This window comes from Belnapia sp. AC561, from assembly GCF_979252845.1.
Map to the genome: position 1 here is coordinate 1 of NZ_CEEDBP010000004.1, position 55362 is coordinate 55362.

50 protein-coding genes and 1 tRNA gene are annotated in these 55362 nt (G+C 71.1%); 26 read left to right on the forward strand and 25 right to left on the reverse strand.

Features of this window, described 5'->3' with window-relative positions; all coding sequences use genetic code 11:
* The 5 genes from AC0IW9_RS04270 to AC0IW9_RS04290 form a co-directional block, all read left to right on the forward strand.
* Positions 1–442, forward strand: a 442-nt coding sequence (locus AC0IW9_RS04270; protein WP_471646967.1) for an SH3 domain-containing protein, incomplete at its 5' end; no start/stop codon positions are given.
* A gap of 40 nt (positions 443–482) precedes the next feature.
* A complete protein-coding gene (locus AC0IW9_RS04275; protein WP_471646968.1) occupies positions 483–773 on the forward strand; it encodes a nitrile hydratase in 291 nt (96 codons plus the stop codon).
* Entirely contained in the window at positions 770–1075 is a 306-nt protein-coding gene (locus AC0IW9_RS04280) for an SH3-like domain-containing protein (protein ID WP_471646969.1), read from the forward strand. The genes AC0IW9_RS04275 and AC0IW9_RS04280 overlap by 4 nt, the downstream gene beginning before the upstream one ends.
* Positions 1072–1674: a nitrile hydratase subunit alpha gene (locus AC0IW9_RS04285; protein WP_471646970.1), complete on the forward strand. Its 603-nt coding sequence runs from the start codon at positions 1072–1074 to the stop codon at positions 1672–1674. The genes AC0IW9_RS04280 and AC0IW9_RS04285 overlap by 4 nt, the downstream gene beginning before the upstream one ends.
* 51 nt (positions 1675–1725) lie before the next feature.
* A complete protein-coding gene (locus AC0IW9_RS04290; protein ID WP_471646971.1) occupies positions 1726–3060 on the forward strand; it encodes an MFS transporter in 1335 nt (444 codons plus the stop codon).
* On the opposite strand, the gene AC0IW9_RS04295 is transcribed toward AC0IW9_RS04290, so the two are convergent.
* The 9 genes from AC0IW9_RS04295 to AC0IW9_RS04335 all read right to left on the reverse strand — a co-directional run bounded on the left by AC0IW9_RS04295 (position 3061) and on the right by AC0IW9_RS04335 (position 12191).
* Entirely contained in the window at positions 3061–4257 is a 1197-nt protein-coding gene (locus tag AC0IW9_RS04295) for an ABC transporter substrate-binding protein (RefSeq protein ID WP_471646972.1), read from the reverse strand.
* Positions 4258–4291: 34 nt separating this feature from the next.
* Entirely contained in the window at positions 4292–5500 is a 1209-nt protein-coding gene (locus AC0IW9_RS04300) for an ABC transporter substrate-binding protein (protein ID WP_471646973.1), read from the reverse strand.
* 28 nt (positions 5501–5528) lie between these two features.
* Positions 5529–6536, reverse strand: coding sequence for a branched-chain amino acid ABC transporter permease (locus tag AC0IW9_RS04305; RefSeq protein ID WP_471646974.1), 1008 nt, complete (start codon positions 6534–6536; stop codon positions 5529–5531).
* A 4-nt stretch (positions 6537–6540) separates the two neighbouring features.
* Positions 6541–7413: a branched-chain amino acid ABC transporter permease gene (locus AC0IW9_RS04310; RefSeq protein ID WP_471646975.1), complete on the reverse strand. Its 873-nt coding sequence runs from the start codon at positions 7411–7413 to the stop codon at positions 6541–6543.
* Between the two features lie 5 nt (positions 7414–7418).
* A complete protein-coding gene (locus tag AC0IW9_RS04315; protein ID WP_471646976.1) occupies positions 7419–8123 on the reverse strand; it encodes an ABC transporter ATP-binding protein in 705 nt (234 codons plus the stop codon).
* Positions 8113–8895 carry an ABC transporter ATP-binding protein gene (locus AC0IW9_RS04320; protein WP_471646977.1) on the reverse strand — a complete coding sequence of 261 codons (783 nt, stop codon included), beginning with the start codon at positions 8893–8895 and terminating at the stop codon, positions 8113–8115. The genes AC0IW9_RS04315 and AC0IW9_RS04320 overlap by 11 nt, the downstream gene beginning before the upstream one ends.
* Positions 8896–9070: 175 nt before the next feature.
* On the reverse strand, positions 9071–10159 hold the full coding sequence (locus AC0IW9_RS04325) for a TRAP transporter substrate-binding protein (protein ID WP_471646978.1): 1089 nt from the start codon (positions 10157–10159) through the stop codon (positions 9071–9073).
* 191 nt (positions 10160–10350) lie between these two features.
* On the reverse strand, positions 10351–10947 hold the full coding sequence (locus tag AC0IW9_RS04330) for a hypothetical protein (RefSeq protein ID WP_471646979.1): 597 nt from the start codon (positions 10945–10947) through the stop codon (positions 10351–10353).
* Complete coding sequence (locus AC0IW9_RS04335; protein ID WP_471646980.1) at positions 10944–12191, reverse strand: CaiB/BaiF CoA transferase family protein; 1248 nt, start codon at positions 12189–12191, stop codon at positions 10944–10946. The genes AC0IW9_RS04330 and AC0IW9_RS04335 overlap by 4 nt, the downstream gene beginning before the upstream one ends.
* Before the next feature lie 164 nt (positions 12192–12355).
* Between AC0IW9_RS04335 and AC0IW9_RS04340 the strand changes: the two genes are divergently transcribed.
* From AC0IW9_RS04340 to AC0IW9_RS04355, 4 genes are all read left to right on the forward strand, one after another.
* Complete coding sequence (locus tag AC0IW9_RS04340) at positions 12356–12961, forward strand: GNAT family N-acetyltransferase (RefSeq protein WP_471646981.1); 606 nt, start codon at positions 12356–12358, stop codon at positions 12959–12961.
* 60 nt (positions 12962–13021) lie between these two features.
* Positions 13022–14974: an alpha/beta hydrolase domain-containing protein gene (locus tag AC0IW9_RS04345; protein WP_471646982.1), complete on the forward strand. Its 1953-nt coding sequence runs from the start codon at positions 13022–13024 to the stop codon at positions 14972–14974.
* Between the two features lie 87 nt (positions 14975–15061).
* Positions 15062–16294: an acyl-CoA dehydrogenase family protein gene (locus tag AC0IW9_RS04350; RefSeq protein ID WP_471646983.1), complete on the forward strand. Its 1233-nt coding sequence runs from the start codon at positions 15062–15064 to the stop codon at positions 16292–16294.
* A 71-nt stretch (positions 16295–16365) separates the two neighbouring features.
* Positions 16366–16442, forward strand: a tRNA-Arg gene (locus AC0IW9_RS04355).
* 71 nt (positions 16443–16513) lie between these two features.
* On the opposite strand, the gene AC0IW9_RS04360 is transcribed toward AC0IW9_RS04355, so the two are convergent.
* From AC0IW9_RS04360 to AC0IW9_RS04370, 3 genes are all read right to left on the reverse strand, one after another.
* Complete coding sequence (locus tag AC0IW9_RS04360; protein ID WP_471646984.1) at positions 16514–16819, reverse strand: hypothetical protein; 306 nt, start codon at positions 16817–16819, stop codon at positions 16514–16516.
* A gap of 27 nt (positions 16820–16846) precedes the next feature.
* The gene (locus tag AC0IW9_RS04365; protein WP_471646985.1) at positions 16847–17167 is read right to left on the reverse strand and encodes a hypothetical protein; all 321 of its coding nucleotides are present in this window, start codon (positions 17165–17167) and stop codon (positions 16847–16849) included.
* 94 nt (positions 17168–17261) lie between these two features.
* Positions 17262–18179 carry a LysR family transcriptional regulator gene (locus AC0IW9_RS04370; protein ID WP_471646986.1) on the reverse strand — a complete coding sequence of 306 codons (918 nt, stop codon included), beginning with the start codon at positions 18177–18179 and terminating at the stop codon, positions 17262–17264.
* A 149-nt stretch (positions 18180–18328) separates the two neighbouring features.
* Between AC0IW9_RS04370 and AC0IW9_RS04375 the strand changes: the two genes are divergently transcribed.
* The 6 genes from AC0IW9_RS04375 to AC0IW9_RS04400 are packed head-to-tail and all read left to right on the forward strand — an operon-like array spanning position 18329 to position 24081.
* On the forward strand, positions 18329–19180 hold the full coding sequence (locus AC0IW9_RS04375) for a transporter substrate-binding domain-containing protein (protein WP_471646987.1): 852 nt from the start codon (positions 18329–18331) through the stop codon (positions 19178–19180).
* A gap of 4 nt (positions 19181–19184) precedes the next feature.
* Positions 19185–19844 carry an amino acid ABC transporter permease gene (locus tag AC0IW9_RS04380; RefSeq protein ID WP_471646988.1) on the forward strand — a complete coding sequence of 220 codons (660 nt, stop codon included), beginning with the start codon at positions 19185–19187 and terminating at the stop codon, positions 19842–19844.
* Between the two features lie 4 nt (positions 19845–19848).
* Positions 19849–20571, forward strand: a complete 723-nt coding sequence (locus AC0IW9_RS04385; RefSeq protein ID WP_471646989.1) for an amino acid ABC transporter permease — start codon at positions 19849–19851, stop codon at positions 20569–20571.
* A complete protein-coding gene (locus AC0IW9_RS04390) occupies positions 20568–21362 on the forward strand; it encodes an amino acid ABC transporter ATP-binding protein (RefSeq protein WP_471646990.1) in 795 nt (264 codons plus the stop codon). The genes AC0IW9_RS04385 and AC0IW9_RS04390 overlap by 4 nt, the downstream gene beginning before the upstream one ends.
* 11 nt (positions 21363–21373) lie before the next feature.
* Positions 21374–22675: an NtaA/DmoA family FMN-dependent monooxygenase gene (locus tag AC0IW9_RS04395; RefSeq protein WP_471646991.1), complete on the forward strand. Its 1302-nt coding sequence runs from the start codon at positions 21374–21376 to the stop codon at positions 22673–22675.
* 53 nt (positions 22676–22728) lie between these two features.
* On the forward strand, positions 22729–24081 hold the full coding sequence (locus AC0IW9_RS04400; RefSeq protein WP_471646992.1) for an LLM class flavin-dependent oxidoreductase: 1353 nt from the start codon (positions 22729–22731) through the stop codon (positions 24079–24081).
* Position 24082: 1 nt separating this feature from the next.
* Here AC0IW9_RS04400 and AC0IW9_RS04405 read toward each other — a convergent pair whose 3' ends face one another.
* A complete protein-coding gene (locus tag AC0IW9_RS04405) occupies positions 24083–24760 on the reverse strand; it encodes a DUF1028 domain-containing protein (RefSeq protein ID WP_471646993.1) in 678 nt (225 codons plus the stop codon).
* Between the two features lie 79 nt (positions 24761–24839).
* Positions 24840–25253: a RidA family protein gene (locus AC0IW9_RS04410; RefSeq protein WP_471646994.1), complete on the reverse strand. Its 414-nt coding sequence runs from the start codon at positions 25251–25253 to the stop codon at positions 24840–24842.
* A gap of 68 nt (positions 25254–25321) precedes the next feature.
* On the opposite strand from AC0IW9_RS04410, the gene AC0IW9_RS04415 reads away from it, so the two are divergent.
* Positions 25322–25783, forward strand: coding sequence for a type II 3-dehydroquinate dehydratase (locus AC0IW9_RS04415; RefSeq protein WP_471646995.1), 462 nt, complete (start codon positions 25322–25324; stop codon positions 25781–25783).
* A 34-nt stretch (positions 25784–25817) separates the two neighbouring features.
* Entirely contained in the window at positions 25818–25967 is a 150-nt protein-coding gene (locus AC0IW9_RS04420; RefSeq protein ID WP_471646996.1) for a hypothetical protein, read from the forward strand.
* Between the two features lie 39 nt (positions 25968–26006).
* On the opposite strand, the gene AC0IW9_RS04425 is transcribed toward AC0IW9_RS04420, so the two are convergent.
* Both AC0IW9_RS04425 and AC0IW9_RS04430 read right to left on the reverse strand, forming a co-directional pair.
* The gene (locus tag AC0IW9_RS04425; protein ID WP_471646997.1) at positions 26007–27404 is read right to left on the reverse strand and encodes a hypothetical protein; all 1398 of its coding nucleotides are present in this window, start codon (positions 27402–27404) and stop codon (positions 26007–26009) included.
* 148 nt (positions 27405–27552) lie between these two features.
* Entirely contained in the window at positions 27553–28470 is a 918-nt protein-coding gene (locus AC0IW9_RS04430) for a LysR family transcriptional regulator (protein WP_471646998.1), read from the reverse strand.
* Between the two features lie 101 nt (positions 28471–28571).
* Here AC0IW9_RS04430 and AC0IW9_RS04435 point away from each other — a divergent pair, with 101 nt between their 5' ends.
* Complete coding sequence (locus tag AC0IW9_RS04435; RefSeq protein ID WP_471646999.1) at positions 28572–30017, forward strand: 4-hydroxyphenylacetate 3-hydroxylase family protein; 1446 nt, start codon at positions 28572–28574, stop codon at positions 30015–30017.
* Between the two features lie 88 nt (positions 30018–30105).
* On the opposite strand, the gene AC0IW9_RS04440 is transcribed toward AC0IW9_RS04435, so the two are convergent.
* A complete protein-coding gene (locus AC0IW9_RS04440; RefSeq protein ID WP_471647000.1) occupies positions 30106–31458 on the reverse strand; it encodes an NtaA/DmoA family FMN-dependent monooxygenase in 1353 nt (450 codons plus the stop codon).
* A gap of 195 nt (positions 31459–31653) precedes the next feature.
* Here AC0IW9_RS04440 and AC0IW9_RS04445 point away from each other — a divergent pair, with 195 nt between their 5' ends.
* The 4 genes from AC0IW9_RS04445 (at position 31654) to AC0IW9_RS04460 (ending at position 37372) form a co-directional block, all read left to right on the forward strand.
* On the forward strand, positions 31654–33870 hold the full coding sequence (locus AC0IW9_RS04445) for a TonB-dependent receptor (protein ID WP_471647001.1): 2217 nt from the start codon (positions 31654–31656) through the stop codon (positions 33868–33870).
* A gap of 78 nt (positions 33871–33948) precedes the next feature.
* Positions 33949–35679, forward strand: coding sequence for an N-acyl-D-amino-acid deacylase family protein (locus AC0IW9_RS04450; RefSeq protein WP_471647002.1), 1731 nt, complete (start codon positions 33949–33951; stop codon positions 35677–35679).
* A gap of 79 nt (positions 35680–35758) precedes the next feature.
* On the forward strand, positions 35759–36502 hold the full coding sequence (locus tag AC0IW9_RS04455; RefSeq protein WP_471647003.1) for a 2-keto-4-pentenoate hydratase: 744 nt from the start codon (positions 35759–35761) through the stop codon (positions 36500–36502).
* 54 nt (positions 36503–36556) lie between these two features.
* Positions 36557–37372 carry an FkbM family methyltransferase gene (locus AC0IW9_RS04460; protein ID WP_471647004.1) on the forward strand — a complete coding sequence of 272 codons (816 nt, stop codon included), beginning with the start codon at positions 36557–36559 and terminating at the stop codon, positions 37370–37372.
* 12 nt (positions 37373–37384) lie between these two features.
* On the opposite strand, the gene AC0IW9_RS04465 is transcribed toward AC0IW9_RS04460, so the two are convergent.
* Both AC0IW9_RS04465 and AC0IW9_RS04470 read right to left on the reverse strand, forming a co-directional pair.
* Positions 37385–39454, reverse strand: a complete 2070-nt coding sequence (locus AC0IW9_RS04465) for a tetratricopeptide repeat protein (RefSeq protein ID WP_471647005.1) — start codon at positions 39452–39454, stop codon at positions 37385–37387.
* A gap of 226 nt (positions 39455–39680) precedes the next feature.
* Positions 39681–40994, reverse strand: coding sequence for an NtaA/DmoA family FMN-dependent monooxygenase (locus tag AC0IW9_RS04470; protein ID WP_471647006.1), 1314 nt, complete (start codon positions 40992–40994; stop codon positions 39681–39683).
* Positions 40995–41113: 119 nt separating this feature from the next.
* Between AC0IW9_RS04470 and AC0IW9_RS04475 the strand changes: the two genes are divergently transcribed.
* Together AC0IW9_RS04475 and AC0IW9_RS04480 are read left to right on the forward strand one after the other, a co-directional pair.
* Positions 41114–41857, forward strand: a complete 744-nt coding sequence (locus AC0IW9_RS04475; protein WP_471647007.1) for a glucose 1-dehydrogenase — start codon at positions 41114–41116, stop codon at positions 41855–41857.
* Between the two features lie 18 nt (positions 41858–41875).
* Positions 41876–43522 (forward strand): flavin-containing monooxygenase, encoded by a 1647-nt coding sequence (locus AC0IW9_RS04480; RefSeq protein WP_471647008.1) that lies wholly within the window; start codon positions 41876–41878, stop codon positions 43520–43522.
* A gap of 6 nt (positions 43523–43528) precedes the next feature.
* Here AC0IW9_RS04480 and AC0IW9_RS04485 read toward each other — a convergent pair whose 3' ends face one another.
* Positions 43529–46054 carry a penicillin-binding protein 1A gene (locus AC0IW9_RS04485; RefSeq protein WP_471647009.1) on the reverse strand — a complete coding sequence of 842 codons (2526 nt, stop codon included), beginning with the start codon at positions 46052–46054 and terminating at the stop codon, positions 43529–43531.
* Between the two features lie 157 nt (positions 46055–46211).
* Positions 46212–47345 carry an N-acetylmuramoyl-L-alanine amidase family protein gene (locus AC0IW9_RS04490; protein WP_471647010.1) on the reverse strand — a complete coding sequence of 378 codons (1134 nt, stop codon included), beginning with the start codon at positions 47343–47345 and terminating at the stop codon, positions 46212–46214.
* Positions 47346–48135: 790 nt separating this feature from the next.
* On the opposite strand from AC0IW9_RS04490, the gene AC0IW9_RS04495 reads away from it, so the two are divergent.
* A complete protein-coding gene (locus AC0IW9_RS04495) occupies positions 48136–51312 on the forward strand; it encodes an Rne/Rng family ribonuclease (protein WP_471647011.1) in 3177 nt (1058 codons plus the stop codon).
* A gap of 42 nt (positions 51313–51354) precedes the next feature.
* On the opposite strand, the gene AC0IW9_RS04500 is transcribed toward AC0IW9_RS04495, so the two are convergent.
* A complete protein-coding gene (locus tag AC0IW9_RS04500; RefSeq protein WP_471647012.1) occupies positions 51355–52560 on the reverse strand; it encodes an MFS transporter in 1206 nt (401 codons plus the stop codon).
* Positions 52560–53276, reverse strand: a complete 717-nt coding sequence (locus AC0IW9_RS04505; protein WP_471647013.1) for an ArsR/SmtB family transcription factor — start codon at positions 53274–53276, stop codon at positions 52560–52562. The genes AC0IW9_RS04500 and AC0IW9_RS04505 overlap by 1 nt, the downstream gene beginning before the upstream one ends.
* A 142-nt stretch (positions 53277–53418) precedes the next feature.
* Between AC0IW9_RS04505 and AC0IW9_RS04510 the strand changes: the two genes are divergently transcribed.
* On the forward strand, positions 53419–53769 hold the full coding sequence (locus AC0IW9_RS04510; RefSeq protein ID WP_471647014.1) for an antibiotic biosynthesis monooxygenase family protein: 351 nt from the start codon (positions 53419–53421) through the stop codon (positions 53767–53769).
* A gap of 1 nt (position 53770) precedes the next feature.
* Here AC0IW9_RS04510 and AC0IW9_RS04515 read toward each other — a convergent pair whose 3' ends face one another.
* Positions 53771–54595, reverse strand: coding sequence for a DUF4189 domain-containing protein (locus tag AC0IW9_RS04515; protein ID WP_471647015.1), 825 nt, complete (start codon positions 54593–54595; stop codon positions 53771–53773).
* A 35-nt stretch (positions 54596–54630) separates the two neighbouring features.
* Positions 54631–55152: a hypothetical protein gene (locus AC0IW9_RS04520; protein WP_471647016.1), complete on the reverse strand. Its 522-nt coding sequence runs from the start codon at positions 55150–55152 to the stop codon at positions 54631–54633.
* Positions 55153–55362: the final 210 nt, after the last annotated feature.

The window sequence follows — 55362 nt, forward strand, 5'->3', positions numbered from 1 at the left end:
GCCGCCCGCCGTGGGCAGTGATACCGGCCGCCCCCTCCCGCGCTTCGCCGCCCTCGGCTCCAACCAGGTCAACCTCCGGGTCGGCCCGGACCTGCGCTTCCGCATCGACTGGACCTACCAGCGCAAGGACCTGCCGGTGCAGATCATCGAGGAGCACCAGGCCTGGCGCCGCATCCGCGACCCGGAAGGCACCGAGGGCTGGGTCCAGAAGCCCCTGCTCTCCGCCCGCCGCAGCTTCCTGGTCCAGGGCGAGGAACGCGCCCTCCGCCGGAAGCCGGAGGAAACCGCCGACCTCGTCGCCCGGCTGCGGCCCGGCGTCATCGGCAGCCTCCGCCATTGCGAAGCCGCCAGCGCCTGGTGCGAGGCCCGGGTCGGCGATTACCGCGGCTATATCCGCCGCAGCGAGATCTGGGGCATCGCCCCGGGCGAAGTCATCGAGTGAGACTGGACGCGAGCCCCGCTCGCGCCCTAGCCTATCCGCCATGACCGACGCCCCCATCCCCGCCATCCACGACCTCGGCGGCGCCAGCCGCTACCGCTGCACCCCCGTCGAGCGCGACGAGGCCCCGCCGGACGACTTCGGCAAGCGGGTGGACGCGCTGCGCCAGATCCTGGCGCAGAAGAAGATGATGACAGTCGACGAACTGCGCCGGGGCATCGAATCCATCCCCGAGGGCGAATACTTCAGCCTGACCTACTACGAGCGCTGGCTGACCTCGATCACCGCGCTCATGGTCGAGAAGGGCGTCATTGCCGCGGAGGAGGTGGCATGACCGCCTTCGCCCCCGGCGACCGGGTCCGTGTCAAGGACGACTGGCCCGAGGCCCGTGGCCGCTGCCACATCCGCACCCCGCACTACCTGCGCGGCCGCAGCGGCACGGTGGAACGGGTGCTCGGCAGCTTCGCCAACCCCGAGGACCTAGCCTTCGCCCGCCCCGCCCCGGCCCGTCCGCTCTACCACGTCCTGTTCGACCAGCCGCCGATCTGGTCCGAGGGTGAGGCCGGCGACAGCCTGCTGGTGGAAATCTTCGAACACTGGCTGGAACCGGCAGCCCCGGTGCAGGAGGCAGCATGAGCGCGCCCGCCCGTCCCCAATCCATCGCCCTGCTGGAAAAGCTGGTCACCGCGCTGAAGGCCAAGGGGCTGGTCTCCGAGGAGGAGATCGCCGCCCGCCAGGCCAGTACCGACAAGGCCAGCCCGGAAATCGGCGCCCGCATGGTCGCCAAGGCCTGGCTCGATCCGGAATGGCGCAAGTTCATGGTCGCCAACGGCGCCGCCGCGGCGGAGCAGATGGGCGTCTCCATGGCCGGCGCGCCGCCGCTGGGCATCCTCGAGGATACCCCCACGCTGCACCACTTGGTGGTCTGCACCCTCTGCAGCTGCTACCCGCGCGCCGTGCTCGGCTACCCGCCGCACTGGTACAAATCCTTCGAATACCGCTCCCGCGCGGTGCGGGAGCCGCGCGCGGTGCTGGCCGAATGGGGCACCACCGTCGCCCCCGGCGTGCAGCTCCGCGTCATCGACAGCACCGCCGACTACCGCTGGATGGTCCTGCCCTTGCGCCCCGAGGGCACCGAAGGCTGGGACGAGGCGCAGCTCGCCGCCCTGGTCACGCGTGACGTGCTGGTCGGGGTTGCGCTGCCACGGCTTCCGGTCGCGCTCGCCGCCGAGTAGCCTCCTGGCCGGAAACGGCAGGAAGTAACGTGCACGGAATGGGCACTTAGGATGGGGCAGCCGGATGGCCTGCCCGAGCCGCGGCGCAGCTTCGCCATCGGCGCGATTCTGGTTTCGATCGTCATCACCGTGCTGGACACCGCCATGATCAACGTGGCGCTGCCGGCAATCGGCCGGGACCTCGGCGTGGACCCGGCCAGCGTGATCTGGCTGACCAACGGCTATCAGGTCGTGGTGGTCGCCACCCTCATCTCCTTCGCCTCGCTCGCCGAGATCCTCGGCTTCCGGCGCGTCTTCCTGGCGGGGATGGTGCTCTACGTCACCGCCTCCCTCGGCTGCGCCCTGGCGCCCTCCTTCCCGCTGCTAGTGGTGGCGCGGGTGGTGCAGGGGCTCGGCGCCTCGGCCGTCATGGCGCTGACGGCGGGGCTGGTGCGCTATACCTACCCCTCCCGCCAGCTCGGCCGCGCCATCGGCGTGAATGCGATGACCGTCGCCATCTCGGCGGCGGCGGGTCCCAGCATCGGCTCGGCCATCCTCGCGCTCGGGCCCTGGCCCTGGCTCTTCGCGGTGAACGTGCCGCTCGGCCTAGCCGGCATCGTCATCGGCTACTACACCCTGCCGCAGACCCCGCGCGCCCGGCGGCGCTTCGACTGGACGGCGGCGGTCCTGGCCGCGGTCGCCTTCGGCATGATCTTCCTCGGCATGGACCTCGTGCTCTCGGCGCCCCTGGCCGGCGCGCTGGGCCTCGGCATCGGCCTGGCCGCGGCGGTGGCGCTGGTGCGGCGGGACCTGGCGACGCCGACGCCGCTGCTGCCGCTGGACCTGCTGCGGCTGCCGGCCGTCGGCGTCGCGGTCGCCGCCTCGGTCTGCTGCTTCACCGCCTGGTCGCTGAGTTTCGTCTCGCTGCCCTTCCACTTCATCGCCAATGGCCATGGGCAGGTGGAGACCGGCCTGCTGATGACGCCCTGGCCGCTGGCCCTCGCGGTCGCCGCGCCACTGGCCGGCCGGCTCTCGGACCGGATGCCGACCGCCTTCCTCTGCATGCTGGGCGGCGGCACGCTCTCCCTCGCCCTGCTGGTGCTGGTGCTGCTGCCCGGCGACTCGCCGATGCCGTTGCTGGCGCTGGTGGTCGGCCTGGCCGGGGCCGGCTTCGGCTTCTTCATGACTCCCAACAACCGGACCATGCTCTCCGCCGCGCCCATGGCCCGCAGCGGCGGCGCCGGCGGCATGCAGGCGACCGCCCGGCTGACCGGCCAGACCCTGGGCACCACCCTGGTCGCCATCGCCTTCCAGCTCGGCGGCGGGCCGAAGCTGGCCCTGGCGGCGGGAGTCGGCTTCGCCCTCGCCGCCGCCGGCTTCAGCCTGGTCCGTGGCCGGCTGAAGTGACTAGACCTGCGCCCCCTCGATCAGCCCGCCGAAGCGTTCCCAGGTCGTCCCGGTCCATTTCTGCAGCTGCATCTGCCGGATGGGGTGGAAGTTGTCCGGCGCGGTATTCACCAGGATGCCGGGGATCAGGGTCGGCACTTCCAGCGCGTGGATGCTGGCCACCTGCCGCATGATGTTGTCGCGGGCGAAATTGCCCTCGCATTGCTTCAGCACCTGCATCAGCGTGCTTGCCACGCCGAAGGCGAAGGGGAAGCTGCCGTCCTTCAGGTCGCCCTCCGGCAGGTACTTCGCCATGAAGGCTCGCCACTGGTTCATCCCGGCATCATTGGCCCAGCCCGGATCGGTCGGATCCTTCAGATAGGCCGAGGTGATGATGCCGATGCCCCGCTCCGGCCCGGCCGGCTCCATCACCGTGCCGACGCTGATCGAGACGTTGGTCAGGTAATGCAGCGGCTTCCAGCCGACCTCGGCGACGCGGCGGATGGTCTGCGCCGCGAATTTCGGCGTGGTCGCGGTCAGCAGCACATCGGCGCCGCTACCCTGCAGGGAGACGACCTGGCTGTCGATCGTCGGATCCGTCGCCTCATGCGAGATCGCCTTCACCACGCTGTCAAAGCGTGGCCCGAGGATATCCCGCACCCCGGTGACGTAGTCCTTGCCGAAGTCGTCGTTCTGGTACAGCAGCGCCAGCTTCGCGTTCGGCTTCTGCTCCAGCATGTGCTTGACGTAGATCTGCGCCTCGGTCCGGTAGCTGGGCTGCCAGCCGATGGTCCAGGGCGTCTCCTGGTAGGTGCCCCACTTGTCCGCGCCGGTGGACAGGAACAGGTGCGGCACCTTGCGCTGGTTCATGTAGCGGACGATGGCGCTGTTGCTGGCGGTGCCCAGCGGGTTGAACAGGAAGGCGACCTTGTCCTGTTCCACCAGCCGCCGGGTCTGCTCCACCGTCTTCGGCGGGCTATAGCCGTCGTCGTAGGTGATGAAGTTGATCTTGCGGCCGCCGACGCCGCCCTGGTCGTTGATCATGCGGAAGAAGGCGGTATGCGACCGGCCGATGCTGCCATAGGCGCTGGCGGGCCCGCTGTAAGGCATGGTGTTGCCGATGCGGATCTCGCTGGCGGTGACGCCCGGCAAATCCTGTGCGTGACCCACGGCCGGCGCGGCAAGCGCGCTGGCCAACAGCATGCGACGGTTCAGCATGATTTTTGTCCTCCCTGTGGTGGAACGGCGAGGGCTACACGTTGGCGCCCTCGATCACGCCGCCGAAGCGCACCCAGGACCTGCCGTCCCAGCGCTGCAGCTGCATGTGGCGGATGGGGTGGTAGTTGGCCGGGCTGGTGTTGACCTTCACGCCCGGCAGCAGGGTCCCGATCTCGAGCGGCGCGATGTTCGTCGCCTGCTTCATGACGTTGTCGCGGGAGAAATTGCTGCCGCACTGCTTCAGCACCTGGATCATCGTGCTGCCGGCGCCATAGGCATAGGTGTAGTTGTTGTCGCCCAGCTCCCCGTCCGGGATGTAGCGGCGCATGAAGTCGCGCCACTCGTTCATCCCGGCATCATCGGCCCAGCTCGGGTCCGACTGGTCCTTCCGGTAGTCGGAGGTGATGAGGCCGACGCCCTTCTCGACCCCCGCCGGCTGCATGACGATGGAGCCGGAGACCGAGACATTGGTCATGAACATCATCGGCTTCCAGCCGATGTCGAAGACCTTGCGGATGGCCTGCGCCGCGAAGCGCGGGATGATGCCGCAGATCAGCACGTCGCAGCCCGAGGACTGCAGGGTCACGATCTGGCTGTCGATCGTCGCATCCGTCGCCTCGTGCGAGACCAGCTTCACCATGGCATCGAAGCGGTCGCCCAGGATGTCCCGCACGCCGTTGACGTAGTCCTTGCCGAAGTCGTCGTTCTGGTACAGCAGGCCGATCTTCGCCGCCGGCTTCTGCTCCAGCACGTATTTCGCGTAGATCTGCGCCTCGGTCCGGTAGCTGGGCTGCCAGCCGATGGTCCAGGGATACTCCTTCGGCTGCCCCCATTTGTCGGCGCCCGTCGCCAGGAACAGGTGCGGGATCTTGCGGGAATTCACGTAGCGATGGATCGCGCTGTTGGTCGGGGTGCCGAGCTGGTTGAACAGGAAGGCGACCTTGTCCTGTTCCACCAGCCGCCGGGTCTGCTCCAGCGTGCGCGGCGGCTGGTAGCTGTCGTCATAGACGATGAAATTCACCTGCCGCCCGGCGATGCCGCCCTGGTCGTTCACCCGCTTGAACATGGCGGACAGGCAGCGCGAGATGACCGAATAGGACGAGGCCGGGCCGGAGAGCGCATTGGTGCTGCCGATGCGGATCTCGGTCGCCGTCACGCCCGGCGCCTCCTGCGCGGCGGCGATGGCGGGGGCGACCAAGGCGGCGGCGGTCCCGGTCAGCAAGGCACGGCGATTGAAAATCATGGTCGTTGTCCCGGTCTTCGTTTGGTTGTTATCGGCCGCGCAGTTTCGCGGCGATCCGGCGCAGCAGCCCGGCGAATCCGTCGGGCAGGACAAAGAGGAAGGCAATGAGGATAATGCCGTAGATCACCCCCGGCGCCGCCTTGGAGATGGCCTCGGCGATGTTGGGGACGAACAGCACGAACAGCCCGCCGAAGAGCGAGCCGAGGATGGAGGCGACGCCCCCCACCACCATCCCGACGAACAGGGTGATGGAGACGCCGAAGCCGAAGCTGTCCGGCGCCACGAATTCCACCGCCACGGCGGAGAGCGACCCGGCGAGCCCGGTGATCATCGCGCTGGTGGCGAAGGCCCGGGTCTTCAGGGTCGCGGTATCCATCCCCATGGCCTCGGCCGCGGTCGGATGGTCCCTTGTTGCCATCAGTGCCCGGCCGATCCGCCCGCGGATGAGGTTCCAGGACAGCAGGAAGCAGACCGCCGCGATGCCGACCGCGACCAGGTACATCCACTGGTCCGCGGTGATCGCCACCGGCAGCCAGGCCGGCGGTTCCGGCTTCACCAGGAACAGCCCCTGCACGCCGCCGGTCCAGTCCTCCAGCGCCTTGTGCTTGAGGATCTGCGGCACCGCGACCGCCAGGGAGAAGGTCGTCAGCGCCAGGTACAGCCCGCCCAGCCGCAGCGCCGGGAAGCCGACGCCATAGCCCACCAGCCCGCAGATCGCCGCCGAGGGCGCCAGGGTCGCCCAGAAGGACCAGTCGAGATGCGACATCAGGATCGCGGTCACGTAGGCGCCCACCGCGAAGAAGGCGCCATGCCCCAGCGAGATCTGCCCGTTGTAGCCGCTGACGATGTTCAGCCCGAGCACCGCCAGCGCCATGATCACCGCCATGGTGAGCTGGAACAGGTGGAAGCTTTCCAGCAGGAACAGCGGCGCGATGGCCAGCGCCACGCCCGCCAGCACGAAACCCACCCGCTGCCAGGCCGGCGTCGCCGGCCGGGCGGAAGCGAGGGACAAAGGCAGCGCCAGATTCTCGCCCATCGCCCTATACCCTGCTGGTCACGACGCGGCCGAACAGGCCGGAGGGCTTGACGACCAGCACGCCGATGATGATGGCCAGCGCCACCGTCAGCTTCAGCTCCGTCCCCACCACATAGGCACCCGCCAGATTCTCCAGCACGCCCACGGTGAAGCCGCCGAGGACCGCGCCGGAGGGATTGTCGATGCCGCCCATCAGCGCCCCGGCGAAGGCATAGAGCAATATGCCCAGCATCATCGTCGGGTCGAGGAAGACGACTGGCGCCACCATCATCCCGGCGACCGCACCGATCGCCGCCGCCAGCCCCCAGCCCAGCGCCAGCATCCAGCCGACCCTGACGCCGACCAGCCGCGCCGAGCGCGGGTTGTAGGCCGCCGCCCGCATCGCCAGCCCAAGGCTGGTATAACGGAAGAACAGGAAGACCAGCGCCAGCACCACCAGCGTCACCGCCGTGCTGCCCAGCTCATGCGCCGAGACCAGCCCGCCGAGGATCGGCTTCTCCGAGCTGAAGGGCGAGGGGAAGACCTTCGTCGTGTAGCCGAAGACCCAGCCGGTCAAGTTGCCGACGATCAGCAGCAGCCCGATGAAGACCCCGACATGCGTCAGCACCGGCGCATTCTGAACCGGCCGCAGCAGGATGCGCTCCACCAGCACGCCGATGATGAAGGAGACGACGACGGTGCCGAAGAAGGCGACCCAATAGGGCATCCCCGCCTGCACCATGGACCAGGCGATGAAGGTCGACAGCGTCGCCATCTCGCCTTGCGCGAAATTCACGTGATGCGTCGCCTGGTAGATCATCACCAGCGCCAGCGCGACCGAGGCATAGATGCCCCCCGTCGCGATGCCGGCGATGACCTGATGTGCGAGACCATCCATCGGCTTCAGTATCCCAGGTAGGAACGGCGGATGGCCTCGTCCTGCCGGATCTCCGCCGCCGGACCGGCGACGACGATGCGCCCCGTCTCCAGCAGATAGGCCCGGTCGGCGAGGTCCAGCGCGAGGTTGGCGTTCTGCTCCACCAGCAATATGCCGACGCCGCGCTCGTCGCGGATGCGGCGCATGATGCCGAAGATCTCCTGCACGATCAGCGGCGCCAGCCCGAAGCTCGGCTCATCGAGCAGCAGCAGCTTCGGCCGCAGCAGCAGCGCCCGGGCGATCGCCAGCATCTGCTGCTCGCCGCCCGAGAGCGTGCCCGCCTGCTGCCGCCAGCGCTGCTTCAGGCGGGGGAACCAGTCGAACATCCGCTCGAAATCCGCCTGCACCTCGCGGTCCCGCCTGGTATAGGCGCCGAGCCGGAAATTCTCCTCAACCGAGAGTTCCATGAAGGTGCCACGCCCATCCGGCACATGCGCCAGGCCGCGGCGGACGATATCCTCGGTCGCCCGGCCATCGATGCGCTCGCCGTTCAGGGTGATCTCACCCTCGGTGCGGATCATCGCGCAGATGGCCCGCAAGGTCGTCGTCTTGCCCGCGCCATTGGCGCCGAGCAGCGCCGTCACCCCGCCATCCTCGACGACGAAATCGAGGCCGTGCAGCACATGCGTCTGGCCATAGCCGGCCCGGAGCCCCTTCACCTCAAGCAGCATGGGCGGCATCCGGCTCGGCGCCGAGATAGGCGCGGATCACCTCGGGGTCGGCGCGGACCTCGTCCGGCGTGCCATCGGCGATCTTCTTGCCGAAGTCGAGCGCGACCACCTTGTCCGAAACCCGCATCACCAGGTTCATGTGATGCTCGACCAGCAGGATGCCGAGGTCGAAGTTCCGCCGGATGTCCCGCAGCAGCGTCGCCAGGCCGTCGACCTCGCCATGGTTCAGCCCGCCCGCCGGCTCGTCCAGCAGCAGCAGCTTCGGCTTGCCGATCAGCGCGCGGGCCATCTCCACCCGCTTCTGGGTGCCGAAAGGCAGCGCCGCCACCGGCACCTCCGCCACCGCCTCAAGGTCCAGCAGCGCGAGCAGCGACCGCGCATGGTCCTCCGCCGCCGCCTCCTCCCGCCGTGCCGCCGGCAGCCGCAGCGCATTGGCCAGGAAGCCGGCACTCCCCTGGGCATGCGCCCCCGCCAGCACATTCTCCCGCACCGTCATGCTGCGGAACAGCGCCAGGTTCTGGAAGGTCCGCCCCAGGCCGAGCGGCGCCATGCGATGCCGCGGCTGCCCGGTCGTCCCCTGCCCGGCGAAGCGCACCTCGCCCTCGGTCGGCTGGTAGATGCCGCTGATGACGTTGAAGAGCGTGGTCTTGCCGGCACCATTGGGGCCGATCAGCCCGCAGATCTGCCGCTCCTCCACCTCGAAGGAGACCCCGGCGACGGCGGTGACGCCGCCGAACCGGACGATGACGTCACGGACCTCGAGCAGAGCCATGCGTCAGCCATCCCCGCGGCGGCGGCGGATGGCCTGACGCATCGGCGAAGGACCTTGTCGGCCTGCCATGCACCCCCCTAGTGGCTTGCCTTCGCCCCCTGGGGGCCGGCCGCCGTTCTTTCCAGACGGCGGCCATAGAAGCGGGCAAGCCGGGGGTTAGGCAAGCGGCAAAAGGTTACCGCCCCTGCTGCCGGCGCAGCCGGAGCATCATGCTGTCGAAAGCGTAATCCGAGACCTGGTGATAGGCGTAGTGCCGGTCCCGGAAGGCCACCTGGCTTTCCAGCAATTCCTTGAACTTCGGATTGGCCGCCGACAGCTCGGCGAAGACCTCCTGCGTCGAGCGGTGGAGCGTATCGATCACCTCGTTGGGGAAGGCACGGAGCTGCACCCCCTCGGCCACCAGCCGGTACAGCGCATCGACGTTCTTCCAGTCGTATTGCGCCAGCATCCAGGTGCTGGCCGCGGTGCAGGCCGTCTCGATCGCGGCACGATAGGCCGGCGGCAGCGCCTGGAATTTCTGCAGGTTGGCGAAGGCGTGGAAGACCGCGCCACCCTCGCCCCAGCCGGGGTAGTAGTAGTAGCGCGCCACCTTGTTGAAGCCGAGCTTGGCATCGTCGTAGGGGCCGATGTACTCGACCCCGTCGATCGTCCCCCGCTCCAGCGCCGGATAGATGTCGCCCGGCGCGATCTGCTGCGGCACCACGCCCACCTTGGACATGACATTGCCGGCCAGCCCGGCGACCCGGAACTTCAGCCCGCGCAGATCCTCGGCGGTGCGGATCTCGCGGCGGAACCAGCCGCCCATCTGGTTGCCGGTATTGCCGCAGGGCATCGCATGGATGTCGAAGTCCCGGTAGACGCCGTTGAGCAGCTCGTTGCCGCCGCCATGGTAGAACCAGGCATGCTGCTGCCGCACGTTCAGCATGAAGGGCACGGTCGTCGAAAAGGCCAGGGCGCTGTTCTTGCCGGTGAAGAACAGCCCGCCGGTATGCGCCATCTCGACGCTGCCGGAGCTCACCGCATCCATCGCCTGCAGGCCCGGCACCAGCTCCCCGGCGGGGAAGGGCGTGATGCGGAAGCGGCCGTCGGTGATCTCGCTCACCATCCGGCACATGTACTCGCTGGTCGAATAGGTGATGTCGAGCGTGCGGGGGAAGCTGCTGGTCAGCCGCCAGCGGATCTCCGGCAGGCTCTGGGCGATGGCGGGTGTGGCCAATGCCACCGGCGTGGCGATGCCGGCGGCCAGCATGATGCGTCGCTGCATGGGGAAGCCTCCTGTCCGCCGGACCTGGCCCGGCGTCTGCGGCAACCCCTGCTGCAAGGCCGATGCCATTCCCGAACGGGCGGTCAGGCCTCTCTCAGGCTAGGATCCCGGCGCCCCGGCACCGCACCGCTGCCCAATGCGGCAGCAGAACGGGCCTTACGCGGGCGCTCAGGCCCGGCCGGCGACGCTGCCTACCAGGCATCCTCGCGCGCGGCGGCCGCCACCTTGTGGAAGCCGGTGATGGCATCGAAGGTCTGCTGCGCGATCTCCGCCGCCGGATCGCTCAGCTTCGCCACGATCAGGTACAGCCGCCCCCGCCCCGCATTGGCATGGGAGGCTGCATGGAACAGCTCGGCAGTCGGCGGCGCCGCATACTTGATCAGCGCCTCGTCCTTCAGCGGCCGGCTGCCGATGCGCTTGGTGTCGTACCACTGCCGCAGCGCATAGACCGCGCCATCGGCCGGGTCGCGGCCGAAGGCACCGGGATTGGTGCGGTCGAGCGGCGTATAGGACGCCGACTTGTCGATCAGCCGCAGGTTGAAGTCGAGCCCTGCGGCGATCCCGGCCGGGCGCAGGGTCACGCGCCATTCGAAGGCGCCCTTCACCGCTTCCAGCACCGCCGAGGCATCCGGCTTGAAGGCATTGCGCGCGCCCTTGAAGCGCTCGTCGGTGGCCAGGGCCTTGGCCCATTGGCCGAACAGCGCCTGGACATCGACTCTGTTCTCGATCGGCTGCAGGCGCAGCATGTCGAGCACGGCGGGGGCTTCGGTGGTCGGGGAATCGCTCATCGGCGGCGTGTATCCACCAGCACGCCGGAGGATCGCAGGGCTGCGAGCTCGGCGGCGGAAAAACCGTTCTGGGACAGCACGCTGTCGGTGTGCTCGGCGTAGCGCGGCGGTTCGGACCGGGTGCCACCCGGGGTGCGCGACAGCTTGATCGGCGTACCGAGACCCCGGTAGTCGCCGAGTTCGGTCACCATGGCACGATGCGCGGTATGCGCCGCGGCCATGGCTTCATCCACATGCAGCACCGGCCCGGCCGGCAGGCCGGCGGCGAGCATGCGTCGGGTCAGGTCATGCCCGTCCTCATCGGCGAAGCGCGCATTCAGCACCTCGGTCAGCGCGTCTCGGTTGACGACGCGGGCCCCGTTGGTGGCGAAGCGTTCGTCCTTCGCCATCTCGGGGAAGCCGAGGAATTCGCAGAACTTGCGGAAGGCCGGATCATTGCCCGCGGCCACGAAGATCTCGCAGGTACGGGTGCGGAACTTCGAATACGGCGCAAGGTTGGGATGCGGGTTGCCAGTGGCCTTGGGCCGCTTGCCATTAAGAAAGAAATTCGCCGCATGCGGGTGAAGCAGCGCCATGCCGCAATCATGCAGTGTCATGTCGACATACTGGCCGAGCCCGCTCTTCGCACGCTCCTGCAAGGCCATCAGGATACCGATGGTGCTGAACAGCCCGGTGGCGATGTCGACGATCGGGTTGCCCAATCGCGTCGGCCCGCTATCCTCGGTGCCGTTGATCGACATCAGCCCGACCATCGCCTGCAGCACGGCGTCATAGCCGGGAAAGCCCCCCAGCGGACCATCCGCGCCGAAACCGGAGACGCGGCAATGCACCAAGCCCGGGAAGCGCGCCTGCAGCACCGCCTCGTAGCCGAGGCCCCACTTCTCCATGCTGCCCGGCTTGAAATTCTCGATCAGCACATCGGCGCCATCCAGCAGCCGCAGCAGCACTTCGCGCCCCTCGGGCTTCGAGAGGTCGAGGCCGACGGAGCGCTTGTTGCGGTTGACGCCGACGAAGTAGCTGGCATCGCCGGCCGTGTTGAACGGCGGGCCCCAGTCGCGGACCTCGTCGCCCTGCGGCGGCTCCAGCTTGATCACCTCGGCGCCGTGGTCCGACAGCACCATGGTGCAATAGGGTCCGCCCAGCACGCGGGTCAGGTCGATCACCCGGAGGCCGGCCAGGGCGCCGGCGGAGCCCGCCAGGCCAAGCCCCTGAAGCCCCTCACCGGCGGGTGTTGCGTCGCTCATCCAGTCGCTTTCCTTTACTCCGCCGCGGGCGCCGCGGCTCTCTCGGTCTGCCGGCGTGCCGGCGCTGACCGGACTCGGCGCAGGGCCAGGGCCCCGGTGCAACCCCTCTGTAATCCGAACGCGGATTTTGTGCGAATTTACCGATCGGCGGCGGAGCGGATGTCATGAGCAGCGCCCTGCCCGAAGCCCCCGCCGCGGAACCGATGACGCTGGAAGGCCCGCGCCTGCGCCTGCGCCCCTGGCAGCCGGCGGACCTGGCGCCCCTCGCCGCGCTGAACGCCGATCCCGCGGTGATGCGGCACTTCCCCGGCCCGCTGTCCCGCACGGAGAGCGATGCCTGGGCGGAGCGGCTGGCCGGGCATTTCACCCGGCACGGCTGGGGCTTCTGGGCAGTGGAGCGGCGCACGGCCCCGGGGCTGGTCGGCCTGGTCGGGTTGCAGCACATCCCCTGGGACCCGCCCTGGGACGCCGGCTTCACCCCGGCGGTCGAACTCGGCTGGCGCATCGCGCCCCCCCACCAGCGCCAGGGCTATGCCGAGGAAGCGGCGCAGCTCGCCCTCTGGGCCGGCTACCGGCGCATCGGCCTGGCCGAGATCATCGCCTTCACCACCCCCGCCAATGCGCCCTCCTGGCTGCTCATGGCCAAGCTCGGCATGCGACCCCACGGCACCTTCGAACATCCCCGGCTGCCGGCCGGCCATCCGCTCCGCACCCATCTGCTCTATCGCCTCGGCCGGATGGACTGGCAGCCGCCCGGCTGGCTGGACTAGCAGCCCCCCTTGCGGAAAGCCCGGCCGCGCAACAGGCTGTCGCGCGGGAGGAACCAATCCATGCGCATGATCGCCGCGGGCCTGCTGGCCATCGGGGTGGCCGCCGCCATGCCCGCCCGGGCCGAGTTCCAGCGGCTCGAGCTCAGCGGCCCCGCCGCGCCGGCCTTCGGCGGCCAGGAATTCGGCACCGCCGGGGCCTATCTGCGGATCACCGGCAAGGCCACCGTCGCGGTGGACCCCGCCGATGCGCGCAATGCCCTCATCGCCGACATCGCCCTGGCGCCGCGCGATGCCGCCGGCCGGGTCCAGGCCACGGCGGAGGTGGTGATCCTGCGCCCCGCCGACATGGCCCGCGGCAACGGCACCCTGCTGCTGGAAGTGCCGAACCGCGGCCGGGAGATCATCGGCCAGCTCATGAACGACACCGCCGGCGCCAATGTCCTGGCCAATGGCACCGCCGCCGGCAACGGCCACCTGCTGGCGCAGGGCTATACCCTGGCCTGGATCGGCTGGCAGGCGGACCTCGCCCCCGGCACCGGCATGCGCCTCGCCGCCCCTGTCCTGCCCGGCGTGACCGGCCCCTCGCGGGAGGAATTCCTTTTCGACCATACCCAGTCCCCGGTGGCGGCGCCGCTGACCTATCCGGCCGCCAGCCCGGAGGGCGCCATCCTCACGGTCCGCGCCCAGGCAGGCGACGCCAGGCAGACGCCGCCCGGCCTCGCCTTCCGCTTCCTCGATCCGCAGCGGATCGAGATCACCCGCCCACCCGGCTTCGATGCCGGCGCACTCTATGAACTGATCTACACCGCGAAGGAGCCGGTGGTGCAGGGCCTGGCCTTCGCCGCCGTGCGGGACATCGCCGCCTTCCTCCGCCACGACAGGTCCGAGGCCAATCCCCTGGTCCCCGCCGCCAATGCCCGCCCCGGCATCGACCGCGCGATCCTCACCGGCATCTCCCAATCCGGCCGCTTCGTGCGGGACTACCTCTACCTCGGCTTCAACCAGGACGAGGCCGGGCGCCAGGTCTTCGACGCCATGCTGGCGCATATCCCCGGCACCCGCCGCACCTTCACCAATGCCCGCTTCGCCCAGCCCGGCCGCAACCCGACCCCGCATGGCGACCGGCTCTACCCCGCCGATCAATTCCCCTTCACTTATGCGGTGACCGAGGACCACCTCAGCGGCCGGCGCGACGGGCTGCTGCTGCGCTGCCGGGTGAGCAATACCTGCCCGCGCATCATGCAGACGGATAGCGAGTACGAATTCTGGGGCGCCCGCGCCTCCCTCCTGGTGACGGATACGCGCGGCAACCACATCGACCTGCCGCCCGAGGTCCGCGCCTATCTGATGACCGGCCATCCGCACTATGCCGCGGCCCAGGCGGTGGCGGCGCCGATCGACCGCTGCGCCCTGCCGGTGAACCCGCTGCAGGCCGGCGGCCCGATGCGGGCGCTGCTGGCGGCGCTGGAGGCCTGGATGCGCGACGGCGTGGAACCGCCCGCCAGCCGCTACCCGATGCGGCGCGACGGCACCCTGCAGCCGGCGGCCGGGCTCTATCCGGCGATCCCGGCGCTCGGCTACCGCGGCACCCATGGTCCGGCGCAATGGGTGGACAACACCGTGGTGCCGCCGGTGGTGAAGGGCGAATACCCGGTGCTGCTGCCGCGCGTCGATGCCGACGGCAATGCCATCGCCGGCCTGCGCAGCCCGGCCATCGAGGTTCCCAAGGCGACCTATACCGGCTGGAACCCCCGTGCCGAGGGCTTCGCCGCGGGCGCCCTCTGCACCAACACCGGCGCCGTCGTCGCCTTCGCCGCCACCCGCGCGGACCGCGAGGCCGCCGGCGACCCGCGCCCCTCGCTCGCCGAGCGCTACGCCACCCCCACCGCCTACCGCGACGCGGTGCAGGCCGCCGCCGCCCGGCTGGTGGCCGAGAGGCTGCTGCTGCCGGCCGATGCCAGGGCGATGCTGGCCGCGGCGGAGGCCGATACCCTGGCCCGGCTGCACCGCTGACCAGTCCATGGTCGGGCGACCGTCCTAATTGATTGGTCGCCGCCGCCGGGCATGCTAGCCTCGCCCCAGGCGAGGGAGGATCACAGGATGGCCGCTGCCGAACTCGGACAGTTGGAGCCGCAACGGAGCGAGGCTCTCTCCCGCGCCGAACCGCCCGCCGCCGGCCCGGTCGAGCGCGCCCGCGCCCTGATCCCCCTGCTGGAAGCCGCCGCCCCCGCCATCGAGGCCGGCCGCCAGCTCACGCCCGACGTCCTGCAGGCGCTGCGCGAAAACGACTTCTTCCGCCTGCTGACCGCCCGCGCCATCGGCGGCCAGGCCCTCTCGCTCCCGGTCTTCGCCGAGATCTGCGAGGCGCTAGCGATCGGCGACCCGAGCACCGCCTGGTGCGTGAATCAGGGCAATGTCTCCATCCTCACCTCCTCCACCTATCTGGCACCGGAGGTGGGCCGCGCCCTGTTCGGCGCCCGCGACCAGGCCCTCGCCTGGGGTGCCCAGCACAACCGGGCGACCGCGACGGTCGTCCCCGGCGGCTTCCGGGTGACCGGCAGCTGGGACTTCGCCAGCGGCAGCCGGCACGCGACGACGCTCGGCGCCCATGTGCCCGTGGTGCTGGCCGATGGCACGCCGCGCCCCGGGCCGAACGGCAAGCCGGAATTCGTCACCGTGCTGTTTCCCAAGGCAGAGGCGACCATCACCGGCGACTGGGCCTCCATGGGGCTGCGCGGCACCGGCAGCGATACCTATGCCCTGACCGACCTTTTCGTGCCCGATAGCCATGCCTGCTTCCGCGACCGGCTGGACGAACGGCAGGAGCACGGCACCATCACCGCCTTCACCTCCCACCTCTGCTATGCCACCGGCTTCTCCGCGACGGCGCTCGGCACTGCCCGCGGCATGCTGAACCGCTTCGTCGCCCTGGCCCGCGGCAAGACCGCCCGCGCCGGCGCGCAATCCATGGCGGAGAACCATTCCATCCAGGCGCAGATCGGCCAGCTCGAGGCGAAGCTGCGCAGCGCCCGAATGTACCTGCTGGGCACCGCGCGGGAGGCCTGGGCCGAGGCCGAGGCCACCGGCGCCGCCTCGCTCGAGACCCGCATGGCGCTGCGGCTGGCGACCACCAGCGTGATGGCGGAGGCGACCGAGGTTTCCGTCGCCTGCTACCGCGCCGCCGGCACCACCGCCGTACTGGAATCGGAACCCTTCGAGCGGCGCTTCCGCGACGCCATGTGCATCTCCCAGCATCTCCAGGCGACGCCCTGGCACCTGGAGATGGTCGGCCGCCACCTGCTGGGCGTGCCGCAGGTCCCGCAATTCGTCTGAGGCCGGGGCCTGAGATCTCCTGGCGGAGGGGGCTTCCTTCGCGGGACGGGCTGAGGTATGGGATGAGGGCGGGACCCGTAGCTCAGCTGGATAGAGCGTTGCCCTCCGAAGGCAAAGGTCGTACGTTCGAATCGTATCGGGTCCGCCACTTTCTGCGCATCGCGGCCCTTCCGCCCAGGCTTCCCGTCAGGGCAGGATCACCTGCCCCGCGCCGAGCCCTCAAGCATCTCGCCGCCGCACCCGCCGCCACAGCCGGCCGATCCCCCGCGCGGATTTCTCCAGCCATACCTTGAGCCACGGGAAATCGTCGCTCAGCAGCGCCAGGCCCAGCGGCAGCATCCACAGCCCCAGAATCGGCAGGATCGCCAGCATCCCGCCGAGGATGAGCAGCACCCCCGCAAGCAGCCGCCACGCTTTCCGCGACGGATGCCGCAGCCAGGCCACGCCGGACTGAACCCGCAGCGGCAGCCTGGTGAGGAGATGCGCCACCCTGGCATCCCAGGCCGCCGCGATCTGCACGGTCATGTCCGGGGTCCCACGCCGGCCGCCCGACTAGCGCGAAAGACGGCGACGCTCCTGCTCGATGCGGCGCCGGTCCTCGTCGATCTGCCGCTGCTGGGCATCCAGCCGGCGATCCGCTTCGTCGAGCATGTGCATCCGTTCCCGGGGGTCCGACCTGTCGTCATAGACCGGTCGCCGGTCGTCGCCCCGCCGCGGGCCGCCGCTGCGCGGGTCCTGCTGCTGCTGCGGCTGCCCGCCCTGGAAGCCCTGCAGCAGGCGGCCGATGGTATCCTGCATGTCCTGCGCCGAAGCGGGTGTGACCAAACCGGCGCCGAGCGCGGCGCAAAGGGTAATGACGGCGACTGAGCGCATGATGTTCTTCCTGCCGTGACAGGGTACAGCGCAGGCGCAGGCCTTGCGGTTCAATGGCCCCGGGAAATTGTTGCGCTCGCTGCCGGGCCGCGGCTCACGCATGCACCTGCCGCAGCAGCTCCACCAGCAGGTGCCCGGCCGGCGGCAGCCGGTGGTGCTGCACCGTCGCCATGGCGAATTTCGTCGTATAGGCCAGCGCGCCGCTGCCCCGGACCTCGGCCAGCCGGTGCTGCGGCAGTGCGTCCGCATAATGCGTCGGCAGGTAGCCGACGAAGCCACCGCCGGCCAGCAGCATCGCCACCGCCTCCAGCCCCCGCGCCACCGCATGGCGTTCCAGCTTCAGCCGCCGCGCCAGGCTCAGGGTGCGGTAGTCGTTCTGCCGCGTCACCAGCACGTAGCCGCGCGCCTGCAGCTCCGGCAGCGCCGGCGCCTCGCCACCCTCGGGCAGCCCGACATAGAGCCGGAATTCCTCCGGAAACAACCGATGCTGCCGCATCTCCGCCTTGCCCAGCGCCATGCCGGTGATGCCGATATGCAGCCGCCGTTCCAGCAGCCCCTGCCGCAGGTCCTCCGGCGTGCCGATCGACACATGCAGCGTGGCGGAGGGCGCCTGGTCCCGGAAGGCCGCCACCGCCCGATGCACCCGGCAACGCGGGTTGGTCAGGCAGTTGTCGGCGATGCCCAGGTACAGGTCCCCCCGCACCGCATTGCGTGCCCGGTCCAGCTCGTCCCGCACCATGTCCAGCGTATCGCCCGCGGCGACCGCCACCTGCAGCGCCACCCGGCCGAATTCCGTCAGCGCGAAGCCGGCCGGGCCGCGGTAGCAGAGCGTCGCCCCCAGCCTGGTCTCCAGGGTCTGCAGATGCCGGCTGATGGTCGAGCGCTCCATGCTCAGCCGCGCCTCCGCCGCCGTCAGCCCGCCCGCCTCGGCCACCGCCCGGAAGATCCGCAGCAGGCGCAGATGCCCCTCGGTGATGGGCGGCAGGCTCGGCAGGGGGGCGGCAGCGCTCATGCGTGCAGATCATACAAGCATGCGTGCGGAGACAATGCCGCACTGCACCACGAAAAGGCGATATCCTGACAAACGCGCCTGTTCTGGTGATTGTTCCAGCATTCTGCCGCCAAAACAGGCGATACCGTCTCTCCGAGGGGATCCCGACCGTGCCGATCACGCGCCGCAGCCTTGCCGCCCTCACCGCCACCGCCGGCACCGCCCTCCTCATCCCCGGCCAGGCCCGGGCCGAGACCGCGCTCGAGCGCATCCGCCGCCTCGGCACCGTCACCGTCGGCACCGAGGCCGCCTACCCACCCTTCGAGTACGTCCAGGACGGCAAGATCGTCGGCTACGGCAAGGACCTGCTGACCGAAGTCGTCGCCGCCCTCGGCGTCCGGCTGGTGCAGCTCGACCTGCCCTGGCAGGGCGTCCTCCCCGGCCTGCTCGCCGGCAAGTTCGACTTCGTCGCCACCACCGTCGGCATCAACGAGGAACGGGCGAAGCGCTACGCCTATACCCTGCCCATCGCCAACGGCATGCCCTACCTGCTGAAGCGCAAGGGCGACCCGATGACCAAGCCGGCCGACCTCAACGGCAAGGTCGTCGCCACCCAGCTCGCCTCCTCGACCGAACCCGTCGCCCGCGCCCTCGATGCCCGGCTGAAGGCCGCCGGCGGCCCCGGCTTCAAGCAGCTCCGCCTCTTCCCCGCCTTCCCCGATTGCTTCGTCGCCCTGGCCAGCCGGGAGGTGGATGCGGTGGTGCAGTCGCTGCCGCCGCTCTCGGTCCTGGTGAAGCAGCAGCCGGATACCTTCGCCCTGCTCGGCCCGGCGAACGAGGGCGCCCCGCCCACCTACCTCGCCTGGGTCACCCGGCCGGACGAGACCGATTTGCGCGACTTCATCTCCGGCGTCTTCCGCAAGCTGCGCGACGACGGCACCACCGGCCGGCTGCAGGACAAGTGGTTCGGCCTGCGCATGGACATCCCCGACGCCGGCTACCTGCCGCCCGGCGCCATCTGAACCCATGGAGTTCAAGGCCGGCATCTTCTTCAAGGCGGTGCCGGTCCTCGCCCAGGCGGTGCTGCTGAACCTCCAGCTCGCCGCCGCCATCATCGTCCTGGCGGTGCTGGCGGCGACCGCGCTCACCATGCTGCGCGCGTTCAAGCTCGCGCCGGTGAACATCCCCATCGACCTGCTGATCAGCCTGGTCCGCGGCACGCCGCTGCTGATCCAGATCTTCGTCTGCTACTACGGCCTGCCCGCCATCGGCCTGAACTTCAGCCCGATCATGGCCGGCATCCTCGCCATCGCCGCCAACAGCATGATCTTCCTCAGCGAGGCGATGCGCGCCGGCCTCGGCACCATCGACCCCGGCCAGGTGGAAGCCGCGACCGCGCTCGGCCTGCCGCCACGAGGCATCTGGCTGCGCGTGGTCCTGCCCCAGCTCTTCCGCCGCATTTTGCCGGTGCTGACGGCGGAGCTCACCATCGTGGTGAAGGGCACCGCCCTCCTCTCCGTCATCACCGTGGTCGAGGTGCTGCGCCGCGCCCAGCAGATGGCCAGCGCCAGCTACCGGCCCTTCGAGCATCTGCTGGCCGCCGCCCTGGTCTTCCTCGTCGTCAACCTCGCGGTCGGCGCCGCCGGCCGGCTGGCGGAGGCCCGCCTCGCGGCCGGGCGGGCGTAGCGGCATGCGCTTCGATGTCTCGGTCATCACCGACCACGCCGGGCAGTTCCTCGACGGCGCCTGGCTGACGCTGCAGATCACCATCCTGGCCTTCCTGCTCGGCTATGCCCTCGGCATCGGCATGGCGCTGCTGGCGATGCTGCCGGGGCGGCTGCCGCGCTGGCTGGTCGCCGGCTATGTCGGGGCGCTCCGCAGCGTGCCCTTCATCATCACCTTGTTCGTTGTCTACTACGGCCTGCCCTTCGCCGGCATCCGCCTGCCCGCCTTCCTGGTCGGCGTGGTGGCGCTGGCGGTCTTCTCCAGCGCCTATTACGCGGAGATCATCCGCGCCGCGATCCTCGCCATCCCGATCGGCCAGTTCGATTCCGCCCGGGCTATCGGCATGACCTATCCCCAGGCCATGCGCCACGTCATCGCGCCGCAGATCCTGCGCGCCCTGGTCCCGCCCTCGACCAACACCACCCTGTCGATGATGAAGGAATCCGCCGTCCTCAGCTCAATCACCATCCCCGAGCTGACCTACCAGGGCCTGGTCGTGCAGGGCGATACCTTCGCCCCGGTGGAGGTCTTCGCCGCCGTCGCCGCGCTGTACTGGGCCATGGCCATCGTCATCAGCGCCATCGCCCGCTGGGCGGAAGCCCGCAGCGGCCGCGCCCAGGCCGGCGCCGTATTGCGCAGCCGCACCGCCGCCCGCTACCTCTCGCTCGACTGGCGGACCCGCGCATGAGCGGACCCGTCCTCCGCCTGCTCAACCTCCGCAAGCGCTTCCGCCAGACGGTGGCGCTGGATGGCGTCTATCTCGATATCCACCCCGGCGAGGTCGTCGCCCTGATCGGCCGCAGCGGCTGCGGCAAGAGCACCCTGCTGCGCTGCGCCAGCTGGCTCGATGAACCGGACGAGGGCTTCATCGAGCTGGAAGGCCGGCCCTTCGGCCGCGGCACCACCCCCGGCGGCGTGGTCCAGCGCCATACCGCGCGGCAGGTGGCGGCCATGCGCCCGCGCCTCGGTTTCGTCTTCCAGCAGTTCAACCTCTGGCCGCACATGACCGCGCTGGAGAATGTCGCCCGCGGCCAGATCGTCGTCCTCGGCCGTGACCGCGCCGCGGCCGAGGCCAAGGCCGAGACGCTGCTCACCCGCCTCGGCCTCGGCGCCCTGCTCCGCCGCCACCCGCACGAGCTCTCGGGCGGCGAACGCCAGCGCGTCGCCATCGCCCGGGCCCTGGCCATGGACCCGGCGCTGATGCTCTTCGACGAGCCGACCTCGGCGCTCGATCCGGAAGTGGTCGGCGAAGTCCTCGCCCTGCTGCGCAGCCTGGCCGAGGCCGGCATGACCATGCTGGTGGTGACGCATGAGATCGGCTTCGCCGCCCGCGTCGCCGACCGCCTCGCCTTCATGGACCAGGGCCGCATCCTCGAGGACGGCCCCGCCGCCCAGGTCCTCGCCGCGCCGCGCGAGCCCCGCCTGATCTCGTTCCTCGACCAGATCCTGCCCAATGCCAGAACCCTCGGAGCACAATGATGCCTGCTGACATGTTCCATCTCGCCTGGTTCCTACAGGGATCGAGCATCCAGGCCTGGAACCAGGCCTGGACCGGCAACATCAGCGAGGAGTGGATGTCGGCCGAGATGTTCGTCGATGCCGCCCGCGCCATCGACCGTGCCGGCTTCGACTACATGCTGCTGGAGGACAGCATCTACATCGGCCAGAACTGGCAGAACTCGCGCGAGATCTTCCTGAAGAACGGCATGTCGGTGCCGCGGCAGGAACCTTCGGTCATCGCCTCGCTGATGCTGGCGGCGACGAAGCACCTCGGCGTGGTCCCGACCCTCTCGACCTTCGCCTACCACCCGTATCTCACCGCCCGCATCGTCGGCACCCTCGACCAGATCTCGAATGGCCGCGCCGGCTGGAACATGGTCACCGGCAGCTCCGACTTCTCAGGCCAGAACTTCGGCCTCGACAAGCTGCCGGAGCACGACACCCGCTACGACATGGCCGGCGAATACATCGATGTCGTGACCCGGCTCTGGGATTCCTGGGAACCCGGCGCCATCGTCGCCGACCGCAAGTCCGGCGTGCTGATCGACCACACGAAGGTCCATACCATCGACTTCAAGGGGGAATACTACGCCAGCCGCGGTCCGCTGAACTCCGGCCCCTGCCCGCAGGGCCGCCCGGTCATCGCCCAGGCCGGCGGCTCCTCCAAGGGCCGCGCCACCGCGGCGAAATACGCCGACACCATCGTCGCCCACCCGAAGGGCATCGAGGCGATGAAGGACTATCGCCAGGAAGTCCATGCCAACATGCGCCGCTTCGGCCGCGACCCGAAGACCTGCAAGATCCTCTACATGGCCTATCCCATCCTGGCGCAGACCGATGCCGAGGCGCGCGACCGCGCCGATCAGCGCCGCATCTCCGCCGCGGCGAACGTCGACCAGCGGCTGGCGCAATTCGGCTGGACCACCAACCTCGATCTCTCCGGCGCCGACCTCGACGCCCCGGTCGGCGAGCTTTCCACCAACGGCCACCAGTCGAGCCTCGCCGGCTTCATCCGCAACGCCGGCAAGAAGACGCTGCGCGAGGCCATCATCGACTACAGCAGCATGGGCGCCTGCGTCGACCTGGTCGGCTCCCCGGAGACCGTCGCGGCGCAGATGGACGAGGTGATGCAGGAAGTCGGCGGCGACGGCTTCCTCATCGCCCTGCCCAATGTCAGCCGGAAAAGCGTCGCCGAGGTGACGGAAGGCCTGGTCCCCGCCCTGCAGCAGCGCGGCCTGATGCGCCGCACCTTCGAGCACGCCCATTTCCGCGACAACCTGCTGGCCTTCTGACCTTGATCCCGCCCCGCATCGCCGCATAATCGCCGGCGCAACGGAGCCCCGCCATGACCCGCCACCTCGTCCTCGGCTGGCTGATGAACCCGGTCGGCAACCACCCCGCCGCCTGGATGCACCCGGATGCGCGGCCGGAATTGTCGCTCGACATCGGCCACTACGCGAGGCTCGCGCAGCTGGCGGAACGCGGGAAGCTGGACTTCGTCTTCCAGGCCGATGTGCCCGCCGCCCGCGACGGCAACATGCGCGCCCTCAGCCGCGCCCCGCGCTTCATGAACATCTGGGAGCCGATCACCCTGCTGACGGCGCTGGCCGGCGCCACCACGCATATCGGCCTCGGCGGCACCTCCTCGACCAGCTACACCGAGCCCTACAACCTCGCCCGGCAATACGCCTCGCTCGACCACATCAGCGGCGGCCGCGCCGCCTGGAACGTGGTGACCTCGGCGCATCCCTCCACCGGCTACAACTTCGGCCGCGACGGGCTCGAGCCCCACGCACTGCGCTATGCCCGCGCCCGCGAATTCACCCGCCTCGCCTTCGAGTTATGGGACAGCTACGACGACGACGCCTTCCTGCACGACAAAGCATCCGGCCTCTACTTCGACCCCGACAAGATGCACGTCCAGCACCACAAGGGCGAGTTCTTCACCGTCCGCGGCCCGCTGAACATCGCCCGCAGCCCGCAGGGCCGCCCCGTCATCATCCAGGCCGGCGGCTCTGAGGACGGCAAGGAACTCGCCGCCGAGACCGCCGAGGTGATCTTCGGCGCCGAGGGCAAGCTGGACAAGGCGATCCTCCTCGCCGCCGACATCAAGGGCCGCATGGCCCGCTACGGCCGGCCGCAGGACCACCTGAAGATCCTCCCCGGCCTGTCGCTGACCATCGGCGCCACGCGGGAGGAAGCGGAGGACCGCTACCAGACCCTCCAGGACCTCATCCACCCCGACGTCGGTCGCGAGCTGCTGTCCGACGACCTCGAGGGCATCCACCTTTCCGCCATCCCGCTCGACAGCCCCATCCCGCTGGAGATGCTGCCGAAGACCGCCAACCGGCATAAATCCTATTTCGACGCCATCGTCGCCGCCATCCGGGACGAGGGCCTGACCCTGCGCCAACTCTACCAGCGCCACGTCGCCCGCAGCGGCACCTCGGTCCGCGGTACGCCGAAGATGGTCGCCGACCGCATGCAGGAATGGTTCGAGGCCGGCGCCGCCGACGGCTTCATGGTGACCTTCAGCAGCATCCCCCACGACCTGCAGCTTTTCGTCGAGGAGGTCATCCCCGAGCTGCAGCGCCGCGGCCTGTTCCGCACCGACTACAGCGGCCGCACCCTGCGCGACCACCTCGGCCTGCCCCGCCCCGCCAGCCGCCATGCCGGCGCGCAGCAGGCCGCGGAATAGCTCAGGGGTCGCCGGGCACGCCGTAGGAAGGCGCCACGGTTGGGTCCAGCGCCCGCTGCAGATAGGCCTCCTGCTCCGGCTGCCAGCGCGCCCATAGCGCCGCCAGCGCCGCCACCGGGTCGTCCTCGGCCCAGTCCACCCGCAGGTCGGCGATCGGCCAGGGCTGGTCCCGCACCACCACCATCCCCGCCGAATGCACCGGACCGGCCTCGCCGCCCGCCGCCAGCCCGGCCTGCATGGCGGCGACCAGCCGGCTGCCCAGCGGCGCATCGGGGATGGCCTCGAAGGCCGCCACCATCCGCTGCGGCACCGCCGGATCGGCCAGCATGTTGCCCGCCGCGGCGCAATCCGCGCCCAGCGCCGCGCCATGCAGCCCGAGCGTCCCGCTGCCGGAGAATACCGCCGCCGGCCCCGTCCGCCCCAGCACCACCAACTGGCGGTATTCGATGAAGGGCGTGCTCGCCCGCAGCCTGGCCAGCACCGCCGCGGCCTCCATCCCCTCCGCCAGCCAGACCAGCCCCTGCTGCCCCAGCCGCGGGTCGGTGATGTTCTGCGCGCCGACCACGCCCGCGCCCGCCCGCGCATGCGCGCAACGCGCCGCGACCGCCGGGGAGGAGGAGGATACCGCGATGCCGAATTCCCCGGTCCGCGGACACCGCCCACTGATCGAGAAGGTCATGCGCGCACCGCCGGTGCGGCGGACCGATCGGCGCCTGCGGTGCTCGGCTTCGCCTGCGCCCTCCGGCGATCGGGCCGCATCATTCCGGAATCACCGCCGTCGCGTCGATCTCCACCAGCCACTCCGGCCGCGCCAGCGCGACGATGACCAGCCCGGTGCAGACCGGATGCACGCCACGGATATACTCGCCCATGGTCCGGTACACCGCCTCCCGGTGGCGCACGTCGGTGATATAGACCACCAGCTTGGTCACATGCTCCATCCGGGCGCCGCATTCGCCGATGAGCTGGACGATGTTCTGCATCACCTTGTGCGTCTGCGTGACCGGATCGCCGATGCCCACGCTCTCCGAGGTATCCAGGTCCTGCGGGCATTGCCCGCGCAGGAAGACCAGCGTCCCCCGCGCCACCACCGCCTGCGCCAGGTCGTTGTCCAGCTTCTGGGCCGGGTAGGTGTCGCGGGTATTGAAGGGACGGATGCGGGTATGGATCACGGCATTCTCCTGGCCAGCGGCATCACGCGAGGCTAGCGCCAGCGCCACGGCTGTGGAACCATCCGCCCATGCCCACCGTGTTTTTCCTCAACGGCCCCAATGCCAACCTCTATGGCCTCGATGCCCAAGGAGCGTTTGCACGGATGTATGGCCGAGAGGATTTCCCCGCCATCAGCGCCCGCTGCCACCGCGCCGCCGAGCGTGCCGGCCTGCTGCTCGACTTCCGCCAGACCAACGACGAAGGCCAGCTCATCGACTGGGTGCAGGAAGCCCGCGCCGCCGCCGACGGGCTGCTGATCAACGCCACCAGCCTGTCCTACACCTCCATCGCCGTCATGGACGCGATGCTGATGCTGGACTGCCCGGTGATCGAGATCCACCTATCCAACATCCATCGGCGCGAGCCCTTCCGCCACAAGACCTTCACCAGCCTCGCCGCCACCGCCAGCATCTGCGGCCTCGGCCCGCTCGGCTACGTACTCGCCATCGGCGCCATGGCCGGCCTCATCGCCGCCGGGCGCCGCCGCTGACGATTGCCGTCGCCTTCCAAAGCGACCTGGGGGAATGCCTGTCCCGAAATCCATCCCCGGGGTCACCTGCCTGCACGGCGAGGCGGCCCTGGCCGAGGTTCTCCGCGGCAATGAGATCCCGGCCGCCATCGGCGGCAGCCGATGTGGCGGAAAGCATCCGGTGGACGCGGCGCGCGGCTACTGAAGCGGGACCGCCTGGGATGGGATCACCGGAAGGCGCCGATCACGCGGCCAAGCCGTGAGCCGGGTCGCTTTCCTGTGCCGATGCGCCAGGGCCTCGCCGGACAATGGCGGCGCCGTCCTGGGCTGCCGCCGGCGTCCGCGCGGAGGTTGCGGCCAGGAAGCAGCCCATCAGGGCGAGCCAGGCCAGCCGCCCATGGTACCGGCCTTCCACGTCGCCTCCGACGCCGATGACGAGTGCATTGCCGATAATCGCCGCCAGGCTGATGCCGATGAACACCGCCGCCAGCGGCACCCGGCGGCGCCAGGCGATCACGCCGCCGAGGGCGAGCAGCGGCAGCCAGGCCAGCGCCGTCAGGTCACCCAGTCTGGCCGCCGCCGTAAGCTGCACGGTGCGCAGCGGCCGGCCGATGCCGCCGTCCAGGTGCCCGTACTGATGGTCCCGCAGGCTGTCCAGGATCGCCGCCTGGTCCCGCCGTGCCCCGAAGGAGGCGCTGTCGGGCGACAGCAGAATGGCGCCCGCCCGCGCGATCCCGGCGGTGAGCGATTCCCGCCAGTACCGCCGGGTGGTGGCGGAGACGATTTCCGCCGCCTCCGACGCATAGCCGACCATGCCGCCGAGCCGGGCCTGCAGCGGGCTGTCATCCGCGAAGCCGAACCATAGCGAGGTGGCCCCGTCCAGCAGGATGCGCTCGTCGCAGAGCCGCCACCGGCGCGTCGGGCATTCCGCGTCGAGCGTACGTTGCGTCAGCCCATCTTCGACCTGCCGGGTCAGTGCGAGCGCGGGGCTCGAATAGGTCACCCGGAAGACGCCGTAATGGACGAAATTCGCGCTTATCAGGATAGCGGCCGCCAGCACCGGTGCGCCGATGACGCCGAGCGCCGCGCCGCGCGACAGCCCGAGCCCGGGCCAGACCAGCGCGGCGACCAGCAGCATGCAGCCGACACCGAACAGCAGGGGCAGGTGCGTGACATGGGCCATGCCGGCAAGGACCATGAAGCCCGCCATCAGCCCGTGCTCCCAGCCACGCCTTGGCGGCCGCACGACAAGGACGAAGGCCGCCACGACCATCAGGCCGGTCAGGACATCCGCCATCACCCAGATGATGAAGAAGGGCAGGCTGGACATTGCGATGACCACGGGCGCCGCCAGCCGGCTGCGCCAGGGTACCTGCAGCGCGTCCAGCATGCGCCAGATCAGCCAGGCGGCGAGGATCGCATGCCCCACGACGATCGGCCACAGAGACAGGTTCCAGTGCAGCAGCCGGATCATATAGGCATAGACCGGCGGCCGCAGCGTGCCGAAGCCGAGCTGAATGCCCACCGCCAGGTAATCGATGGAATCCCAGAACAGCATCGGATAGCCGACGAGCAGGATGGGCCAGACCGAGGCGGCAAGCAGGCCTGCCGCGCCAAGATAGATTGTCTTGTCCCGTTCCATGACCGTCCCGTGCAGCGCCGTTCCGCAGCCATTCTCAGGCTCCGCCAGACCATGATACGAACAGCATTCCCTTACCGTATAGTTACGAAAACGCGTGCGACCGATGGGGCCGGATCGGGCACCCGCAGGGACAGCGCCGCCCTGCCTCCTAGGCCTCATCGAATACCCCCCCTGCCCGAAACGCCTCCCGCACGAACCCCGCGAAGATCCCCACCGCCGGCCGCGTCACCTGCCCCCGCGGCGCCACCAGCATCAGCCGCACCGGCGCGAGATCCGCATCCAGCGGCAGTGCCGTGATCCGGCTGCCATCCACCGCATAGGGGCTGCGCGGGATGGCATTCTGGATGGCGAAGCCATGCCCATTCCCCACCATCCCCCGGATCAGCTCCTGGCTGCGGGAGGCGAAGCCGATCCGCGGCTCCAGCCCCTTCGCCCGGAACAGCGAGTAGAAATATTCCCGCGAATGCGGCAGGTCGAGCAGCAGCAGCGGCTCCCCCGCCAGCTCCGCCAGCGTCAGCCGCGGCCGCCGCGCCAGCGGGTGCTTGGCCGGCAGCACCGCATGCGGCGGCAGCGCCACCAGCGGCGTCGCCTCCACCGCCTCCGGCAGGGCGAAGTCATAGGCCAGCGCCAGCTCCGTCCGGCCGAGCGCGATTCCCGCCAGGATCTCCGCCTGATCGCCTTCCTCCAGCCGCACCGAGATCGCCGGATGCCGCTCGGCGAAGGCCGACAGCAGCCGCGGCAGGAAGCGCGGCGCCACCGTCAGGAAGCAGCCGAGGGTGATCTCCCCCGCCGGCTCCCCGCCCAGCGCCCGCGCCCCCCGGGCGAAATCCCCCGCATGCGCCAGCAGCTGCCGCGCCTCCGCCACCACCCGGGCGCCGGCCGGCGTCGGCGTCACCCCGCGCGCGTGGTGGCGCCGGAACAGCGCCAGCCCCAGCTCCGCCTCCAGCGCCGCCAGCGCCTCGGAGATCGAAGGCTGCGAGACGTGCAGCCGCCGCGCCGCCGCCGTCACGCTGCCCTGGTCGGCGACGGCCACCAGGTACCGCAGGGCCCGCAGGGAAATCTCCATCCGCATAGGCTAGCCCTATGCCAAAGCCCGGCAAAAGATATTTTGCCGATGCCCGGCCAGGCCCCATCCTGCCGCCCGAACAGGCAGACAGGCCCCGATCCATGATCCGTACCGGCGCGCAATACCTCGACGGCATCCGCGACGGGCGGGAAGTCTGGATCGACGGCGAGAAGGTGAAGGACGTCACCACCCACCGTGCCTTCGCCCCCATCGTCGCCGTCAAGGCCCGCATGTACGACATGCAGCATGAGGCGAAGTACCGCGAGGACCTGACCTACCAGGAGGGCGGCGAGACCCACAGCGTCTACAACCAGCCCCCCCGCACGCAGGAGGACTGGCACCGCAAGTGGCGCAGCGTCGATGCGCTGATGAAGGACATCGGCGGCGTCGTCACCCGCGTCGGCGACGAGACGGTCGGCGAAATGTGGTCGCTGCAGGATGGCCGCGACCTGCTGAACGAGATCGACCCCCGCTTCGCCGCCAACATCGAGAACCACATCAACCGCGTGGTCCAGCAGGACCCCTTCCACGTCTCCGCCAATACCGACCCGAAGGGCGACCGCAGCAAGCCCATCTCGGAGCGCGACCCGGACATGATGGTCCATGTCGTGAAGGAGACCGACGCCGGCATCGTCATCCGCGGCGCCAAGTACGAGACCGCCGCCGCCTATGCCGACCAGGCCTACCTGAAGCCCACCGTCGGCGCCTGGACCGACGAGAAGGAAAGCGACTACGCCCTCGGCTGCATCGTGAAGATGGGCGCGCCCGGCGTGAAGCACATCTGCCGCGGCGGCTTCGCCGGGCGCGGCAACGCGGCCGACTACCCGCTGGCGAACAAGTTCGACGAGGTCGATACCCTCGTCGTCTTCGACAACGTCCTCATCCCCTGGGAGGACGTCTTCTTCTACCGCTATACCAAGGCCGCCCAGCAGGTCCGCGCCACGCTGCACCGCTATTCCGCCTTCCCCTATGTCCTGCGGCTGCTCTACGTCGCCGACATGATGATCGGCGCCGCGATGTGGAGCGCCCGGCAGACCGGCCTCGAGAAGCTGCAATCCGTGCAGGAGAAGCTCGCCGACCTGGTCTGCTACCGGGAAGGCATCCGCGCCCACCTCACCGCCGCCATCGCGCTCGCCGAGCGCAGCCCCGCCGGCCTGCTGATGCCCAACCAGTCGCTGCTCCACGCCGGCCGGGTACTGGCCTGCTCCCAGCTTCCGGTGATGATGCATGCGGCGCGCGAGCTGATCGGCGGCCAGCTCTGCGTCACCCCCAACCAGGCCGCCTTCACCGGGGAGGGCAGCAGCGACTGGTTGCAGAAATTCTACACCCTGAACGACAGCTGGGGCGCCGAGGACCGCCGCCGTCTCCTGTCATTCAGCCGGGACCTGCTGAACAGCGATTACGCAGGCCATCGCCTCGCCTTCGTGCAATTTGCCCAGGCACCGCACTTCAACCATCTCGCCGCGGTCTACAAATCCTTCGACTTCTCAGGCCCGCTGGACTTCGTCCGCCGCGCCGCCGACCTCTCGGACCGGGTGCGGGGCTGACGCCAGCGCCTGCCCTCGACCGCAACCTCCGCGGCGCCAAGCAGGCCGAGCTGACGGAGATCCGGCACAGCCTCGGCATCACCCCGGCCTAGTCCACTCCATCATCCGCCAGGTTGTCGCGCAGGGTCTTGAACCGGTACGCGGTGCGGAAGCGCCCGCGGCGCTGCAGTTCCGGGACCAGCAGGTCGGCGATCCCGGTCAGGTCCAGCGGCATCGAGACGGTATGCCCGAGCATGAAGCCGCCCCGGCTGCCCGTCGCCTCGAAGACCTCCTCCATCCGGTCCGCCAGTTGCGCCGGGGAACCCGCGAAGGTCGTGTCGTAGCTGGTGGCTTCCTTCAGCCCGTGCTCGAAGAACTCGGCCCGCGTCAGCTCGGTATCCGCGCCGATCCGTTCCGCCAGCTTGTGGATGAAGCCGACCGGGGAGGCCTGGCTGGCGATGATCTCCGCATGCAGGTCCCGCAGGCAGAACCGGGCCGGCACCCTGGAGAAGTCATAGCCTGAATTGTAGGACAGATAGGCCCCCACCGCTTCCGGCGGAATGGCGGTCAGCAGCATGTCCCGCCGCGCCAGCGCCTCGCGCTCCGTCTCCGCCACCACCATCGGCGTCTGCCACAGGATGCCCACCGTCTCCGGGTCCCGCCCCTTCGCCGCCAGCGCCGCATCCAGCGCCTGGCGCTGCCGCACCTGCAGGTGCAGGTCCATGTCCGCGCCGAAGACATGGTCCGCGACATGGGCCGAGGCGCGGATCCCGCGCGGCGAGCCGCCCGCCTGGATCAGCACCGGCCGCCCCTGCGGCGAGGGCGGCGTGTTCAGTGGCCCATCGACCTTGAAGAACCGTCCCGCGTGATGGACGTCGTGGATCCTGGCCGGGTCGCCGACCCGCCCCGTGATCCGGTCCCACAGCATCGCATCCGGCTCGGCGCTGGCCCAGAGCGCCTTGCAGACATCGGTGAACTCCTCCATCCGGTCGTAGCGGGCGCCGTGGTCCATCAGCCCATCGAAGCCGAAATTCGCCGCATCCGCCGGCCGGGTGGAGGTCACCAGGTTCATCGCGATCCGCCCGCCGGTCAGGTGATCCAGCGAGTTCATCAGCCGCGCCGTGTAGTAGGGATGCATGAAGGTGGAGGAATAGGTCAGCCCGAAGCCCACATGCTTCGTGACGCGCGACATCGCCACCGCGATCGGCTGCAGGTCCTGCCGCGGCCAGTTCATCCCCCACTCGACCGCGGCATCGCGGCTGCCGCGCCAGGTATCCGGCACCCCGGTCCCGTCGCCGGAGAAGATGATGTCGAGCAAGCCGCGCTCGCCGATCCGCGCCATCTCCTCGAACATCTCGATATCCGGGAAGACCCGCCCCGGCCAGGCCCCGGGCATGCGCCAGCGGCCGCCCATGTGCGTGTAGGAGAAATCGAACCCCAGATGCATCCGGCGCTTGGCCATGCCGCCGTCCCCGCTGCTGCGGTGCAGTGACCAGCAAGTCCGGTGCCAAGGCAATGCCGGGATGCGGCTCGGTGCCGCCACGGAACGGCGTCCGGGGTCGCTTGCGGCAAGATGCATTTCTGTTAATAAGAATCATTCGCATCTAACCGACCGCCTGGACTATGGGGACCGATACCGATGGGTCGAATTCACCGCATGGCCGATCAAGGCGTGCCCGCCCATCGTGCCGGCGCGACGGCCGCCGCGGGGCGCCTGGCCGCCGGGGTGCTGCTCTGCGGCTTCGGCACCCTGCCGATGGCCGCGGCCCAGCCGGTGCTTCCGGCCGGACCGGCGGGGGCCACGCCCGCCCTGACCGAGGTGGAGGCGATGCGGCTGCCGCAGATGGAGATCACCGGCGTCGCCGGACCGATCGCGGGCGCCCTGCCGCCCGCCTATGCCGGCGGCCAGGTGGCGCGCGGCGGCTCGCTCGGGCTGCTCGGAACCCGGGGCGTGATGGACACGCCCTTCAGCACCACCAACTACACCTCCCGGCTGATCGAGAACCAGCAGGCGCGCACCGCCGCCGATACCCTGGTGAACGATGCCTCCGTCCGCCTCACCACCGGCAGCAACGGCTTCGACGACACCTTCCAGATCCGCGGCTTCGCCGTCCCCGCCCAGGACGTCGGGCTGAACGGGCTCTATGGCCTGATCTCCTCCAACCGCGTCCAGGCGCAGCTCATCGAACGGATCGAGCTGCTGCGCGGTCCCGGCGCGCTCATCAACGGCATCGCGCCGGGGGGAAGCATCGGCGGCGCCATCAACATCGTCAGCAAGCGGGCCGGCGAGGAACCGCTGACCCGGCTGACCACGACCTATATCGGCAGCGGCAATGTCGGCGTCCATGCCGACGTCGCCCGCCGCTATGGCCAGAACAAGGAATGGGGCATCCGCTTCAACGGGCTGTACCGGGATGGCGAGGCCTCGATCGACCGCGGCAACCTGCGCAGCGGCCTCGGCGCGCTGGGGCTGGACTACCGGGGGGAACGCCTGCGCTGGTCGGCCGACGCCATCTTCCAGCGCGACGATACCCGCAACTTCCGGCCGCAGATCAGCATCCTGCCGACCGTGACCCGCATCCCCGCCCCACCCGATGCGCGCAGCAACTGGTACCCCGGCACGCGGCTCTCGCAGCAGGACTCCACGATCGCCACGCGCCTCGAATACGACCTGACGGATTCGGTGACCGCCTATGGCGCCGTCGGCTACCGCGACGGCTGGAACCAGCAGGTCTTCCCCGGCTCATCCCCGGGCGTCGCCGAGGACGGCACTTTCCGGGTCACCAACGCCTTCTACGATTCCTACTCCAGGACCGTCAGCGGGACCGCCGGCCTGAACTGGCGGTTCAACCTGCTGGGCGTGGGCCATACCGTCAACGCGGCCTATACCGGCTTCCAGCAGGAAGCGGGCAATGCCTATGTCACCACCGCCACAGGCCTGGCCTCCAGCATCTACAGCCCTTCTGCGCTGCCCGCCGTCACCGCAGCGCGCACCGATCCGCGCCGGGCCTCCGATACCACGCTGAACAGCTTCGCCCTGGCCGATACGCTGGCCTTCGCCGGCGACCGCGTGCTGCTGACCCTCGGCGTCCGCCAGCAGGACGTTCGGGTCGCCAGCTACAGCACCACCACCGGCGCGCGGTCCTCCACCTACGACGCCAGCGCGACGACGCCCTTCGCCGGCCTGGTCGTCAAGCCGCTGCAGAACGTCTCCCTCTACGCCAACTACGCCGAGGGGCTGACGCGCGGCGAGATCGTGGGTGCCAGCTATTCCAACGTCGGCGAGGTCCTGGCCCCCTTCAAGTCGGAGCAGTACGAGGCCGGGGTGCGGGTGGACTGGGGCGCCGTCACGACGGTCGCCTCGGTATTCCAGATCACCCGGCCGAATTCCATCCGGACCGCCTCGAACGCGCTGGCCTACGACGGCGAGCAGCGCAACCGCGGGCTGGAGCTCTCGGCCTATGGCGAGATCCTGCCGGGGCTGCGCGGCATCGGCAGCGTGACCTTCCTCAAGCCGGAGCTGACCAGCCCGGCCATCGCCGCCCAGCGCGGCAACGACGCGGCCGGCGTGCCGGACCGGACGCTCTCGGCCGGGCTGGACTGGGACGTGCCGAATGTCCCCGGCCTCGCCCTCAACGGGCGGGTGATCCATACCTCGGGCTCCTACCTGACCAGCGCCAATACGGTGCGCTTCGACGGCTGGACCCGCGTCGACATCGGCGCCCGCTACCGCACCGAGATCGACCGGAAGCCGGTCGTCTTCCGCGCCAGCCTCGAGAATGCCTTCGACCAGAATTACTGGCTAACGACCGGCACCTACGTCACCGTCGGGTCGCCGCGCACCGTCATCGTCTCGGCGGCGGTGGATTTCTAGCACCCGGCGCGCTTGACCCCGTTGCCCGCCGGGCGCTCAATCCCGGCACCAAGCCCTGGCAACAAGGGGAACGTCCACATGCACAGCACCGTCATCCGCGGCGCCACCATCATCGATGGCACCGGCAAACCCGGCTATACCGGCGATGTCGCCCTCGACGGCGACCGCATTGCCCAGGTCGGCGGCAAGGCCGGCCCCGCCACGCGCGAGATCAGGGCCGAGGGCCATATCGTCACCCCCGGCTGGGTCGATGCCCATACCCACTACGACGGCCAGGCCACCTGGGACAGCGAGCTTGCCCCCTCCTCCTGGCACGGCGTCACCACCATCCTCTTCGGCAACTGCGGCGTCGGCTTCGCCCCGGTCCGCCGCCGCGACCACGACGAGCTCATCGGCCTGATGGAGGCGGTGGAGGAGATCCCCGGCATCGCCCTGGCCGAGGGCCTCAGGTGGAATTGGGAAAGCTTCCCGCAATTCCTCGATGCGCTGGACGCCTTCCCCCGCGCCATCGACGTCGCCGCCCAGATCCCGCACCACCCGCTGCGGGTCTATGTCATGGGCGAACGCGCCATCCGGCGCGAGGCCGCGACCGCCGACGACATCGCCGAGATGCACCGGCTGGTCGAGGAAGGCATGCGCGCCGGCGCCTTCGGCTTCACCACCAGCCGCACCAACAGCCACAAGACCCTGACCGGGGAGATGGTGCCCGGCCGCTACTCCGAGGTGGCCGAGCTGATGGGCATCGGCCAGGCGCTGGGCAAGGTCGGCTACGGCGCCTTCGGCATGAACAGCGACTTCGACATCGAGACCGAGGAACTCGGCTGGATGACCAAGCTCGGCCAGCAGACCGGCCGCCCCATCTGGTTCCTGCTGACCGACCGGCCGACCGACCCGGCCCGCTGGAAGCGCCTGATGGAAGGGGTGCGGGCCGCCCGCGCCCAGGGCGCCATGGTCACCGCCCAGGTCTGCGGCCGCCCGGTCGGCGTGCTGCTCGGCGCCGATACCGCGCTGAACCCCTTCTCCATCCGCCCCAGCTACCAGGCCCTGCTGAAGCTTCCCGTCGCCGAGCGCATGGCCCGGATGCAGGACCCGGCGATGCGCGCGCAGATCCTGTCCGAGGCCCCGGCCGAGGAATACCTGAAGAAGCTGTCCCAGTTCCGCCAGCACATCGTCCGCCGCTGGAACCGCATGTTCAAGCTGGGCGACCCGCCGGACTACGAGCCGCCCGAGAGCGAGAGCATCGCCGCCATCGCCGCGCGCGAGGGCCGCACCCCGGACGAGGTCGCCTACGACTACCTCTCGGCAAGCCCGGACCATTTCCTGTTCTTCCCGGTCACCGGCTACAACGTCGACAACCACGACATCATCCGCACCATGCTGACGGACGATGCCACGGTGCTGGGCCTCGGCGACGGCGGGGCGCATTGCTCCTCCATCATCGATGCCGGCATCCCCAGCTACATGCTGACCCACTGGGCCCGCGACCGCAGCCGCGGCGACCGCCTGCCGCTCGAGCTGGTGGTGAAGCGCCAGACCAGCGAGACCGCCAGGTTCTTCGGCTTCCACGACCGCGGCGTGCTCGCGCCGGGGATGAAGGCCGACGTCAACGTCATCGACCACGCCAACATGCGCCTGCACAAGCCGGAGGTCCGCTACGACCTGCCCGCCGGCGGCCGCCGCCTGGTGCAGCGCGTCGATGGCTATCGCGCCACCTTCGTCTCCGGCGTCCCGGTCTTCGAGGAAGGCCGGTTCACCGGCGCCCTCCCCGGCAAGCTGGTCCGCGCCAAGGGTGCATCCAGGGGCGTTTGATGCCGATTCCGGCTACCGGGCCGGCGGCGCCGATGCGATCCTCGGCGCTGCCCTTCCGGCCTGCATCGAAAGATCCCGCATGACCCAATCCGCCGCCGATCTCCTGCTCGCGGTCCGCCAGGGCGGCCCCCGCCTCGCCGGCCTCGGCGCCGCCGCCCCGAAGACCGCGGCCGAGGTCTGGGCCATCCAGCAGGAGGTGCTGCGCCGGATGGATGGCCGCATCGGCGGCTACAAATGCGCGGCGCCGCCGGGCAAGACCCCCTCCGCCGCCATCATGGCCGCCAGCGGCCTGCGCCCCAGCGGCGGCACCTGGACCGTCGCCCCCGGCGAGCAGATCGGCATCGAGACCGAGATCGCCTTCCGCCTCGGCCGCGGCCTGCCCGCCCGCGCCACGCCCTACACCAAGGCCGAGGTGATGGACTGCATCGAGGCCGCCTTCCCGGCGATCGAGATGGTGGTCTGCCGCTACCTCGACCCCAAGGCGGTGACGCTGGAGGAGCTGATGGCCGACAACGTCTCCCATGCCGGCCTCATCCTCGGCGCCGACGTGCCGGGCTGGCGCGACATGGCGCTCGAAGCCCTCACCGTCCGCCAGACCTGCGGCGATGCGGTCCAGGTCGAGAAAGTCGGCGGCAACCCCTCCGGCGATCCCTTCACCCCCCTGGTCTGGCTGGCGAACACCCTGCCGCAATTCGGGCTGAGCCTGGAAGCCGGCCAGGTCGTCACCACCGGCAGCTGCACCGGCCTGCTCTGGGTGGACAGCAACCAGCGCGTCACCGGCGAATTCCTCGGCTTCGGCGCCGCGACCGTCGACCTCGCCTGACACGAACCGGGCCGCACCACGCTCATTGCCACGCCTCCCCGGAGTCCACCCACGATGCGGCCCTACTACTACCTCGGCAAGAACCGGGCGCTGACGCAGCTCGCCACCGGCCAGCCCTTCTTCGTCCATACCGCGGACCGCGGCATCAGCCCCTGGATCATCATGGGCGGCGTCTGGGAAACCTTCGTCGACAACGTGCTCTGCGCGCTGCTGCGGCCGAGGGATACCTTTCTCGATATCGGCGCCAACATGGGCTACTACACGGTCAAGGCCGGCACCATCGTCGGCCCGCAAGGCCGGGTCTTCGCCTTCGAGCCGAATCCCGAGCTCTTTCCCCTGCTGGTCGACAACATCGACATCAACGGCTTCAACGGCCGGGTCACCAGCTTCGCCCTGGCGGCCGGGGCGGAAGCCGGCTCCTCGCTCCTTCGCGTCAGCCCGACCAACATGGGCGGCGGCTGGGTCTCCGCCCCCGGCACGCCCGGCGCCAGCGCCCGGGACGGCCTCCGCATCGGCATCGACCGGGTGGATGCCCTGTTGCCGCCCGGCACCCTGGCCGATGTGGTGAAGATCGACACCGAGGGCTTCGAGCCGCTGGTGCTGCGCGGCATGGCGGAAACCCTGGCGCGCAGCCCGGCCTGCGCCCTGGTGGTGGAGATCAGCCTGCTGCAATGGCGCCAGTACGGCGACCCCTTCGCCATCCTGGCGCCGCTCGCCGCAGGCCGCCGCCTCTTCCTCATCCCGCACCAGGGCGCGCTGGTGCCGCAGACGGTGGCCGAGCTGCGCGCCACCGTCTCCCCCGATTTCGTCTCCTACGTCGCCCTGGTGCCGGAAGGCCCGCGGCTGGAGGCCATCGCCCGCTTCCTGTAGGGCGGGCGCGCCTTACGCCTTCGCCCCGCCCTTGCGGATGACCAGCCCGAAGGAGGTGGTGGTATAGCGCTCGAGCTGCAGCTTCAGATGCGGCAGCGCATAGGGCGGCAGGTCGATGTAGTCATCCATCTGCCGGTCGCCCGGATGGGTGTTGAACGTCGCCACCTCATGCCCGGCCGCCGTCAGCTCGAGGATCAGCGTCTCGATATCCTGCCGCCGATAGACCGAGAGCCCCGGCGTCTCCATCGTCTCGGCGTTGGAGGAGAGGTTGAACTCCGTCGTATGCACCGCGATGCCGCCCGGCCGCAGCGTCCCGAGGCTGGCGATGATGAAGTCGAGCCCCGCCCGCAGCGACCCCAGATGTTCCAGCGCACAGGCCGACCAGCAGAAGTCGTAGCCTGCGAGCTCGGCCGGGATGCGGTTCATGTCCACCGCGCGGAAGCTCACCAGCCGGCGGAACTCCGCCTCGGAGACCAGCTCGGACTGATGCACCACGTCCAGCCCGGCGGCATATTCGTTGGTCGAGTGCCAGCCCTGGTCGGCCACCACGTCGGCCGGCGCATCCGTCGCCATCACCGCCACGCCGCGCGAGGCGAAATAGGATGGCAGCGGCTCCTGCCCGCAGCCGAAGCCGAGGCCCCGGTTGCCCGCCTGCAGCAGCCCCGCCGCCTCCAGCGCCACGCCAATGTAGCAGAACTCCCAGGGCTTGCGGTGCTGCGTCGGCTTCAGCCCGAAGCGCTCGCACCAGGCGGCATAGGCCGGCTCCTCCAGCTGCCCGAGGGTGCAGAACTGGCTGTTCAGCCGGCTCAGCGTGGGCGGGGTGAAGCACCAGGGCACCTGCGGCGAGGCCGGCGGCGACAGCAGGAACAGCGGCACGGCGAAGCGCCGCGGCACCAGCTTGCGGTAGAAGTCGGCGAATTCCTGCGTCTCGGCGAAGGCCCGGCGCAGCGAATCGATGTCGGTATGCGTCCGGTGGAATTCCGCCTCCTCCAGGCTCGCCGGCTCCCGCCCGACGAAGAAGCGCATCGCCCAGCGTGCCGCGGCCAGGCTGACGCCCAGCGGCGCGTCCAGCGGCGGCAGCGCCGCGAAGGCGTCCGCCCGCAGCGCCCGCGCCGCGGCATTCCCCGGCGCCAGGGCCAGGGCCCGGTCGCAGGCGGCCAGCGCCGCCTCCGCCCGCCCGAGCCCGACCAGGATCTCGGCCAATTGCAGATGCCCGGCCAGCTCGCCCGGGGCCAGCGCGGCCACCCGCGCGAAGGCCTCCACCGCCGCCTCCGGCTGCCCGGCCGCCAGCAGCGCCTCGCCCAGCAGCCGCTGCGGCATGGCATCCTCCGGCGCCAGCGCCGCCGCCCGGCCATAGGCCGCCAGCGCCGCCGCCGGCTGGTCGCGCTGGCGCAGCACATGGCCCAGCTGCAGATGGGTATCCCCCTGGTCCGGGGCCAATTCCAGCGCCCGGCGATAGGCCGCCTCGGCCGCCGCCAGCTCCCCGGCGCCGCGCGCCGCATGGCCATGCTGCACCCAGGTGCTGGCCGGCTGCTCCGGCTGCGCCTGGAAGGCCTGGCGGAAGGCTTCCAGCGCCCCCACCGGCTCGCCCAGGGCGAGCAGCGCATGGCCCAGCTCCAGGGCCGCATCCACCCGCCCCGGCGCCAGGGACAGCGCCCGGCGGAAGGCCTCGACCGCCGCCACCCGCCGGCCCATGCCGTTCAGCGCATGGCCCAGCTGCATCTGGTATTCCGGGTTCTCCGCCGCGAGGGAAGCCGCCCGGGTATAGGCCTCCAGCGCCTCCGCCGCCTGGCCCCGCTGCTTCAGCGCATGGCCCAGCTGCAGATACCCTTCGGCGAAGCCCGGCCGCAGGTCCAGCGCCCGGCGATAGGCCCCCTCCGCCGCCGGCAGGTCGCCCGCCTCCTTGGCCGCATGGCCGTACTGGACCCAGATCGGCGGCATCGGCGGGTATTCCTGCAGCGCCCGGCCATAGGCCTCGCGCGCCGCCGGCCAGTCGCGCCGGTCCCGCGCCGCATTGGCCTCGCGGATCAGCTCCCGGGCACGCCGCCGCGCCGGTGTGACCTTCTCGATAATCCAGCGCATCCCCGTTGATGCTCCCATCCGGAAGAACCGGCCCGCCCAGCCATGACGTGAACCATCCCGCGGCCGGACAGGCCATGGGACCGACGGCAGCGACACCATAGGGCCGCGCCTCGTTCTCACAACACGATCACGACGCCGCGTGCAACCCTGCCGCGATCCATCGGCGCGCGGTGCAGCCTCGGCTTGACCGGGGCCTGAGCCGGGGCTGGACAGTGACGGGGCCCCGTCACCCCGGATTCCGCAGGTTCTCCCGCAGGGTCCGCCCGGCATAGGCGGTGCGGAACAGCCCGCGGCGCTGCAATTCCGGCACCAGCATCCGGCCGATCTCCTCGAAGGTGCCGGGGAACAGGGTCGGCGGCAGGATGAAGCCGTCGCAGGCCTCCGCCGTGAACCAGTCCTCCAGCACGTCGGCCACCTGCGCCGCGGTCCCGGCCAACAGGGCGCGCGGCTGCCGCACCGCCGCGGCGAAGCTGATCCCCTTCTCCCGCGCCACCTGCAGCATCCGGTCCCGATGCCCCTGGACGCCCTGGTTGCCGCCCGCCGCCTCCAGCGCCTCCGGCGTCTCGATGGTGCTGAGATCGGCGACGACGGACCAGGAGGACGCGGCCAGCACCAGCTCCGGGTCCACCAGGGATTCGAGGTATTCCGCCTTCTCCCGCGCGATCGACTCCGTCTCCCCCAGCACCACCGTGAAGCTCGGCAGCACCTTGCACTCCTCCACCGGCCGGCCGATCGCCGCCATCCGCCGGTGGATGTCGCTGCGATAGGCCAGCGCATCCGCCTTGGTCGCCGGGGTGCAGAACAGCGCCTCCGCCCAGCGCGCCGCGAAGTCCCGGCCGCGCGGGGAGGACCCGGCCTGCATGATCAGCGGCCGCACCTGGGGCGAGCGGGGGATCGACATCGGCCCCTCGGTGCTGACGTAGCGCCCGGCGTAATTGGCCCGGTGGATCTTCGCCGGGTCGGCGAAGACGCCGCCCGCCCGGTCCAGCACCAGCGCATCCGGCTCCCAGCCGCGCCACAGCGCGTCGCAGGCCTCCATCACCTCGTCGGCCATGTCGTAGCGCTGCGCCTTGGGCGGCAGCCCGCCCGGCATGCTGCAATTCCGCGCCTCGAAGTCCCGCGCCGTGGTCACCACGTTCCAGGCGACCCGCCCCCGGCTGAGGATATCGAGCGAGCCGAGGTAGCGCGCCAGGATGTATGCCGGCATGAAGCTGGTCGACAGCGTGACGCCGAGCCCGAGGTGCCGCGTCACCCGCGCCATCATCGGCAGCAGCACCATCGGATCCACCAGCGTCAGCTGCCCGCCGCGCCCGACGTAGTCGTCGTAACTGCCCTTGTACAAGTCGGGGATGCCGAGCCCATCGGCGAAGAAGCAGGCATCGAAGCAGGCCCCCTCCATCACCCGCGCCAGATGCTCCCAGCGCTCCGGGGTGAAGAGGTCGTCCAGCGTCGCCGCCGGATGCCGCCAGGAGCTGGGGTAGCTCGCCGAGGGACCGGCCTTCAGATAGGCCACCAGGTTCATCTTGCGCCGAGCAGTCATGCGGGCCTCCTGCAGATCCTTCCAGCAAACCCCGCGCCAGCCGCCCTTTCCAGGCCCGTGACCTTGCCGCCATCCCCCCACGGGCGGATGATCCCGGCAAGACCACGGAGGAAACCCCCATGCGGCTGAAGGACAAGGTCGCCATCATTACCGGCGGCGCCCATGGCATGGGCGAGGCCGAGGCCCGGCTATTCGCCCGCGAAGGCGCCGCCGTCGTCATCGCCGACGTGCTGCCCGAGCTGGGCGAGGCGCTGGCCGCCGAGATCAACGCCGGCCAGGGCCGCGCCCTGTTCCACCGCGCCGACGTCACCGCCGAGGCCGACTGGCATGCCCTCATCGCCGCCACGCTGGAAGCCTATGGCCGGCTCGACATCCTGGTGAACAATGCCGGCATCAGCGGCAGCGCGGTCGGCGACGACCTGTCGCTGGCAGGCTGGAACCGGCTGCTGGCGGTGAATGCGACGGGCACCTTCCTCGGCACCACCCTGGCGGCGCAGGAGATGGCCAAGGCCGGCCGCGGCGCCATCGTGAACATCTCCTCCATCATGGGCTTCATCGGCGGGGCGGAGGGCCATCCCGGCTATTCCGCCTCCAAGGGCGCCGTCCGGCTGCTGACCAAGTCGGCCGCGGTGCGCTGGGGCCCGCAGGGGGTGCGGGTGAACTCCGTCCACCCCGGCTACCTTCCCGCCATGCTCGGCGGCACCAATTCCAGTGGCAGGGCGGCCAAGATCCCGCTCACCCCGCTGCGCCGCCTGGGCGAGCCCATCGAGGTCGCCCAGGGCGTGCTCTTCCTCGCCTCCGACGAGGCCTCCTTCATCACCGGCACCGAGCTGGTGATCGACGGCGGCTACATCGCGCAATAAACCCCGGGAGCAGACCTGATGCCGGATACCGTCACCACCCTCGACCGCCCCACCGGCGCCGCGACGCGGACCACCGACGCCATCGTCATCGGCGCCGGCATCGCCGGCATGTACCAGCTTTATCGCCTGCGCCAGCTCGGCCTCTCGGTCCAGGTCTTCGAGGCCGGCAGCGGCGTCGGCGGCACCTGGTACTGGAACCGCTACCCCGGCGCCCGCTTCGACTCCGAGAGCTACACCTACGGCTATGCCTTCGACGATACGCTGCTGGCCGAATGGAACTGGAGCGAGCATTTCGCCGCCCAGCCGGAGACCCTGCGCTACCTGAACCACGTCGCCGACCGCTTCGACCTCCGCCGCGACATCAAGTTCAACAGCCGCGTCGCCGGCGCCACCTGGAATGAAGCCGAACGCCGCTGGACCGTGACGCTCGAGAGCGGCGAGCGCTTCGACTGCCGCTTCCTCATCACCGCCCTCGGCCCGCTCTCGGCCTCGACCATGCCGCGGCTGCCGGGCATCGACGATTTCCAGGGCCAGTCCTTCCATACCTCGAAATGGCCGCATGAGCCGGTGGACTTCAGCGGCAAGCGCGTCGCCATCATCGGCACCGGCGCGACCGGCGTGCAGGTGATCCAGACCACCGCGCCGCTGGTCGGCTCTCTCACCGTCTTCCAGCGCACGCCGAACTGGGCGACGCCGCTGCACAACGCCGCCATCACCGAGGCCGAGCAGGACAAGATCAAGTCCGGCTACCCCGCGATGTTCGAGCTGCTGCGCCAGACCCCCGGCTGCTACATCCACCAGGCCGACCCGCGCGGCACCTTCGAGGTGAGCGCGGAGGAGCGCGAGGCCTTCTGGGAAGAGCTCTACGCCAAGCCGGGCTTCGCCATCTGGATGGCCAACTTCCGCGACATGCTGACCGACCCCAAGGCCAATGCGCTGTTCAGCGAATTCGTGGCGAAGAAGATCCGCCAGCGGGTGAAGGACCCCAAGGTGGCGGAGATGCTGATCCCGAAGTGCCACGGCTTCGGCACCCGCCGCGTCCCGCAGGAGACCCGCTACTACGAGGCCTTCAACCTGCCGCATGTCTCGCTGGTGGACATCAAGGCGACGCCGATCGAGCGCATCACCCCGACCGGCATCAAGACCAGCGACGCCGAGCGCGACTTCGACATGATCATCTACGCGACCGGCTTCGATGCGGTGACCGGCAGCTTCGACCGCGTCAGCTTCACCGGCACCGATGGCCTGACCCTGAAGGACAAGTGGCAGGAGGGCACCCAGACCTACCTCGGCCTGATGTCGCACGGCTTCCCCAACATGCTGACCCTGGTCGGGCCGCACAACGCCTCCACCCGCTGCAACATCCCCCGCTGCATCGAGCAGAACGTCGAATGGGTGGCCGAGCTGATGCGCTACGCCCAGGAGAAGGGTATCACCCGCATCGAGACGACGCCCGAGGCCGAGGCCGACTGGTCCCGCCATGTCGAGGAGCTGGCGGGCGGGCTGCTCTACACCCTGGTCGACAGCTGGATGACCGGCATCAACCGCAACGTCGAGGGCCGCACCACCCGCCGGGTGCTGCAATACCAGGGCGGCGCCCCGGCCTACCGCGAGCATTGCGACGCGGTGGCCAAGGCCGGCTACACCGGGATGACGCTGGACTGAACGGGTCTAGTAGAGCCCGCCCAGCCCCTGGTCGAGCCCCGCCGCGGTCCCCCGCGCCGGGTCCTCGGACGGCGGCCGGGCGGCATTCTCCGTCCCCGGCCGGAAGGCCTCCATGCTGCCGTCCGGCAACCGCACCAGCGCCACGCCCGGCGGCGCCCGGAAGGGAACCGCCGGGCTGCCCCGCAGCGCCGCTTCCAGCACGTCGTGGAAGATCGGCGCCGCATTGCTGCCGCCGGTCTCGCCATGGCCCAGGCTGCGCGGCTCGTCGAAGCCCAGCCAGACCGCGACGACGATGTCCGGGGTGAAGCCGACGAACCAGTTGTCGACGTAGTCGTTGGTCGTGCCGGTCTTGCCGGCCACCGGGCGGCCGAGGCCCTTCCCGGCAGCGGCGCCGGTGCCGCGCGTCACCACGCCGGTCAGCAGGTTGACCATCTGGTAGGCGGCGATCGGATCGGTGATCTGCCGGCGGTTGTCCACCAGCTCCGGCGGCCCCGCCGCGGCATTGCGCGCACCGCAGCCGGCGCAGCCGCGGTTGTCGCTGCGCCAGACCACCCGCCCGCGCTGGTCCTGCACGCTGTCGATCAGGGTCGGCGCCACCTCGCGCCCGCCATTGACGAAGGCGGCATAGCCGGCGGCCATCCGCAGCACCGTGGTCTCCCCGGAGCCGAGCGACATCGCCAGGTAGCGCGGCATGTTGGGGATGACGCCGAAGCGCGCCGCCGTCTCCGAGACCTTGTCCATGCCGACTTCCTGGGCGATGCGGATGGTCACCAGGTTCAGCGACTTCTCGAGCGCGGTGCGCATCGAGACATAGCTGTTGGTGACGCCGTCGCCGTAGTTGCCGGGGCGCCAGATGCCCTGCGGCGTATTGATCTCGATCGGCGCATCGAGGAAGCGCTGGGTCGGCGGGATCCCCGCCTCCAGCGCCGGCAGATAGACGAAGGGCTTGAACGAGGATCCCGGCTGCCGCTGCGCCTGGGTCGCCCGGTTGAACTGGCTGCGGTCGAAGGACCAGCCGCCGGCCATGGCCAGCACGCGGCCGGTCGAGGGGTCGAGCGCCACGATGGCGCCCTCCACGCCGGGGATCTGCCGCAGCGACAGCCGCTCCGGCCGGGCCGGGGCACGCCCCTGGGCCGGGACCGCCGGCATCTGCTCCACCAGCACCACGTCGCCGGGCGCCAGCACGTCCTGCATCCGCCGCGGCGACGCGCCGAGCCGGCCCTCGCCCAGCGCCTTCCGCGCCCAGGCGGCATCCTCCAGCCCCAGCGCCGCCGTCCGCGGCTGCGCCGGCCCGCGCGGATCCGGCCGCTCGATCCAGCCGAGTCGCGCCTCGCGGTCGCGGACCTCCAGCGCCACCGCCAGCTTCCACTCCGGCAGCGCCCCGCCCGGCCGCGTCACCGCCTCCAGCGCCGGCAGCCATTCGGTCGCCGCGGCGCTGATCTTCGCCACCGGCCCGCGGAAGCCGCCGCGCCGCCGGTCATAGGCGGTCAGCCCGGTCCGCAGCGCCGCCTCGGTCGAGGCCTGCAGCGCCGGGTCCAGGCTGGTCCGCACCACCAGCCCGCCCATGTTGGTCTGTTCCGGCCCGAAGCGGCTCGTCAGCTCGCGCCGCACGTCCTCGGTGAAATGCTGCCCGACCTGGATCACCTCCGGCCGGCGCAGCGGCCGGGCGACGATGGGCTCGGCCTTGGCCGCCTCGGCCTCCGCCGCCGGCACCGCCCCATCCTCGACCATCCGGTCCAGCACCCAGTCGCGCCGGGCCTTGGCCGCCTCGGGGAAGCGGGCCGGGTTGTAGTTGTTCGGCCCCTTGGGCAGCACGCCGAGGAAGGCGGTCTCGCCCAGGGTCAGCTCATCGAGGCCCTTGTTGAAATAGGCCTGCGCCGCCGCCGCCACCCCATAGGCCTGGTACCCGAGGAAGATCTCGTTCAGGTACAGCTCCAGGATGCGGTCCTTCGGCAGCGTCTCCTCGATGCGGATCGCCAGGATCGCCTCGCGCAGCTTGCGCGTCAGCGTCCGGTCGGCGCCCACCAGCATGTTCTTCGCCACCTGCTGGGTGATGGTCGAGGCGCCGCCGACCCGCCGGCCGCTGCCGTAATTCTCGGCCGCCGTCAGCGCGGCGCGGACGATGCCGATGGGATCGACGCCATGATGCTCCCAGAAGCGCTGGTCCTCGGCGCTGACGAAGGCGGCCTGCAGCCGGCGCGGGATGGCCTCGATCGGCACGAAGACCCGCCGCTCGGTCGCCAGCTCGGCCAGCAGGCGGCTATCGGCGGCATAGATGCGCGACATCTGCGGCGGCTGGTAGTCGGCCAGCCAGCGATAGTCCGGCAGGTCGGCGGCCACCTGCCGGTACAGCCCATAGCCGGCGATCCCGGCCACCCCGGCCCCGACCGCCGCCAGCATCAGCAGCCCGCCGAAAACCCCGCGGAACAGCGGCCGGCGCCGGCGCTTCTTGGGCGCGGGCGGCACGGGCGGCGGGGGAGGCGGCGGCGCGGCGCTCAGGGTTGGCTCGGCGCGGTAATCAGGGGGCGACATGACGGGTCCCAATACAGCGTCTCGTGGAATGCGACATACCCGCAAATGCGCGACCGTGCTGCGGCACGCCAGATATCACGCCAGATATAAGGCCGGCGCCGGGGCCGGGCCATGGCGGCAGCGGGTAAGTTTCGCCCCGGGAACAGACGGCTTCGGGCTAGCCCGCCGCCGCCAGCGCCGGCCCCCGGGCGCCGAGGAAGCCGTGCACCGCCTCGGCCAGCGCCGCCGCCACCTTGGTCCGGTGGGCCGCCTTGTTCAGCGCCGCCTCATCGGCCGGATGGGAGAGGAAACCCATCTCCACCAGCGCCGCCGGCACGTCGGGCGCCTTCAGCACCACGAAGCCGGCCCGCCGGTGGGTATGCGGCAGCAGCGCCACCTGCCCGTCCAGCGCCCCCACCACCAGCCGCGCCATCTTCTCCGACCCGGCCCGCGTCTCCTGCCGGATCAGGCTCAGCAGGATGCGCCCCACCTCCGGCGGGACGCTGGGCAGCCGCAGGCCGCCGGCCCGGTCCGCCTGGTTCTCCCGCCGCGCCAGCCCCGCCGCCAGGCTGTCGGAGGCGGTCTCGCTCAGGGTATAGACGCTCGCCCCCCGCGCCCCCGGCGCGCTGTCGGCATGCAGGGAGAGGAACAGCGCCGCATCCCGCCGTCGGGCGATCTCCACCCGCTCCGCCAGCGGGATGAAGACGTCGCGGGACCGCGTCAGCAGCACCCGGCAGCGCCCCCCGGCCTCCAGCTGCCGCTTCAACTCCAGCCCCGCCGCCAGGGTGATGCGCTTCTCCAGCGTGCCGCGGCCGCCGATGGTCCCCGGGTCCCGCCCGCCATGCCCCGGGTCCAGCACCACCAGCGGCAAGGGCCCGGAGGCCCGCGCCGCGCTGCTGGTGCTCCGGTTGCCGCCCATGTTGCCGCCGAGGCTGCGGCCATCCGCCAGCTGGGCGAATCCCGCCGCCGGCCCCGGCCGCAGGGTGATGTGCAGCTGCCCGCCGGCGACGCCGACCCGCGGCGCGGCGATGGGCCCGGCCAGCGACAGGATCAAGGTCTGCCCGGCCCCGGTGCCTTCCCGGCGCGCCTCGGCCACCACGCCGGCCCCGGCCAGCCGGCCCGGACCGGACCAGGGCGCATGCGGCAATTCGACAACCAGCCGGGCTGGATTGGCCGTCGCCGAAACCCGCCAGCCGCCGGTCCGCGCCAGCGGCAGCACCAGCCGGGTCTCGCCCCGCGTCTGGCTCAGGCTGGGCCGGCCGCCCGCTGCGATGGCCGGCGCCGCCAGCAACAGCCCGGATGCGCCCAGCAACCAGTGCCGGCGCCCGAACACTCCATCCCCCCCAAGCTTCGTCATCGGTGCCACGCCCCCCAGCGTTGCGTCCGGAAGCTACCCGGAATCCGCCACCGGGTGAAGCGAACAGCCGCTGTCCTGCCCGCGCAACGGACAATAAATCGTAACGATGGGCAGAATTGGGGCGATCCACCCCCGGCTTTCTCGCAGCAGGGTTGCAGGCAGGGCGGAGCAGCCTTGTGGAAGCCCAACCCCTCCCCTATGGTGAACCGCCCCGGCGGCGCCCGCTGCCGGCGGAGGATTACGGCGCTTTCACGCCGACAGGCCACGCGACCGACCGGTCCGCGGACCGTCGGCGACATCAGCGGCTGGTCTGGCATGGGGGGCGGATTGGTCCGCCTCCGCGTTTCGCCGGGCCACCACCCGCCACATCCCCGGCATTGCCCCAAAGGGCGTGCCGGCTCGGGGTGTCCGGGCTGCCTCCTCCGTCCTTCGCGGGACCTGTCGCGTGACGGACCCTTGGCGCCCTGCATTCCGCGGGGCTGCCCCTGGTGCAAGCGTGACTGACGCCGCCCCATCCGCGCCCCGCGCGGGTGGCACCGGGGGCGCGAACCCTGGGGCGCCGCCCCGGGCCGCCACCGCGCGCCGCATCCGGCCCGATGGTTGCCCGAGCCCGGCTGCCCCGCCGGATGAGGACGGATTGCCGCATGTCGCCAGATCGCGCCGCGCACCCGCCCCCCTTCGGGTCACGTCACCCCGATCCGCCGCGACGCACCCCGGTGCCGCGCGGCGCGGAGCAACCGCTTCGATGACCAAGCGCATGCTGATCGACGCATCCCACGCGGAAGAAACCCGCGTCGTGGTGCTGGACGGCACGAGGCTCGAGGAATTCGACCTCGAGGCCGCGACCAAACGTCCACTCAAGGGCAATATCTACCTGGCCAAGGTGGTCCGGGTCGAACCCAGCCTTCAGGCCGCCTTCGTGGAATACGGCGGCAACCGCCACGGCTTCCTCGCCTTCTCCGAAATCCATCCCGATTACTATCAGATCCCCGTCGCCGACCGGCAGCGGCTGATCGAGATGCAGGCCGCCGAGGCCCGCGAGGAGGAGGAATCCGAGGAGCGCGAGGCCGCCCTCGCCGATGCCCTCGAGGCCGCCGCCGATGCGACGCCCGAGGCGGCGATCACCCCCGCCGAGGCCATGGACATCCTCGCCGAGGCCTCGCCCCACGCGGCCACCACGGTCGAGGATGCCACGGCCGGGGAGGCATCCACCACCGAAGCCGCCCCGATCGAGGCCACGCCGACCGAGGCGACCTTCACCGAGGCCGCCCCCGCCCCGGACGCCGCCGAGCCCGCCGCGACCGAGGCCCCCCTCGTCGAGGCAGCCGCCCCCGGCGAAGGCGACCAGCCCGACTTCGTCCATCCCCCGGCCATCGAGACCGCCGATGAGAGCGCCGGCGACGACCGCACCGACGAGGAGCGGGCCGAGGACGCCGAAGCCGGCGAGGAGGATGCCCCCGCCCCCGAGACCATCGGCGGCGAAGGCCCGGAGGAGATGTCGCGCGAACGCCGCATCCCGCCGCGCTTCCTGCGCCACTACAAGATCCAGGAGGTGATGCGCCGTCGGCAGATCCTGCTGGTCCAGGTCGTCAAGGAGGAGCGCGGCACCAAGGGCGCCGCGCTCACCACCTATATCTCGCTGGCCGGCCGCTTCTCCGTGCTGATGCCGAACTCGCCCCGCGGCGGCGGCGTCTCCCGCAAGATCACCTCGGCGACGGACCGCCGCCGCCTGCGCGAGGTCATCGACGAGCTGAGCCTGCCGCAGGGCATGTCGCTCATCGTCCGCACCGCCGGCGCGCAGCGGCCGAAGCCCGAGATCCGCCGGGACTGCGAATACCTGCTGCGGCTCTGGGACAATATCCGCGACCGCACCATGGCCTCCTCGGCCCCGGCGCTGATCTACGAGGAAGCGGACCTCATCAAGCGCTCGATCCGCGACGTCTATGCGCGCGACGTCGAGGAGATCCTGGTGGATGGCGAAGACGCCTTCCAGGAGGCCCGCGAGTTCATGCGCATGCTGATGCCGCAGCATGCCAAGAAGATCCAGCTGTTCCGCGACGGCGGGCTGTTTGCCCGCCACCAGGTCGAGGCCCAGCTCGATGCGATGCATTCGCCGATGGTCCAGCTCCGCTCCGGCGGCTACCTGGTCATCAACCAGACCGAGGCGCTGGTCGCCATCGACGTGAACTCGGGCCGCTCGACGCGTGAGCGGCACATCGAGGACACCGCGCTCCGCACCAACCTCGAGGCGGCCGACGAGATCGCCCGGCAGCTGCGCTTGCGCGACCTCGCCGGCCTCATCGTCATCGACTTCATCGACATGGAATCGGCCCGCAACGACGCGCAGGTCGAGCGCCGGGTCAAGGAAGCGCTGAAGCACGACCGCGCCCGCATCCAGGTCGGCCGGATCAGCCACTTCGGCCTGCTGGAGATGTCGCGCCAGCGCCTGCGGCCCTCGCTGACCGAGACCACCTTCGTCACCTGCCCGCATTGCCAGGGCCGCGGCCAGGTCCGCAGCCTGGAAAGCAGTGCGCTGCAGGTGCTGCGGGCGATCGAGGAGGAGGGCGCCAAGCGCCGCGCCGCCGAGATCTGCATCCACGTCGCCTCGCCGGTCGCGCTCTATCTGCTCAACCGCAAGCGCGACAAGCTGCAGGTGATCGAGGGCCGCTTCGGCATGTCCGTGGTCTTCGAGCCCGACGACACGCTGCTGCCGCCGAACTTCCGGCTGGAACGGCTGCGCGCCGCCGACCCGACCCGCGTCATCGAGACCAGCGCGCCACCCGCCGCGCTGCGGATGGACTATGCGCCGGAGGCCGAGGAGCCCGAGGTCGAGGACGTCCCCGATATCGAGGACGCGCCCGAGCCGGCCCGTGGCGAGGCTTCCCGCACGGAAGCCCAGCGTGGCGAGGCCGCCGCCGAGGCCGAGCGCCAGGGACGCCGCAAGCGCCGTCGCCGGCGTGGCGGCCAGCGCACCGAGGGCGGCGCGCCGAATGGCCGCGCCGAGGGCGAGAGCGACGGCGAGGATGAGCAGGATGGCGACGAGGAGGAGGCCGAGGCCCCCGCCGGCGCCACCCCCGCTGCCGCGCCCCAACCTGCTGCGTCCCAGCCTGCCGCAGCCCCCACCGAAGGCGACGCCGCCGAGGAGGGCAGCGAGGCCGAAGGCACGGCCGATGCCGAGGGCGACGCCGGTCGCGACGGCCCGCGCCGCCGCCGCCGCGGCCGCCGCGGTGGCCGCCCCGGCCTGCCGCCGCGCGGCGAAGGTGCCGAACCCGGCCCGGAGCAGCCGGCCCCGCGCTATGCGGAGCCGCCGCGCTACATGGGCCCGACCCCGGCCGACCCCTTCGCCGGCCATGTCGACGACATCATGGCCGCGATGGAAGCCGCCGAGGCCGCGGCCGAAGCCGCAGCCGAACGCCGCTCCCGCCCGGTGCCGACGCCGACGCCGATGGTTCCCGAGGTCGCCCTGACTTCGGAACCCGCCGCGGCAGCCCCGGCCGCCGAAGCGGCGCCGGTGGAAGCGGCGCCGGTGGCAGCCCCCGTTGCGGAGACTCCGTTCGGGGAAACCCCCGCCGCGGCGCCTGCCGCCGAAGCGTCTGGTGCCGAAGCTCCTGCCGCCGAGGCCGCCGCTGCTGAAGCGCCGGTCGCCGAAGCCGCGCCGGAAGCCCCGGCTGCGGAGGCCCCCGTCGCGGAGCCCGCCGCTGCCGAAGCCCCGGTTGCCGAAGCCCCGGTTGCCGAAGCCCCGGTTGCCGAAGCCCCCGCGGCCGAGGCCCCTGCCGCGCCGGAGCCGGAGCCTGCCCCAGCCCCGGCCACCGAGCCCGTCGCCGCCGCCCCGGACGTCCTCCAGGGCCCGGCCATCCTCCCGGTCAGCGTCGATGCCCTCGACGAAGCCGCCCCGAAGCGCCGGGGCTGGTGGAAGCGCTGAGCTGAACCGCCGGGGAGGGAGCAAGCCTCCCTCCCCGGCGCCCTACCGCCGCGGCGGCGCATCCCGCCCCGTCAGATACCCACCGATCCCCAGCGCCAGCGCCGCCGCCAGCACCGCGAAGGCGATCGGCCAGGCTTCCCCCATCGGGGCGAAAGCCACCGCCCAGCCCGTCAGCGCCGGCAAGGCCGCGCTCCCCAGGGTCTGCGCCAGGTTCACCGTCGTCGCCCCCCGCCCGACCAGATGGTCGGGGAACAGCGACCGCCCATGCGCCACCACCACCACCGGGTAGCAGCTCAACAGGCAGAGCAGCACCAGCAGCCCCGCCGCCACCGGCAGCGGCGCCCGTGGCCAGGCGGCCAGCGCCAGCAGCACCAGCACCGCCCCGCTCGCCATGCCGGCGACCAGCCACTTCCGGGTATTCAGCCGCCGCTCCAGCGGCCCGATCGCCAGCAGCCCCGCGACCAGTGCCAGCCCCATGCCGCCCAGCACCGCCCCACGCGGTCCCGGCCCCAGCCCATGCACCTCGGCCAGATAGGGCCCGGCCCAGACCGCGAGCACCGTCGCCATCACCGCATAGCCCACCAGATGCATCGCCAGCACCGGCAGCAGCCCCGGCGTCCGCCAGACGGTGAGCTGCCCGCGCAAGGCCCCGCCGATCGTCTCCGCCGGCCGCGGCGGGCGGGGCCGGTCCGGCGGATCGTCCCGCACCCAGGCCCACCACAGCGCCACCAGGGCCAGGGTCGCCACGGCCGAGAGCGCATAGGCCCCGCGCCAGCCCAGCACCGCCGCCGCCCAGGCGAAGGGCGCCCCCGCCAGCAAAATCCCTAACTGGCTGAAGGCGAAGACCCGCCCCAGCGCCGTCGTCAGCCCCTCCCCCGCATGCCAGCGGGCGCAGAGCACGACGCTCGCCATGAACGATGCCGCGCAGCCGATCCCCAGCAGGAAGCGCGCCGCCAGGAACCAGCCGGCATCCGGCGCCAGCCCCTGGCCCAAAGCCCCCAACACGCAGGGCAGGCTGAGCACCGCGACCGTCAGCCGCGGCCCGACCCGGTCCAGCGCCAGCCCCACCGGGATCTGCAGCAGCAGCAGCGCCAGGAAGAAGACGCCATTCGCCGCCCCCAGCAGCCCGGCCCCGGCGCCGAGGTCCCCGGCCAGCTCCGGCCCGATCACCCCCAGCGCCGCCCGGTGGAATTGGCTGGCGCTGGTCATCAGGGTCAGCGCCAGCAGCAGCCGCGTCGCCGGCGCCATCAGGCGGCGAGGCTCACCGCGCCCACCCCCAGCGCCTCGCCCAGGCAACGCGCGCCCTCCGGCGTCAGCCGCAGCCGGCGCCGCGCCATCGGGTCGCCCTCCCGCTCCCCCGGCAGCCGCACCAGCCAGTGCCGCCTGAGGCAGCAGGCGGCGATCTCCCGCCCCAGCCCTCCGGCCAGATGCGCCCGCCGCTCCGACCAGTCCATGCAGTCGCAGGCGAAGCGCCGCGCCCGCCGCGCCGCCGCCAGATCCACGCCGAGCGCCGCCAGCCCCGCCTCGCCCCGCGCCGTCGCCGCCCAGCCGCCCGCCACCGGCGCCAGCCAGCCGCGCCCGGCCAGCCCCTCATGCAGCGCCACCCCCAGCCGCCCGGCCAGGTGGTCGTAGCAGAGCCGGGCATCGCGGAAGGCCGCGCCATGCGGCCAGCGCCGGCTCGGCACCACCGCCTCGGCCAGCCCGCCCAGCGCCTCCAGCGTCGCCGCCACCTCGGCCGAGGCCAGCCGGTGGTAGCGGTGCCGCCCCTGCGGATGCACCGCGACCAGCCCGCCTGCCACCAGCCGGGCCAGATGCGCGCTGGCCGCCGGCGCGCCGATCCCGGCGATCCGCGCCAATTCCCCCGCGGTCAGCGCCTCCCCGGCCAGCAGCGCCGTCAGCATGGCGGCGCGGGCCGGGTCGGCCAGCAGGGCGGCGACGCTGGCGAAGGCGGCGGGGCTGGTCATCGGCATCTCCCGGGTCCGGCCGGCAGCCTAGCCGCAATCCGCCCCGCCCGCTTCGCCGCCGGGCGAAAGACAGCGCTTCGCGCCCGGGCGAAAGACAGCGCCCCGCCGCCATGCCACTTTGCCGGGCCAAGGAGGACCCCGCATGATCGCCGTCATCTTCGAAGTGGAACCCGCCGAAGGCCGCTTCGACGACTACCTCGACCACGCCGCCCGGCTGAAGCCGGAACTCGAGAAGATCCCCGGCTTCGTCTCGGTCGAGCGCTTCCGCAGCCTCACCAACCCCGGGAAGCTGCTGAGCCTGTCCTTCTGGGAGGATGACGCCGCCGTCGCCTGCTGGCGCAACCACGACGCCCATCGCGGCAGCCAGGCGGCCGGGCGCGGCGGCATCTTCGCCGGCTACCGGCTGCGGGTCGTCGGGGTGATGCGCGACTACGGCATGCATGAGCGGCGGGAACAGGCCCCGGCCGACAGCCTCGCCCTGCACGGCTGGTAGCTCAGCCGCCGCAGCCGCTGGCCACCACCTCGCAGCTCGCGCTGCGGTCGCGGCTGCGGCAATCCGCGATGGCTTGGGCCTCCGCCGCCTCCTTGGTGCCGCCGGCCCCGCCGGCGGCGAAGGTGATGGTATAGGTGCTGGGATCCGCGGTGCGGACCAGCCCGGTGGACCGGCGGGCCTGGGCCACCGCGCCGCAGCGGTCGGTGAATTCCAGCGCCAGCCGGCAGGCGCCGCCGCCGCCACGGGACTGGCAGCTCCGTTCCGCCTGGCCATGCGCGCCCAGCCGGTCGGCCATCCCGAAGGTCAGCCCATAGCCCGCGCTCGGCGGTGCCGCGAGGTAGATGGCCCCCGATCGCCCCGCGGCCTGGCCCCCGCCCGGCCGCGCGGCGGCCGTCGCCCCGGCCCCCAGCGCCGCCGCATTCAGCCCGCGCACCTGCGGCTGGTAATTCTCCCGCGGCGCGGCGGCCAGCCGCTGCCCGGTCGGCCCCTGCAGGGCGGCATAGGCGGCATCCCCTGCCGGCGGCGGCGGCGCATAGGCCGGCCGTGCCGCGCCGTAGGGCACCGGCGGGGCGGGGGAAGCGCCGCGGCGCGGCGCGGCGCGGCCGGCGCTCCGCTCGAAGGCCTGGCCCGCGTTGCAGCGGATGAGGCAGGCCTGCACCTCGGGCGGGTTGGACCGCACCGTGCCGGAGGCCGCGCCGCATTGCCGGACGCAGGCCGGCGAGACCGTCACCGTCTGCGCCGCCGCCCTATCCGCCATGCCGAGGACCAGCAGCACGAGGCCCACCGGCCGCAACCGGGCCAGGATACGGGCCAGGATACGGGCCATGCGGTCACCTGCGGCGCCGGTTGCGGGGAAGGCCGTCATCGGGCGGCCGGCGGGCTGATGGGCATGACGATGAGCCCGGCCTCATAGGCCATGTAGAGGCCGAGCCAGCTCCACCAGACCACGCCGCCGATCAGCAGCAGCGGCACCAGCGGGCGGCAGATCTGCAGCGCATAGCCGAGGAGGCCGAGGCCGAGCCAATAGGCCGGCCTCACCAGGTCGCGCCCGGCCACCATGGCCAGCTCACTCCCGGCCGGCCCGCGCTCGAAGCCGACCGGCCCGGGGATCAGCCCGAGGTAATTCAGCGCCCAGCCGAGCGGCGCGGCGCAGAGGATCGCCAGCCCGGCCATGCCGAGCAGGCTGCCGAAGCCGAAGACGGCGTCCCGGCCCTGGCCCTTCGACATGAGGCCGTCGATCTCGGCCGAGAGCTCCTCGGCGGTGCGCTGCCCGGCCGGCCGGCGGCCGGCCTTGCGGGTGGCCCCAGGAGCGGTACAGGGCGGGCGCGACGGGTTGTCCCGGGGGCCGACCGAATGCATCGGGCGCGGGCCAGGCTTGCTCATGTCCCCTCCCTTTGCCGATCGTTCAGCGCCACATGCCGGCGCGATTGCGCGCCGATCGTTAGGAAACTTTAACCCATGCCGGGCCGGATCGCTCAGGCAACCGAGGACGACCTGCATCAATCCATGATTGATGCAGGGCGGAGAGACCGTTTTGGCCGTTTCCGTTCATCTTTTGGTTGCTTATTGGAGGCAGTTTCGCAATTTCCGCCC

What these genes read in the sequence shown, in the direction of transcription:
- AC0IW9_RS04275 (WP_471646968.1), top strand. Translation starts at nt 483, where the DNA reads ATGACCGACGCCCCCATCCCCGCCATCCACGACCTCGGCGGCGCCAGC.
- AC0IW9_RS04280 (WP_471646969.1), top strand. Translation starts at nt 770, where the DNA reads ATGACCGCCTTCGCCCCCGGCGACCGGGTCCGTGTCAAGGACGACTGG.
- AC0IW9_RS04285 (WP_471646970.1), top strand. Translation starts at nt 1,072, where the DNA reads ATGAGCGCGCCCGCCCGTCCCCAATCCATCGCCCTGCTGGAAAAGCTG.
- AC0IW9_RS04290 (WP_471646971.1), top strand. Translation starts at nt 1,726, where the DNA reads ATGGGGCAGCCGGATGGCCTGCCCGAGCCGCGGCGCAGCTTCGCCATC.
- AC0IW9_RS04295 (WP_471646972.1), bottom strand. Translation starts at nt 4,257, where the DNA reads ATGCTGAACCGTCGCATGCTGTTGGCCAGCGCGCTTGCCGCGCCGGCC.
- AC0IW9_RS04300 (WP_471646973.1), bottom strand. Translation starts at nt 5,500, where the DNA reads ATGATTTTCAATCGCCGTGCCTTGCTGACCGGGACCGCCGCCGCCTTG.
- AC0IW9_RS04305 (WP_471646974.1), bottom strand. Translation starts at nt 6,536, where the DNA reads ATGGGCGAGAATCTGGCGCTGCCTTTGTCCCTCGCTTCCGCCCGGCCG.
- AC0IW9_RS04310 (WP_471646975.1), bottom strand. Translation starts at nt 7,413, where the DNA reads ATGGATGGTCTCGCACATCAGGTCATCGCCGGCATCGCGACGGGGGGC.
- AC0IW9_RS04315 (WP_471646976.1), bottom strand. Translation starts at nt 8,123, where the DNA reads ATGCTGCTTGAGGTGAAGGGGCTCCGGGCCGGCTATGGCCAGACGCAT.
- AC0IW9_RS04320 (WP_471646977.1), bottom strand. Translation starts at nt 8,895, where the DNA reads ATGGCTCTGCTCGAGGTCCGTGACGTCATCGTCCGGTTCGGCGGCGTC.
- AC0IW9_RS04325 (WP_471646978.1), bottom strand. Translation starts at nt 10,159, where the DNA reads ATGCAGCGACGCATCATGCTGGCCGCCGGCATCGCCACGCCGGTGGCA.
- AC0IW9_RS04330 (WP_471646979.1), bottom strand. Translation starts at nt 10,947, where the DNA reads ATGAGCGATTCCCCGACCACCGAAGCCCCCGCCGTGCTCGACATGCTG.
- AC0IW9_RS04335 (WP_471646980.1), bottom strand. Translation starts at nt 12,191, where the DNA reads ATGAGCGACGCAACACCCGCCGGTGAGGGGCTTCAGGGGCTTGGCCTG.
- AC0IW9_RS04340 (WP_471646981.1), top strand. Translation starts at nt 12,356, where the DNA reads ATGAGCAGCGCCCTGCCCGAAGCCCCCGCCGCGGAACCGATGACGCTG.
- AC0IW9_RS04345 (WP_471646982.1), top strand. Translation starts at nt 13,022, where the DNA reads ATGCGCATGATCGCCGCGGGCCTGCTGGCCATCGGGGTGGCCGCCGCC.
- AC0IW9_RS04350 (WP_471646983.1), top strand. Translation starts at nt 15,062, where the DNA reads ATGGCCGCTGCCGAACTCGGACAGTTGGAGCCGCAACGGAGCGAGGCT.
- AC0IW9_RS04360 (WP_471646984.1), bottom strand. Translation starts at nt 16,819, where the DNA reads ATGACCGTGCAGATCGCGGCGGCCTGGGATGCCAGGGTGGCGCATCTC.
- AC0IW9_RS04365 (WP_471646985.1), bottom strand. Translation starts at nt 17,167, where the DNA reads ATGCGCTCAGTCGCCGTCATTACCCTTTGCGCCGCGCTCGGCGCCGGT.
- AC0IW9_RS04370 (WP_471646986.1), bottom strand. Translation starts at nt 18,179, where the DNA reads ATGAGCGCTGCCGCCCCCCTGCCGAGCCTGCCGCCCATCACCGAGGGG.
- AC0IW9_RS04380 (WP_471646988.1), top strand. Translation starts at nt 19,185, where the DNA reads ATGGAGTTCAAGGCCGGCATCTTCTTCAAGGCGGTGCCGGTCCTCGCC.
- AC0IW9_RS04385 (WP_471646989.1), top strand. Translation starts at nt 19,849, where the DNA reads ATGCGCTTCGATGTCTCGGTCATCACCGACCACGCCGGGCAGTTCCTC.
- AC0IW9_RS04390 (WP_471646990.1), top strand. Translation starts at nt 20,568, where the DNA reads ATGAGCGGACCCGTCCTCCGCCTGCTCAACCTCCGCAAGCGCTTCCGC.
- AC0IW9_RS04395 (WP_471646991.1), top strand. Translation starts at nt 21,374, where the DNA reads ATGTTCCATCTCGCCTGGTTCCTACAGGGATCGAGCATCCAGGCCTGG.
- AC0IW9_RS04400 (WP_471646992.1), top strand. Translation starts at nt 22,729, where the DNA reads ATGACCCGCCACCTCGTCCTCGGCTGGCTGATGAACCCGGTCGGCAAC.
- AC0IW9_RS04405 (WP_471646993.1), bottom strand. Translation starts at nt 24,760, where the DNA reads ATGACCTTCTCGATCAGTGGGCGGTGTCCGCGGACCGGGGAATTCGGC.
- AC0IW9_RS04415 (WP_471646995.1), top strand. Translation starts at nt 25,322, where the DNA reads ATGCCCACCGTGTTTTTCCTCAACGGCCCCAATGCCAACCTCTATGGC.
- AC0IW9_RS04420 (WP_471646996.1), top strand. Translation starts at nt 25,818, where the DNA reads ATGCCTGTCCCGAAATCCATCCCCGGGGTCACCTGCCTGCACGGCGAG.
- AC0IW9_RS04425 (WP_471646997.1), bottom strand. Translation starts at nt 27,404, where the DNA reads ATGGAACGGGACAAGACAATCTATCTTGGCGCGGCAGGCCTGCTTGCC.
- AC0IW9_RS04430 (WP_471646998.1), bottom strand. Translation starts at nt 28,470, where the DNA reads ATGGAGATTTCCCTGCGGGCCCTGCGGTACCTGGTGGCCGTCGCCGAC.
- AC0IW9_RS04435 (WP_471646999.1), top strand. Translation starts at nt 28,572, where the DNA reads ATGATCCGTACCGGCGCGCAATACCTCGACGGCATCCGCGACGGGCGG.
- AC0IW9_RS04440 (WP_471647000.1), bottom strand. Translation starts at nt 31,458, where the DNA reads ATGGCCAAGCGCCGGATGCATCTGGGGTTCGATTTCTCCTACACGCAC.
- AC0IW9_RS04445 (WP_471647001.1), top strand. Translation starts at nt 31,654, where the DNA reads ATGGCCGATCAAGGCGTGCCCGCCCATCGTGCCGGCGCGACGGCCGCC.
- AC0IW9_RS04450 (WP_471647002.1), top strand. Translation starts at nt 33,949, where the DNA reads ATGCACAGCACCGTCATCCGCGGCGCCACCATCATCGATGGCACCGGC.
- AC0IW9_RS04455 (WP_471647003.1), top strand. Translation starts at nt 35,759, where the DNA reads ATGACCCAATCCGCCGCCGATCTCCTGCTCGCGGTCCGCCAGGGCGGC.
- AC0IW9_RS04460 (WP_471647004.1), top strand. Translation starts at nt 36,557, where the DNA reads ATGCGGCCCTACTACTACCTCGGCAAGAACCGGGCGCTGACGCAGCTC.
- AC0IW9_RS04465 (WP_471647005.1), bottom strand. Translation starts at nt 39,454, where the DNA reads ATGCGCTGGATTATCGAGAAGGTCACACCGGCGCGGCGGCGTGCCCGG.
- AC0IW9_RS04470 (WP_471647006.1), bottom strand. Translation starts at nt 40,994, where the DNA reads ATGACTGCTCGGCGCAAGATGAACCTGGTGGCCTATCTGAAGGCCGGT.
- AC0IW9_RS04475 (WP_471647007.1), top strand. Translation starts at nt 41,114, where the DNA reads ATGCGGCTGAAGGACAAGGTCGCCATCATTACCGGCGGCGCCCATGGC.
- AC0IW9_RS04480 (WP_471647008.1), top strand. Translation starts at nt 41,876, where the DNA reads ATGCCGGATACCGTCACCACCCTCGACCGCCCCACCGGCGCCGCGACG.
- AC0IW9_RS04485 (WP_471647009.1), bottom strand. Translation starts at nt 46,054, where the DNA reads ATGTCGCCCCCTGATTACCGCGCCGAGCCAACCCTGAGCGCCGCGCCG.
- AC0IW9_RS04495 (WP_471647011.1), top strand. Translation starts at nt 48,136, where the DNA reads ATGACCAAGCGCATGCTGATCGACGCATCCCACGCGGAAGAAACCCGC.
- AC0IW9_RS04500 (WP_471647012.1), bottom strand. Translation starts at nt 52,560, where the DNA reads ATGGCGCCGGCGACGCGGCTGCTGCTGGCGCTGACCCTGATGACCAGC.
- AC0IW9_RS04505 (WP_471647013.1), bottom strand. Translation starts at nt 53,276, where the DNA reads ATGACCAGCCCCGCCGCCTTCGCCAGCGTCGCCGCCCTGCTGGCCGAC.
- AC0IW9_RS04510 (WP_471647014.1), top strand. Translation starts at nt 53,419, where the DNA reads ATGATCGCCGTCATCTTCGAAGTGGAACCCGCCGAAGGCCGCTTCGAC.
- AC0IW9_RS04515 (WP_471647015.1), bottom strand. Translation starts at nt 54,595, where the DNA reads ATGGCCCGTATCCTGGCCCGTATCCTGGCCCGGTTGCGGCCGGTGGGC.
- AC0IW9_RS04520 (WP_471647016.1), bottom strand. Translation starts at nt 55,152, where the DNA reads ATGAGCAAGCCTGGCCCGCGCCCGATGCATTCGGTCGGCCCCCGGGAC.